The following is a 57,671-nucleotide window of genomic DNA, read 5'->3' as shown; positions in this document are numbered from 1 at the left end:
GTAAATATGATCAGGCAAAGTATGTTTTGGAAAAAATTGGCTGGAAAGGAACATTAGGAAAAGCTAAAACAGATGACTTTAATCTTCCTGCAAAACGACCAGCTTATTCAAAATTGAATTCTAGCAAGGTAGAAAATTTGCTGGGAGAAAAGATTCCTGCATGGCAATCTGGAGTTGATAGATTTCTTGAGGAAATGAAGAAAAATGGCGAGTTGTAAAAAATAAGGAATATCCTTTGTAATTAAGAGGATACTCCTTTTTATTTTTTTATAGTAAAACTTGTTCAAAATCGGACTAAAACCTTAAGTTTATATAATTTTAATAGTCTAATTTTAAACGTGTTTGAATATATTTTATAAAACTTTAAATTCTAACGAAGAAAATTTTATTTCATCACTATCACCTTTAGCGATTAGAGAAATTTTGCCTCTTCTGTCTACACGCAAAAATTTGTATTCTTTTCCAGAAAATTTCCCATTTTGCTGAATTATTATCTTTTTATCTTTTAAATAACTATTCTCATTTATAATTTGTAATATATCTTCCCATTCTCGGTTTAAGCTATAGAGTTCATTTTGAAAAGTTTCTACAATTTCTTCTATTATATTTTGTACTGAATGATTTTTTCCTGTGATTTCCACAAGTGCAATAGCTTTTTCACGGAATATTCCGAAATCGGTGTTATTTATATTTATTCCAATTCCGATTATTATATAATCTCTTACTTTTTCACAAAGTATTCCACATATTTTCTTATTTTCATAATAAATGTCATTTGGCCATTTGAAAGTTAGTTTGTCTTTATTTTCTATATAATTTTTTAATACTTTATAAACAATATATCCTGTGAAAATTGTAATTTTTTCATCTAGTTCATAACGGTCTTCGATAGCAAAGGAAAAGAGAGCGGCGCCTTCGCTTGAAATCCATGTACTATCTCTTTTTCCTTTTCCATCTGTCTGATTTTTGGCTACGATTACTTCAAACTCTTCGATTCTTAATTGTCGTCGTAAATATGTATTTGTTGAATTTATTTCATCAAAAAATTTAAATTTCAAAGCTGTACCTCTTTCTGATTATTATGTTTAAAATTTAATTTTATACATTAATTAACTTAATCTTGGGAATATAAATACTCCATAAACTGGACCTGCGTGAGCTCCTATTACCGCTCCAATTTCTCTATTCAATATCAATGGGTTAATCTTTGGATTATTTTCCACTTCAGAATAAATTCTTACAACATTTTCAAGTTCAGTTGGAGTTCCCCCCCATCCGCTCATAAGTACAATACTTTGTTTTTTGCTTTCACGTTCAATATATTTTTCGATATATTTTTGTGCATTGCGTTCACCAAGAACTTTTTTCTCAACTGTAACTTCCCCTTGATTTACAGTTAAAATAGGTTTCATATTTAATGCTCCAGCTATTGTCGAACTTGCCTTTCCGATTCTTCCACCTTTTTCAAGGTATTTCAAGTCTGGAATAATCATAAGAAGTTTACCTTTAGTTCTAAAGTTATTTATCCAGTTAATAATTTCTGTAAAACTTTCACCTCTTACTGATTTTCCTGCTGCTCCCAGCACAAGGAATCCTTGCAGTAATGAAGCGCCTAAACTGTCGATTAATTCTATGTCATTTTCTCTATTTGCAAGACTTCTTCCAACTTTTGCCGCTTGTATTGTTCCGCTTAATTTTGATGATGGATGGATTGAGATAATTTTTTTGTATCCTTTTTCAAATAACTTATTATAGGCGTTTAAAAAGTCTTGCGGTGATGGCTGAGATGTCTTGATTTTTGCATCGTTATTTAACATTTTATGCCAAAATTCTGATTTTGAAATTTCCACTCCATCCTTGTAAAGCTCTCCGTTTATATCAATTTTTAAAGGCACAACTTTTATTGGAAGCCCTTCAATGTCTTCATTTGTCAAATCTGATACAGAATCTGTCAAAATAGCAATTTCAGGCATATTTGGATCTTTATTTTCAATATATAAATAATAATAGTAATTTTCCTGATTTCCATTAATAATTGTAGTTTTTAATGCTGCTAACTTGTCTTCAATGCTTTTTTGTGAAGTTTCATCTTTTTCATTTCCGCTTACAATAACTGCAGTTATTGTGTTTTTAGTTATTAGGTCATCTAATATTGCATCTGCTGTTTCTTTTAATGATTTTTTTGCGTATTTTATTTTTCCATTTACAAGCCCAATAAAGTCATCTTTTTCGATTGATAAATCTTCAACTTTTGTATCTCTTACAGCTTTTGTAATTTCCACAGAATAATTTCTAGAAGCCGCCTCTTTAACTTCATCAATATCAGTATCTTTATTTTTTAGAAAATAATATCCGTCAAGCATTGTTTTTGTACTTAAAACTACTACTGTTTTTTTAGATTTTTCAGCTGCCATTTTTGCCGTTGTAATTACATTTTTATTATTTGGAAGAATGTAAACATTTTCCTTTTCAGTCTTTTCAATAGCATTCAAGATTTCCTGAACGCTTGGATTTTTACTTTGTCCTCCTAAAATTACGACATCTGCACCAAGTTTTAAAAATTCATCCTTTAAGTTCTCAGAATCTGCCAAAATTATAAATGCCGATTTTGTCTTATCAATTTTTTTATTTGCAAAAATTTTTGCTTCATCCTTTTCGCTGAAAATTTGTAAATTATCATGCTGCAGTTTCATATTTTCCACTTTCATTTTTTCCAGCGGCCCATATTCCAACGCAATCTCCATTGCTTTTCCAGGGTGATTTGTATGGATGTGGGTCTTAAATTTTTTAGAAGTTTGTGCAAACACTGCAGAATCTCCTAATTCTAATACACGTTTTTTATATTCATTTGTATCAAAGTTACCATTTAGAATGATAAATTCTGTACAATATTGGAAATGTATGCTTTCAGGATCGTGATCAATATTTGCAATTGTTTTATCAAATTCGTTTTCTTTAACTTGAGCCTTTTGTAATTCAGCTAGCAGGTTCAATTCAGTTGTAACCTTATAAAACCCTTCAAAAAAGAAAAATAAACCTTTTCCACCAGCATCAACCACTCCAGCTTCTTTCAATTTTGGAAGCATTTCAGGTGTTTCGTCCACAGCTGTTTTCCCAGCCTCTACGATTTCCTTTAAAAATGCTACTAAATCTTCAAATTTTTCAGCACATTCCGTAGCCTTTTCAGAAATTTTTCTAATAACTGTCAACATTGTTCCTTCAATAGGTTCACTTACAGCATTATATGCAGTTTCCTTTGCACTTACAAGAGCCTCAGCTACATCTTTTGGTAATAGCTTAACTTTTTCACCAATCCCTCTTAAAAACCCTGTAATTACTTGTGACAAAATTGTCCCAGAATTTCCACGAGCTCCCATTAATACAGCCTCTTCAACTACATCTATAAGTTGAGGCATTTTTATTTTTTCATCTGTCTTTTCTTCCAGATCATTTATCATCGAATTTAATGTCATTGACATATTGCTTCCAGTATCTCCATCAGGAACTGGATATACATTCAGTTCATTTAAAAGCTCCTCATGTTTTGTAACCCATTTTCCACCGCCAATAAACACTAATTTTAGCCTTTTGGCATCTAAATATTTTATTGCCATTATTTCCTCCTAAAAATAATTTTTAATATTTTCTAATTATTTTTTATTTATTAATAAATCCATTTTAAGCTTATTTCCTAAAGTATTCATCTTAAAGAATTTTATTTAAAATTAACAAAAGTTATTTTTATTGATATTATTTTTCTTTTTTTTAATATTTTTCTTTTTTCTAAACGTAAAGGGGATCAGTCGCCATCCCCTTTACAATCCCCGCTTGTCTAAGAATTTTTTTGAAATGGAATTGAAACTCGCTTTTTAATAAAAGTTCTTATAAACTTTTTAAACTAATTACAATTTAAAAAGTTTGAAAAAACTCAAGCAGTCAATTTTATTCCAAAAAAATCACGACATTCTAATTCAATTACAACAGATTATTTAATTAAAACAAATATCAGGCAAAATTTCTTTATTGAGAAAGTTTTGCGTAAGCTGGGTTATAAGGGCGTGGCATTTGACGCCCTTACGTTAAAAAAATTAATTAAGAAAAAATAATTACTCATAAAAATAATCTATAAATATAAATTATAAAAAAATCTCAAATATGAATATTTAAGGTTTTATTTAATAAAAAAATGTAATCTATTTTATGATTGTTAAAAATTTTTGAAATAAATTTTCTTTTTTTAAGATAGCTTCTATAAATTCACGTACTGCTCCTTCGCCACCATTTTTTATAGAGATAAAATCAGCGATTGATTTTATTTCATTTGCTCCATCTAGCGGAGTTCCAGAAAATCCAACTCTCTTTATAATTGCCATGTCATTTAAATCATCGCCCATATAGGCTATTTCGTTTTCTTTTAGTCCTGTCTGATTTATAATCTCATCAAGCATTAGAGTTTTTTCAGAGATTCCTTGAAAAAGGTATTTTATTTTTAGTTTTTCAGCACGTCTTTTTAGCAATTCTGATTTCCCGCCTGTAATAATTCCAAATTCAATACCTAATTTTTGCGCATTTACGATGGCATAGCCATCTTTTACATTAAATTTTTTTAATTCTTCACCACTATTTCCGAGATAAATTCCACCATCGGTAAGTGTCCCATCTACATCCAGCAAAATTAATTTTATCATTTTCTCTCCATTTATGTTTATAGCTTGCTAGTATTATACCACAATATATGGTTGTTATTCAAATTTATTTTATAAAAAATCAGGACAAAAACATTTATGAAGAATTATTTAGCGAAGTTTCTGATAATTCTCGAATAGATTGATGTTTGAAGAACTGTAGGTATTTTTAATTCACATTACAGTATATCTTTATAAAAAATTTAATTTTTCATAGAGTATTCTTTTAATTAGAATTTTAAAAAAAATATTGACTTTTAGAAAAAATGTGGGATAATATTAATGTAGGGAAAAGATAATGTTGAATATGATTTTAAGCAATTATATAGTGTAAAATAATATGGAATTATGTATTGGAAGTTACCATAATTAGGTTTCTAAAGTACATTTTAAAAAAATTATTGACTATAAAATTGTAATTTTTTCGTATATATTTGCATAAAATGTAAACTGTTTTTAGAATTCAATATATAAAGGTTTTATTTATTTTTGATAAAAATATTATTATAAATTTAACATAACTCAAACAAATCCAAAATCTGAGATATTTAAAAATTATTTTTTAAAATTAAAAATTTTTTGCGTTTCCCTACATAAAAAGTAGGGAATTTTTTGTTTTACTGATTTAAATTTCTAAATTTTATGATAGATGATTGTAAAAGTAATGGATGGAAAATTTAAGGAATATTGGTACTTTTTAAAATAAAAAGTATTGATTTGTTGAGTATATTTATTTTTACAAATGATTATGAATTTTGTAAATACGGAGGGAGTATTATGAAAAAAGTGACAAAAGATTTGGAAAAATTAGGAATAGTAAATGTAGCTCAAATTTATAGAAATTTGACACCTGCGGAACTTGTTGAACATGCGTTAAAAAGAGGGGAAGGAACATTGTCAAGCAGTGGAGCTTTAGTTGTGACGACAGGAAAATATACAGGACGTTCGCCTAAGGATAAGTATATTGTTGATACCGCAGGAATTCATGAAAAAATTGCTTGGGGAAATGTAAATAAGCCTATTGAAAAGGAAAAATTTGATTCTATTTATAATAAATTAATTGCATATTTGCAAAATCGGGAAATATACATATTTGATGGAATGGCGGGAGCAGATCCAGCTTGCCGAAAAAAATTTAGAATAATAAATGAACGTGCCAGTCAAAATTTGTTTATTCATCAGCTTTTAATCCGTCCAACAGAGGAAGAATTAAAGGATTATGGACATGCTGACTTTACAATAATTGCAGCTCCAGGATTTAAATGCAATGCAAAAATTGATGGAATAAATTCGTCAGCTGCGATAATTATTAATTATGAAGCAAAAGTTGGAATTATTTGCGGAACAGAATATTCGGGAGAAATAAAGAAAAGCGTATTTTCGATAATGAACTTTGTAATGCCTGAAATGGATGTATTACCTATGCACTGTTCTGCCAATATGGATCCAAATACTGGACAAACTGCTATATTTTTTGGGCTTTCAGGAACTGGAAAAACTACACTTTCGACAGATCCTAACCGTAAATTGATTGGAGATGATGAACACGGATGGTCTGATCACAGTATTTTCAACTTTGAAGGAGGATGTTATGCAAAATGTATAAATCTTGATCCAGAACATGAGCCTGATATTTATAATGCGATAAAATTTGGAAGTCTTGTGGAAAATGTTGTAATGAATCCGAGTACACGTGAATTTGACTTTTATGACAAGAGCTTGACTGAAAATACAAGAGTCGGGTATCCAATTAGTCATATAAAAAATGCACAAATTCCCGGAATTGGAGGAATCCCAAATGTTGTAATATTTTTGACTGCAGATGCATTTGGTGTTTTGCCGCCTGTTTCAAGACTTTCGAGAGATGCAGCAATTTATCATTTTGTAACAGGATTTACTTCTAAGCTGGCTGGAACTGAACGTGGAATAACTGAGCCACAGCCTACATTCTCAACTTGCTTTGGAGAACCGTTTATGCCGCTTGATCCGTCAGTTTATGCAGAAATGCTAGGTAAAAAGATAGATCTTCACAGAACAAAAGTATTTTTAATAAATACAGGATGGTCTGGCGGACCTTACGGTGTTGGAAATCGTATGAACTTAATATATACAAGGGCGATGGTAACGGCAGCGTTAAATGGTGATTTGGATGAAGTGGAATACAGACACGATGATATTTTCAACTTGGAAATTCCGCAATATTGTCCAAATGTTCCAAGTGAATTGTTAAATCCAATAGACACGTGGGCAAATAAGGAAGCCTATGAAGCAGCGGCTAAAAAACTTGCCAAAATGTTTAGAAAAAATTTTTCTGAAAAATATCCAAATATGCCGGAACATATTGTAAATGCTGGACCATCTTATTTTGAATAGATTAACTTTTTATTTTATGATAACTTTAAAATAGGGAGGTTTTTTATGGGAAAGGTAAAAATAACAGAAACATCGCTAAGAGATGGACATCAGTCACTTATGGCAACAAGAATGACAACTGCTGAAATGCTTCCAATAATAGAAACTATGGATAAAGTCGGATATTATGCAATGGAAGTCTGGGGCGGTGCAACTTATGATGCGGAAATTAGATTTTTACATGAAGATCCGTGGGAAAGACTGCGGGAAATTAGGAAAAGGGTTAAAAATACTAAGCTGCAAATGCTTTTAAGAGGGCAAAATTTGCTTGGTTATCGGCATTATGCAGATGATATTGTGGATAAATTTGTTGAGCTTTCAATAAAAAATGGAATTGACATTATTAGGACATTTGATGCTTTGAATGATACGAGAAATATAAGACAGGCATCTGAAAGTACTAAAAAATATGGGGGACATAGTCAGCTTGCTATTTGCTATACAATTAGCCCAGTCCATACGATTGAATATTATAAAAAACTAGCTTTGGAAATGGAAAGTATGGGGGCAGATTCCATTGCTATAAAGGATATGTCTGGAATTTTGCTACCAGGTGTGGCTTATGAGCTTGTGGGCGAGCTGAAAAGTATTTTGAAAGTTCCGCTTGAACTGCATACCCATGCAACGGCGGGACTTGCTGGAATGAGTGTATTAAAGGCAATCGAGGCTGGAGTAGATATTGTAGATACGGCAATTTCTCCTTTTGGAGGTGGAACTTCACAACCGCCTACAGAATCACTTGTTAGAGCTTTGCAAAATTCAAAATACGATACAGAGCTGAATTTGGAACTCCTAAAGAAAATTGCAGAATATTTTAAGCCGATAAGAAAAAAATATATTGATAATGGAACATTAAATCCAAAGGCTCTCATGATAGAACCGAGTATTGTGGAATATCAGCTGCCAGGAGGAATGCTTTCAAATCTTCTGTCACAATTAAAGGCACAGGGAGCGGAAGATAAATATGAGGATGTGCTTCGTGAAATTCCAAAAGTGAGAAAAGATTTGGGTTATCCGCCACTAGTAACTCCAATGAGCCAAATGGTCGGGACACAGTCGGTATTTAATGTTTTGACAGAGCAAAGATACAAGATGATTCCAAAGGAAATTAAAGATTATGTAAAGGGAATGTATGGAAAATCACCTGTAAAAATTTCTAATGAAATCAAGTCGATTATAATTGGAAATGATGAAGTATTTACTGGAAGACCAGCTGATTTGCTGCAAAATGAATATGATACGATAAAAAATGAAATTGGAAATTTAGCAAAGTCTGATGAAGATGTGCTAACTTATGCATGTTTTCCACAAATTTCCAAAAATTATTTGAAGGAAAAGTATGAAATGAAAGATTTGAAGAAAACAGAGAAACAAAAAAAATCAAAAGATGAAATAAGTATTCAAAATATTGAAGTGATTTTTTAAAAAATTAGGATGTGGTAAATTGATGATTTTTTTAGCTGTGGTGTAAAACTTCTTTAAAATCGGGATTTAAAATTAGGCTTTTAGTAAGACGGGTTTTATTATCTTGATTCTAAAGTAGATTTAGCAACTTAAGGAGAGGTGTAAAATGAATTTAGATATAGATTATTTCAAAAAAAAATTAAAGGAAATAACAGAATGGTATGAAAATACTGCTTGGAATAAAAAAACATTGCTTAAAAAAATATCAGAACTTGATACAGAAATAAACAAGACTCGTGATGAGGAAAACCTTATAGATTGGGATAAATTAACTCATGTAGAAGAAAAAATTGTAAGTGATATGGTTCATCTTAGAAATAAAATGAAACTTTCACATAGAGAAAAATTTGACAGTTACTATAAAATAAAATAATAAAAAATATACCTGAGCCTATTAAAATCGAACTTGTGAAAATTAAGCAAACTAACTTTTGAATAAAATAGTTGTAATTTTCAGTTCGGTTTTATACAATTTTACTATAAATAATTTTGAATAAATGTTTGAATTTAGTAATTGAAATTATTTTTGTGTGATTGTTTATAAAAAATGAAAGGAATAATTAAAATATGAAAAGCATTTTATTTGGAAATTCAGCTGTAACATTTGCAGATGCAATTTATATTTCAGTTGTAAGTATGTTAATCGTTTTTTTTATATTATTTTTAATTTCATTTATGTTATCATTTTTTAAATATTTTTCAAACTTTGAAGGGGAAAATGAAGATAATAAAAAAACAAATGATAACAAAATTTTGGAGAAGTCAGAAAAATTAAGTAGTGAAAAGGAATTAGATAAAAGAGAAAAATTTAGTATGGAAAAAATAAAAGATGAGACTATGATGGCAGCAATGATGGCGGCTCTGATTGAAGCGGCTGGGGATAATAAAAATAGCCGTATAAAAATAAGGAGTATTAGGGAAATAGAATAAAATCTAAAAATATAAAGGGGCATGACAAATATGATTAAACTGTATAAAATCAGAATTGGAGAAAAAGTTTATGAAGTGGAAGTGGAAGAAATTACAGAAAAAAATGGGGCAATTGAAACTTCAGCTGATTCAAACAATAAACAAAAAATAGATAAAAATGAAAATCGTTCTTTACAAGGGGGAACTGGAAGAAGTCAAGTAGTAAAAGCTCCTATGCAAGGACTTGTTGTGGATATTAAAGTAAAAATTGGAGAAAAAGTAAAAGCTGGAGATGAAATCGTTATTTTAGAAGCAATGAAAATGGAAAATCCAATTGTAGCACCTTGCGATGGAGTTATAGATGTGATTAAAGTGACAAAAGGGGATAAAGTAAATACCGATGATATTTTAGCTGTATTATCCTAAATTGCTTTAAATCCAAATATTACTAAAAACCTAAGGAAAGGAATGGTTTTCAAATGGAACTACTAAAGATTCTTTACGGGACAACAGGAATATCTATGATAACTGGAAGGCAGTTAATCATGATAATAATTTCCCTAATTTTACTATACTTAGCAATAAAAAAACAATATGAACCTTATTTGCTGCTCCCAATTTCCTTTGGAATGTTACTTGCAAACTTACCTGCTGTGGCAAATGAAGGACTTATGGAAAAAGGCGGACTTCTTTACTATTTGTATCAAGGAGTAAAATTGGGAATTTATCCGCCATTAATATTCTTGGCGATAGGGGCAAGTACTGATTTTGGACCGCTTATTGCAAATCCGAAAAGCCTTTTACTGGGAGCGGCTGCACAGCTTGGAATTTTTGTGGCATTTCTTGGAGCGATTTCACTGGGATTGACAGGAAAAGAAGCGGCTTCAATTGGAATTATTGGAGGAGCTGACGGACCAACTGCTATTTACTTGACGACAAAGCTGGCACCACATTTACTGGGCTCAATTGCCATTGCAGCTTATTCCTATATGGCTCTTGTACCTGTAATTCAGCCGCCAATTATAAAATTATTAACAACTAAAAAGGAAAGAATGGTTGAAATGAAGCAGCTTAGATATGTAAGCCAGAGGGAAAAAATAATTTTTCCAATTGCAGTAACAATCGTAGTTATTCTTCTAGTTCCATCATCAGCTCCGTTAATTGGAATGTTAATGCTTGGAAATCTTATAAAGGAAGTTGGCATAGTTTCAAATTTAGTTGAACATGTAAGAGGGGCTATGTTATACTGTATTACAATTGTGCTTGGAATGACAGTTGGAGCGACTGCTGATGGAGAACGTTTTTTAAGTCTTGTAACAATAAAAATTATTATTCTTGGATTAATTGCATTTTCTTTTGGAACAGTGGGAGGAGTACTGTTTGGAAAAATAATGTATAAATTTACAAAAGGAAAAGTAAATCCAATGATTGGAGCAGCGGGAGTTTCTGCAGTGCCGATGGCGGCAAGAGTTGTTCAAAAAATAGGACAATCTGAAAATCCCAAAAACTTTTTGCTAATGCATGCAATGGGACCAAATATAGCTGGTGTAATTGGATCGGCTGTAGCAGCGGGAACTCTTTTAATAATATTTAGATAAATTACGGCTCTCATTAATTTTGAAGTATTGCATTTAATGGGAGTGTTTTTTTAATTCATAATATAGGCAATTGTAGAAGTAATAAATATTGAATAACAGCAGTATCTATAACTACAAAGAGCTAAGATTCCTTGTCAGGAGTTGAGAAATAGGGGAAATAAAATTACATAAATGCTATATTTATTTTGATTTTTAGATTTTTAAAAATAACTAAATTCATAATAAAGGAGAAAAAATGAAAAAAAATATAAATCTATATAAATTTAATGAATTGGATTCAACAAATGATTATTTGGAAAGAAATCATAAAAATTATGAGGAATTTGATGTTATTTGTGCTAAAAATCAGACTCATGGGAGGGCACGTAGGCGGAATGACTGGATTTCTATGGAAGGAATGGCTATTTTTAGCTTTTTTTTGAAGGAAAGGGAAAACTGGAAAATTGAGGATTATTTGAAATTGCCTTTAATTGCTGGACTTGCGACAATAAGGGGATTAAAGGGAATTGAAAATTTAGAATATAAATTTAAGTGGACAAATGATATTTATTTGGAAAATAAGAAATTGTGCGGGATTTTGATGGAAAAAATAGATGATGTCTATATTGTTGGAATTGGGATAAATGTCAACAATATATTGCCTGGAACTTTAAAAAATAAAGCTATTTCATTGACACAAGCAACAAATAAAAAATATGAAATTGATGAAATTGTAAAAAATATTGTTTTTGAATTTCAAATATTGTGTGAAAATTTGGAAAATGGATTGTGGGAAGATATTTTAACTGAAATAAATGAAATAAATTATTTGAAAAATAAGGAAATAGAATTAAAATTTGGAAATGAAGCTGTTTCAGGAGTTGTACGAGATATCAATGAAAATGGAGAAATTGAAGTATTAGTAAAACAAGATGAAAATGGGAAAATTGTGATTAGAAGTTTTTCGATTGGAGAGGTTTTTGAAAAAATTATTTTTTAAATTTTTATACGATTTTTCATTTAAACAGAGGACTGGTTATAAAATTATTTGCAAGGGGGTCAAGGCTCCATATTAGCAAATAATATAAAATACAACTTCTATTTTTAAACGAAGTTTAGTATTATATATTTGGTAAATTGTTTTTTTATTTTAAAAATTTTTAGAATTGACTATGAAAATAACAAATGTTATAATATAAAAAATTTTAGATTATTTTATGATGGAGGTATTATGAAAAAAAATATTTTGAGAAGTTTGTTACTGGTAATAGTTTTTTTATTTGCAATTAGTTGCGGGAAAAAGAATGATACAATTAAAATTGTGTTTTTGCCAAATGAAACTAATGATTCGTTGAAGAAATCAAGGGAAGAATTTGCACGGATTGTGCAGGAAGCGACTGGTAAAAAGGTTGAGATTGTTACGACAACTGATTATAATATTACGGTGGAAAATATTGTTTCTGGGCAATCACAAATTGCATATATTGGAGCAGAAGCATATTTGAATGCTAGAAAGCGTACAAAGGATATTGAAGCTGTGCTGACAAATTCAGGAGAAAGTGGAACGTTAAAAGATGCCCTTTATTACAGCTTTATCGCAGTAAGAGGAGAAGATGCCGATAAATACCGTTCTGGAGATGGGTTTGACCTGAAAAAGATTAAAGGCAAATCAATAGGATTTGTTACAAATAGTTCTACATCTGGATTTAAAGTGCCTGGAGAGGTAATTGTAAAGGAATTTGGACTAAAAAATACAGACGAATTATTGGGAAATAAGGTGTTTTCAAAAGTTATGTTTGGAAATTCACATCCTGGAACTCAAGTTATGTTATTTAAAGGGGATGTTGATGTTGCGACATTTGCTATTCCAAAATCATTTACAATATATGAATTAGTTGCTGGAAAAGACTTTAATTCAGGGGCTACATATAAAGTTAAAAAAGGAGCAGTTGCACCATTTGGAGAATTTGCAGGGAAAAGTTTTACAGTTATAAAATCAATTCCTGTTTATAATGGACCAATTGTATTTAATACAAGAACTTTATCAAAGGAAGATCAAGAAAAGATAAAAAAGGCTCTAATGGCTAAGTCAACAACTGATAATCCACATATTTTCAGTAATAAAAAGAGTAAAGTAAGAGGATTGTTCCTAAAGGAAAATGACAATGTTGGATTTGTAGAAACAAATACAGCATGGTATGAAGGGATGAAAAATATAAAATAATGGAAATTTAGGAGTAAAATAAAAAATGCGTTTAGATAAATTTTTAAAGGTAACAAGAATTATAAAAAGAAGAACTGTAGCAAAGGAGCTTGCAGATAATGGAAATATCGTTATAAACGGAGATCCTAAAAAATCTTCTTATGATGTGAAAAAAGGCGATATTTTTGAAATAAAGTATTTTAATAAAAATATAAAGGTAAAAGTGCTAGATTTACCGCCTGAAAGTTTAAAAAAAGAATTTATTGATGAATATATAGAAATAATTGGATAATTTGTTTTTAAAGTTATCTTAAATAAATTGAGTAAATGTGATATCTTTATCATTTTTTCTCTTGTTTTTTACAATAAATAAGGTATAATTGTAATGAAAAATAAAACTATAAAACAAGGAGAAGATTTATGAAAGTAACTGATATTCGTATTAGAATTGGAAAACAGACAGAAAATATCGAGAGATTGAAGGCTTATGCTGATATCACATTTGATGAGAGTTTTGTCATTCACGGATTAAAAATAATTGAAGGGCAAAATGGACTTTTTGTGGCAATGCCATCGAGAAGAATGCCAAATGGAGAATTCAAAGATATAGTTCATCCAATAAAGCCTGAACTTCGTTCTGAAATAACAAAAGTTGTTTTAGAAAAATTTGAACAGGAAAAGGCAGCTCATACTGAAGCTGAATAATATTTTTACTAAAAAAGTACACCTAATTACTAAAATCATATATACAGAATAATACTAATATCAGTGGTGTACTTTTTCTTTCTTCTTAATTTTTTCACTTCTTAATTTTTTTATTACTTTCTTTCATAATTGGAAGATACAGTAAAAATTGTAAAAAAATCATTGTCAATATTAAAACAATATCATATATCCAAATTGGTTTTATAAAACTTACTTGTGAAATGATATGACTTTTTAAAAACATTGCATTTATTCCTTTGAAAATATGATTGTAGATAAATGCATATAAAAATATGGCAAGTAATGTAATTACTGACTGAATAAGTCCTTTTTTTGAAGGTTTTTCATGCAAATAAGTATATCCAAAAAAAGCTGTAAATACTATAAGTGCGTGCATTATCATAAAAATATATACGTAATAATTGTCATGATAATAGATTATTCCAGGTAAAATTAATGCTAAAACTGGGCCGAAAGTTAAATAATAGACTACATTATATAAAAATTTTGTTCTGAAAATCAAATATAATCCTGCAAAAATTGCTGCAAAGTTGCAAAGATGTATTGGCGTAACGTTGGTTATAGGCTCATTTTGATACATTAACCTGTAAATTGAGTCGATTATTTTAAATATTAGTAAAAAATAACCTAAAAATGTTGAATATTTTTTTATATCTATATTTTTAAAAATTTTTGGAATGTAAAATAAAAATATACAAATTAAAGTTGATACTACAAAAGTTTCTATGTGAATAGGACTAAAATAACTAAAAGTCAAAATTTCTCCTTTCTTGTTTCTTTTTTATTTTTTTTCTTTTCTTATTATTTTTACTTAAAATTTCTTAGTGCTTTTCATTGTTTTGCTTGTAAAAACATCCAATCTTTTATTCCAGGTATGTTATAGGCTACTTTCCAAGTTCCAGAGTGTTCTGAACCTGGATTGGCATCTTTTGGCAAATATGGATTTGTGCCTTTTTCAAGTGTTGTGTATTTTATATTTGACTTTTGGGCAATAACCTTTCGTGCACCTTCTAGAAATTGTGCATCTGTATAATCAGCTCTCCAAGTGTCTTTGGCTACTGCTGCCCCTCTTTTTATAAGTTCACTTGTAATTGCATTCATTCCTGGATAGGCTTTTACATCGCCAGTTGAAACTGTTATCCATAAATTGTTTTTCGCCATAGTAGATACTTCTTTTGGATCCCATTGGCAAGCTACTAAATATGAAGCGGCAAATAATTCTGGATATTTATAGTTCATGACAATAGCCATCATTCCCCCCATTGATTGCCCTGTTGCATATAATTTTTTTTCATCAATGCTGTATTTTAAAAGTAAGTAATCTCTTATCAAATTTACAGTTGCATCCAAATCACTTGTAATATCTCCATTGTCGTCTACTACTTGTCTTGAATATTGAGGAGCTAGTACAAATGCCTCGTGTCTTGCTTGTTCTTCAGGAGTTGCAAATGAAATTGCACCATTTCCCTGAAGTAAAGTAGTTTTTGTGTCTTCACTTAAAACTCCCATATCGTGCATAAACAGCACAAGCGGATATTTTTTATTTTTGTCATAATTTTTTGGAATATAAAGATTATACTTCACACTTGTTCCAGTTTTTGGATCCTTGTATACAAATTGCTTAAAGTTTTCCACAATTAGATTTCTGATTTTATTATTTTCAAGTATTGCAATACTTTTTTCTAATTTTTTACCATTTGTAAACAAAATATCTTCCTTTTGAGTTATTTTGGAAGTTGCCTTTTTCATTTGAAATCCTACTTCATCATTTCCTTCTAGGCGAAGAGAAGCTCCATTATCTTTTGGATTTAATTCGATAATGACATATCTTCCATCTTTTACAATGTCAGTCCTTTCTGGTCGATCATTTGAATAAATTTTTTCAACAGTTCTATCCGATACTGTAAAAGTATTTTTGGTTAATTGCGAATTTACTACCTTTTCATTAAATTCTAAAATAATATGTGTAATTTGTTGTCCTGTTCCAAAAACTTCTGTTACTGATGTTACATTTCTTATTCCTCTAGGATACTTTATTTTTTCAGTTTTTAATGTGATAGTTGATTCTGCTGAAATAATACCAGTTGATAATAACATACTGAAAATTGTTAAAAATAATAATATTTTTTTCATAAATAATTCCTCCTTTGCTATTTTTTATTAGATGTACTTAATGACCTCTTTTATTGCATTATTTTAAAGAAAAGCCTTTGATAAATTTTACCATAATTTTTCTATATTTCAAAATTTTTTGCCTTTAATGATAAAGTAAAAATTTTAGGGACATAATTTTTATTCATATAGATTTTTAAATAAAGTATTTACTGTCAGAGTATTTTTATATTGAGCATAAGGAATTTTTTGACAGTATACTCGAATCTATTCAAAATTAAGCTATTAAAAATCATATAAATTTAGAGTTTTAGTAAGATAGTCATGGCTTTTGCGTTTTTAAATCAGTTTTATTATACACAAAAATTTTATAGACTAGAGATTCCCTGTTAAAAAAATATTATTTTAGTAATATGAGAAACTCATATTTTCTCATTAAACAATAGAGTTGTTATAAATTTCTTTTAGTAAGAGATCAAACGATAAATAAAATATAATTTTTAATTTGCTCCTAAATAATTTACTCCGTCATACATCCAATTTAGTTTGTCATTTTTTTAGTTTTATGGTAAACTATTTGAGTAAAAGCAAGATGTTTTAAAAAACTTGGCTTGTATTATTGATATTTTCTGGGGGGAAAATGAAGAGGGATAATAGAGATAAAAATAATGAAAAAACAGATTTTGAACAAATGCTAGATGAAGAAAAAGAAAAAGGACATCGAGAAAAACTAAGGCAGCGTTTTTTGTCAACAGGGGCAAAAGGTTTCACAGATTGCGAAATTTTGGAACTGTTGCTTACTTATACGGTTACTAGGAAAAATTGCAGAGGAATTGCAAAGGAACTTTTGGAGAAATATCGGGATTTGTATACGATTTTAAAGCAGTCGGAAGAAGAACTGAAAAAAAATAAATACATAACTGAAAGGGCAGTTGTATTTTTTAAACTTTTATTTGAAATAATAGAAGGTGAATTGTATAAAAAAGTATGTAATGAGCGAATTGTACTTTCAAGTAATCTTAAACTGCTGAATTATCTTGAATTTTCTCTTTTAAATAGGGATATTGAAGTATTCAAAGTATTGTTTTTAAATACGCAAAATGAATTGTTGCGAGAAGAGGAACTTTTTTTTGGAACAATTGATAGAAGTACGGTTTATATTAGGGAATTGGTAAAAAAAATTTTAGAGTATAATGCAAAAGGAGTAATTTTAGTGCATAATCATCCATCAGGTTCATTAAAACCGTCAGAATCTGATATTTTACTGACAAGAAAGGTAAAGGAAGTTTTTGAGAATATAGAAATACGGTTACTGGATCATTTGATAATAAGTGAAAAGGGGTATTTCAGTTTTTTAGAAGGTGGGATTTTATGAAGATAATAAATATAAAGTTTAGGAAAACAAAAAAAGTTTATCCGTTTATAATAAGCGATTCAGAAGATTATAAAAAGGGAGATTATGTTCTTGTAGATACAATTCGTGGAGAACAAATAGGCATAGTTCTCGGAATCGCATTAAATAGAGGAAATAATGATCAAGATGATTTAAAAATTAGGGAAGTAAAACGAAAATTGTCAGAAGGAGAAATAGAAAAATTAGCAGTTTTAGATAAAAAAGCAGATGAAGCATATTTTAAATGTAAAAAAATTGTAAAAAGACTGCTTCCTGAAATGAATCTTGTTATTGGAGAATATACATTTGATGAAGGTAAGTTAATATTTTATTTTACAGCTAATAGCAGGCTTGATTTTAGGGAATTGGTAAAGGAAGTAAATAAGACATTTAAAAAAAGAGTAGAATTTTATCAAATTAAGACAAATGATGAAGGAAGAATTTTATCGGCTTTTGGGAAGTATGGACGGGAAATTTACTGGTAAAATTAGTATTTAAACTTAAATATGAAAAAGACTAAAAGTGTTTATCTAAAATAAATTATTAAAAATTAAGTAATAACTAATGTTTATAGCAGCAAGGGGGTCAAGACCCCTTGTCAAAAAGTAATGCAAAAATATAAGAAATTAAAATCAATAAATATTCTAAGGAAATTGGCAGTATTAATATTTAAGATCTGCCATTTAGAAAGAAATCCAGTAGAAGGATAAAAGATATGTCATATTGTTAGATGCAAGGAAATATTGAGATATAGGGTTTTATTAAAAAAATAGAGAAGTATAGGGAAATAGTTTAAAATACTGATGTGTTTGCCGTGCATTATAAAAATATTTAGTTGCTTATTGTAAAAAAATAAGGTATAATATGATTATCAATAATATTATATTTTTTTAATATTTATGAAATAATAACTTTAGGAGGTAAGAATATGGGATTAATAAATTACTTTGAAGAAAAACGTCTTGAAAGAGAAAGAGCAATTAGGAATGAGCAAGTAATTGATTCATTGAAATTTCTTGCTAGTATAGGTGCTGGATTTACATTAGGTGTGCTATTTGCTAAAAAATCAGGAAAAGAAACTAGAAAAGATATTTCAAATGCAACTAAGGAAGGGCTTAATTATGTAGGTAAAAATCTTAATAATGCAAAAAATTATATTAAAGATAAAACTTCTGATATGAAAGAAGCTATTGCTGAGAAATATGATGAAATCAAAACTAAAACTATTCCAGAAAAAATTGATGATTTTGAAGATAAAGTAGAAGATGTGAAAGAAGAAATAAAAAAATAGTAAGAAACTAGGAGGAAATATGGTAACAATAAATTTATATTTAATTTTCAAAATTCTTCTAAATGTTTCACTTGCAATACTTTTTATATTATTTTTTATAACATTAATAAAACTTATTTCTGTTATCTCAAAAATAAATTCTTTACTACAAAAAAATAAGGAACAATTAGAAACAAGTATTGCTCAGATTCCTAGTTTAGTAAAAAATAGTGAAAAAATATTAGAAAATACAAATAATAATTTAAAAAAAATAAATGTATTAGTGGAAAATGTTAATGATATATTAAAAGCTTCTAAAAAAGATATTGTTAATACTTCTGGTAATGTATCTTTAACTTTAGAAAACATTAAAAATGTTTCTTCTAGCGTTGCAGAATCAAGTAAATCTATTGCTAGCAACTTTATTGATAAAAGTGCTGGCATTAAAAAAAATGTTAATGGTTTTATAAGTATAGTAAATATTGCCTTAAGTTATTGGGATATATTAAAAAAAATCTTTAAAAAGAAAAAAAATAGGAGGAAATTATGGGAATAATAGCTTGGTTAATACTTGGTGGTCTTTCTGGCTGGATAGCTAGCATGATAATGAATAAAAATGCTTCAATGGGAATAATGGCTAATATAGTGACAGGAATCATTGGTGCCTTTATTGGTGGAGTAGTCTTTAATTTTTTTGGGCATCAAAAAGTAACAGGATTCAATTTTCATAGTGTTTTAGTATCTGTAGTAGGAGCATGCATTTTACTTTGGATAATTGGAGCAATTAATAAAAAATAAAATTTTTTAAAGGGAAATGTTAAAATGGAAAGATTTTATTAATATTAATTGATATTTTTCAATAAGAATATTTGATATTTTATATATAATTATTAATTAAAATCTAATAATAAATCCTTATTAATAAATTAAGGATTTGAGCAATTTTAGAAATTCTGTAATTTTCTTTTAGCAGAACTTCTAGTTTATTTCTTACATTTATGGTAAAATACTCATAACTCATGATATATTTCCTTTCATTAATGTTTTTGTGATTAATAACATTTTAATATGAAACTATCATGAGTTTTTATATTTTTTGAAATATATTATGCAGTCTATGATATTTTAATACTATTCCCGCTTGAAACAATAGTTTTGTATAACTTTTGCAACACAAGGGATTTTGACCCCTTGTTAGAAAATAAGTAAAAAATAATCTCTATTTTTTAAATGAGGTTTAGTATAAAGTTGCAAAAAGAATGATTTTTTAAGGATTTAATGGTCTGAATTTAAAAAAAGTAGAATAATAATAAAAATTTTAAAAAAAGAGTTGAAATATTTGTAAATATATGTTATACTTATTAAGTAATAAAATTAATGTGGTCGCATAGCTCAGTTGGGAGAGCACCTGCCTTACAAGCAGGGGGTCATTGGTTCGAGCCCAATTGTGACCACCATTTTTATGGAGGTGTAGCTCAGTTGGTTAGAGTGCTTGCCTGTCACGCAAGATGTCGCGAGTTCGAGTCTCGTCACTTCCGCCATTTATGCCCAGATAGCTCAGTCGGTAGAGCAAGGGACTGAAAATCCCTGTGTCCGTGGTTCGATTCCGCGTCTGGGCACCATCATAACAACTAAAATTAGGATATATAGTGCAAATCAGTAATTATACTGTTTTGCATTTTTTTTGTATTATTTTTTTAATAGTAAATTTTTTATTAAAGAATTAGGATTTCATGCAGTTAGATGACTAATGTCAGATTTTATTTAAAAAATAGAAAACATATTTTATTTGTTTCTAACAAGAGTGAAAGAATCCTTTTTAAACAGAATTTATAAATGAATCCATTAATTTAATGGAAGATGGTATAATATTTGAACAGATTTTAGAATTTCTTTAAAAAATTAACATAGCTGTTTTACCTAATAAAAAGGCATTTTACAAAGAGAAAGATTTATCATGTCAAGATTATAAAGTTATTGGAAAAATGATTGACAAATTAGAAAAAAAATTATATTATAATACAATGACTTGTAAGTCAATTTTTATTGTTAGGTAGGAAGATGTCTGGGAAAGAAAAAAATATAAAAAAACAGAAAAAAAGAAAAATATTGGAAAAAGCCTTTGAATTATTTAGAAAAAATGGGTATACGGATACAAAAGTTGAGGATATAACAAGAAAGCTGGGAATTTCAAAAGGGAGTTTTTATACGTATTTCAAAACGAAAGAGGAACTTTTGTGTGAAGTATTAGAAAGTGTAAAAAAATCTGAAATGAAAAAATATTCAAAAGTAGAAATTGATGAAAATCCGAGAAAAACTTTGGAAAATTTTATTAAAGAGAGATTTAAAAGTTTTCTAGAACTTTTGAATAATGTGGATATTGGAATAGTAAGGTCTTTTGCTCAAAATACAATTGCAGGGAAGTTTCATGAAGAGATGACAAAATTTTTTAAGAGTTTTATTAAAGAAAATATACTTTTAAGATATGAAAGTAACAGGGAATACGATATGGAAATTATTTCAGATTTTATAATTCTGGCAATTAATAATTATTTGATTGAAAAAATTGTATGTAAAAAAGAGTATACTTTTTCTTCAAAAGAAGAATTTGACGGGATAGTAGAGGATAATCAGAAATTGATTAATGAAATTGTAAAATTCATCGATAATGCACTGAAACAGATTAAATAGGAGGACAAAATGAAAAAAAATAAATTGCGAATGATAGTGATGTCATTATTATTGATAATTGCAATCCCAAGTCTTGCGGAAAAAATAACAATACAAGAAGCGGCAGAAATGGCAATTAAAAATAATAAAGATATTAAGATTGAGATGTTAAAAACAGAACAAGAGAAAATAGATGTGGATAGAGCCTGGGCAAATAAATTTTTTACAGTAGGCTATTCGGGAAGTGCTCAAGGGCATTTAGATAAAAAATTTAATAGAACTGGAGAGGCTTATCAACATTATTTAACATTATCACAGCCTATTTATACAGGTGGAAAATTGAAGTTGAATCATGAAATTAGTAAAGAAAAATTGACGTTGGCGCAGCTTAGTCTGGATAAAGTGAAAAAAGATACAGTTTTAAGTACAGTTCAGGCATATATTGATGTTTATAATGCAATGAGCACGTTGGGAGTATTGCAGAAATCAAAGGAAACGTTAGATGAGAATTTAAAAACACAAAAAGAATTGTATGATTTGAGGATGACTACTCAGCCAGAGCTTACTGAAGCAGAAAGAAGCGTGGCGTCCATTGAAGCGCAAATTGTGGAACAGGAAGGAAATATTGAAGTTTCAAAAGAAGCATTGGGAATTTTAATTGGAGTGAAAAATAGTTCGCAAATCGAGATAGTTCCATTTGGAGTAGAGGATAACTTTACAAAAACAGTTAAATTGGATGAAGATTTAGCAAAATTGCCGATAGAAAATACAGAATACAAAATGGCTGTGAAACAAAATGATCTAAGCAAAAAAAATATAAAGATACAAGAAGCTGACTTTAAACCGACAATTAGTGGAATGGTAAATTATGGTGTATTACAAAGTCAAGATAAATTTGGAAATATTTTTAAGACAAGGAATTTTACGACTTCAGCTGGAGTAAAGTGGAGCTGGGACATATTTGACTGGGGGACAAGAAAAAATAATGTGAATTATGCGAAAAAGACTCAGGAAATATCAGCAGTTCAAGTAGACCAAACTTTGGAAGCTGTTCAAGCTAATATGAAAAAAACTTATTATCAATTGAGATCTCTTGAAAAAAGTATAGCGGCATTACAGCTGGCGGTCCAAAAAGCAGAAGAATCTTATAATTTAGAAAGAGAAAGATATTCATATAGATTAATTACAATGGAAAATTTATTGCAATCAGAAACAAATTTAAGACAGGCTAGAGTAAATTATGCACAGGCTAAATTGAATTATTACTTTTTAGTTTCTAAATATGGAGCATTTTTAGATTAGGAATATTGAAAAAATGAGATAATTAAAATTTTTAAATTTTTATAAATGATTATTGAAAAATAAAAATAGAAAATTGGGAGGCAAAATGAAGATAAATAAAAAAGCAATTATAGTGATGATAATATTAGCATTGCTGACTGTTTCTTGTGGAAAGAAAAAACCAAGAGGAAATTCATCTACAGCGAGACCAGTAAAAGTACAAGTAATTGGTCAAAATCAAATGTCGTTAGGATATACGGCGAGCGGTTCGATAAAAGGGATTGAAGAAATACCTTATACAGCGACTTCGAGCGGGGAAGTTGTAGTAGTAAATGGGAAAAATGGTGATTATGTAAATGCTGGGCAAGTTATTGTAGCGATTGATAATCAGGCAGCAAGATCAGGTGTCAGATCGGCAGTTTCAAATGTGAGAACGGCAGAATCTAATATCAGTTCGGCACATGGAGATGTAAGTGCAGCTAGAAGTAATATAGCATCAGCAGAAGCGGCAGTTGAAGAAGCTAGAATTAATTATCAAAAATATAAAATGCTATATGATAAGAGATTAATAACAGAAACAGATTTCTTGACAGCACAAACAAAATTGAGTTCAGCACAAGCTAATTTAAATTCAGCTAGAAGCAACTATAATACAGCAGTAAATGCATTGTCTTCCAGAAAAAACAGTTTGAGTTCAGCACAAGCTGATTTGGCTACAGCAAATGACAATAATAGTAAAACAGTTATTAAGACTAAAGTTAGCGGATATATTGCAAATATGAATTTGGAAAGACATCAGCAAGTATCGGCAGGAGCACAGCTATTTACATTAGTTAATGAAAGTGAAATGAAATTGGAAATTGGAGTTCCAGCGGAAATTGTTAAAAAAATTCAAATGGGAGCACAGGCAACTGTAAAAGTTGATGAACTGAATGGTAAAGAAATTATTGGAACAGTTTATGAAATAGCTGCTTCAGCTGATTCAGCCAGCAGACAATTCATTGTAAAAGTTAAATTCCCAAATCCTGATAGAGAATTAAAAAGTGGAATGTACGGAAAAGCAAATATTGCAACAGGAGCTGAAGACGGGTTAATAATTCCTAAAAAATCAATTGTAGTAAGAGGAGTTCAGCAAGTTGTCTATGTTATTAGAGATGGAAAAGCAGTTATGATACCGATAAATATTTCTAATCAAAATGAAGAATATGCGGCGGTAACTGGAGATGGGTTGACATCAGGAGACCAGCTAGTTGTTGATGGGCAAAATGTTGTACAGGCGAATGAAAAAGTTAATATTGTGCAATAAAAATAATAGATATTGAGAATATTTACTATAAAAATTTTTGGAAAAGAGTATAAATAGAGAACTAAAATTATGTTTTTACAAAAAATATTAGGCGAATGAAAAAGTCAATAAATTAAAAGGTTATAACCATAATGGGTCAAGAACCCTTGTAAAAGAGTGGAGAAAAACAGGAAAGTCAAGTATAGAAAAATATTGTGGTTATTGGAATTTTTATACTTTTATAAATGGATGACAAAAAATATGGAAAGGAGAGTACGGTTATTGCAATCGTATGAGATAAAATGACAGTAGCAGAATTTGCAACGAAGAAAGTAGTGTCGACAACGATGATACTTATATTTATGATTTTTGCTGGTTGGGTAGCGATGACGGGTATGAAACAGGAGAGAATACCAGATTTCGATATACCGATAGTTGTTATTAATGCCACTTGGACGGGAGCAACAGCGGAAGATGTAAAAACGCAAGTATCAAAAAAACTGGAAGATGCGGCATTAAATGTAGATGGAATTAAAAATATAACAACTTCATCTTCTTATGGTTCATCAGTAGTTATGATAGAGTTTAACTATGGTGTAGATACAGATATTAAACAAGTACAAGTTCAAACACAAATAGATAAAATAAAAGGACAATTGCCAGATGATGATAACTTTAAAGATCCTACAGTATCAAAAATGGATGCGACAGGTAGCTCCAATATGGCACTGATGATTGGGATTACTGGGGAAAATAAACAGTTAATAACATCGTTTGCTGAAGAAACATTACAGCCTAGATTGAAAAGAAATAGAGGTATTGGTAATATTTCTATAATGGGTAATGCGACAAGACAAATTAAAGTTTGGTTGGATCCAGCTAGATTGAAGGAATATAATTTGTCAGCGGCAGAAATTTATAGTAAAATAAAAGCAGCTAATACAGTAACACCAGCAGGTACGATAACTGATGGGACGAAAGAATTTATCTTAAAAGTTGATGGGGAGTTAAAAGAGCTTGATCAAATTCAAGATATAATTATTTCAAATCAAAATAATCAAACGGTTAGATTGGCTGATGTGGCAAAAGTTGAGTATGGAACAGAGGATCCAACATCGTATGTAACATATAATGGAAAAGAAATGGTTGCTGTTATGATTCAAAAGAGTAAAGATGGTAACTTGGTAGAGGTTGCGAAAAAGGCTAAGGAAACTTTGAAAGAAGCAAAACCATTATTTCCAGAAGGTTCTAATTATAATATAATAGTTGATAACAGTGAGAAAGTTAGTGAATCAATAAAAAATGTTGCAAGTTCTGGGATACAAGCGGTTATCATTACAATTATAGTGCTTTTTGTATTCTTGAAAAACTTGAGAGCATCATTAGTCGTGGGAACATTGATTCCGATTTCAGCAATGTTTACGTTCTTCTTACTTACAACACAAGGAATAACATTGAATATGATTTCGTTAATGGGATTGTCACTTGCGGTCGGATCACTGGTAGATAACGGGGTTGTTACACTGGATAATATTTTTGATCACATTCAGATTAATAAGGAACCAGCAGATGTAGCAGCGGTACGGGGTACAAATGAAGTAATTCTTCCGATGATGGCGTCAACGGCGACTTCAGTTTGTGTATTTCTACCTATTATATTGTTTGAAGGAATTACTAAAGAAGTATTTAAAAGTATTGCATTTTCAATGATGTTTGCGTTATCAGCTTCGATTATTGTTGCGATGTTATGGGTTCCGATGGCTTCAAGTTTATTTTTAGATGTTAAAAAAATCTCAGATAATGCTGAAAAAGCCGATAGATTTAATGCATTTAGGGATAAATATAAAGAATTAGTGGCAAAAGTATTGGGAAATAGTTGGAAAATGGTAATTGGAATTGTAATAGCATTTGTAGTAGTTGTATTTGGAATAGGAAAAACAGTAAAAACTACATTCTTCCCAACAATTGATGATAATCAATATTCGGTAGTTGCGACACTTGCGACTGGGCTAGATTTAGATGTATCAAAAGATATTGCGAATAAAATGGAGGCAGTTGTAAAAGCGGATCCAGCGACTAAAGATATAAATGTACTTGCTTCAAAAGATGCAGCGGTAATAAATGTCGACGTAAAAAAAGACACAATGAAAGCAATGAATCGTGTTAGGGAAAAATTAAAGGATTTACCAAATGTAACACTTGCAGTTTCACCGCAAAAAGCAGGAGGTCGTTCATCGCAGAAAGATTATTCGTTTCAAATAGAAGGTGATGACCCACAAGAATTGAATAGAATAGCAAATGCAATAATGGCTGACATGAAAAGCCAGTCATGGTTTAAAGATGTTAAGTCATCAACAGAAGGGGGATATCCACAGGCTAAGCTGGAAGTAGACAGAGTAAAAGCTGAAAGTTATGGAATAACTGTAACAGATATTACTCAAATGTTGTTTATGACAGCTTCTGGATCTGCAAATCCGATTGATGTAACTCAAAGTACAGAAACATTGGATGTAGTACTGGAATTAGAAAAAAATCAAAAAAATTCATTGAATAAAATTATGGATTTAGAGATAAAAACTAATAAAGGAACTTATGTTAGATTAGGGGATATTGCTACAATGCAGTATGAAGAAAGTGCTTCAACTATTTCAACAGAAAATGGAACAAGAATTGTAACAATTGGTGCAAACTTGGATAGTTCGAAAGGGTTTAACGATGCAGCAGCATTTATTCAACAGTCATTCAAGAAAACAAATCCAGCTGAAGGATATAAAATTGGAGTAGCAGGACAAGCTAAAAACCAATCTGAAATGGGTGGACAAATTATGAAAGACTTGCTACTTGCGATTGTGTTGATTTATACAGTACTTGCAGTTCAGCTAGAATCATTTATCTTGCCGCTTATGATTATGACAACATTGCCACTTTCTATGATTGGAGTAATTTTAGGATTAGCGATAACTAGAGTACAACTTAGTATGTTCGTTATGATCGGTATCTTGATGTTATTTGGTATGGCGGTTAATAATGCGATTGTAATGCTTGATTTCGTTGCAGGACTGCGGAAAAAAGGCTGGACGATACACGATGCCTTAGTAGAAGCCTGTGGTTCAAGACTCCGACCAATTTTAATGACAACACTTACAACTGTATTGGGATGGCTTCCAATGGTATTCTCAAGTAAAGGAAGCTCGGGATATTATCAAGGAATGGCTATTGCGGTAATGTTTGGACTTTCATTCTGTACGGTATTGACATTGTTCTTTACGCCAGTGTTGTATTCGTTGGTTGAAGAAAGAAAAGAAAGAAAACAAAAAGAAAAGGAAGAAAAAAGAAGACAAGGAAAAGAAGAAGAACGAAAAGGATATACTAAATAATTCGATTCTTTGATTTATTGGAATGTTCGATAATTTGTAAAATATAATTTTTGTGAGTTATCGAATAAAGTTAAATTTATAAAGAGTAGAGAGGAGAATTTTGTGAAAAGATTAGAGATATATTTTGATTCGTTTTATACTGAAAAAATGAAAGAGGAATTGAGAGAATATGGAATAGATCAATATTTTATAGTTCCAACTGTTCATAGCTCCTGGAGTAAAACTTTTAAGCATTTTAATACACATGTTTGGCCAGGAACAGATAGTATTCTAATTACTTATCTAGAAGATGAGCATGCAGAAGAAATTTTGCGGATTATAAAAATTATGAAAATAGACTTAGGCAGAGGGATTTCTATGGGAGCAGTTATTATGCCAGTTGAAGATATTATTTTGTAAAAAATATAATTTTATACTATCTTCCAATTAAATAGTAAATTAATTATAATTTTCTCGTAAGAGGTCAAGCTTCCTTGTCAGTAAACAGTATAAGATATAATTTCTGTTTTTTAAATGGAATTTGGGTATTAAATGAAAAAGTAGTTTGAATATAAAAAAGAACGGAGTGATTATTAATGGCAGTTTTTGAATTGAAACATCCACTAATTGAACATAAACTTTCAAATTTGAGAAATAAACATACAGATACTAAACTTTTTAGGGAAAGCCTAAACGAAATAGCAGGACTTATGGTTTATGAAGCAACAAAACATTTGCCGCTCAAGGAGATTGAAACAGAAACTCCTATTCAGAAAACTACTACAAAAGTTCTAGATAAGCCAATAACATTAGTTCCCATCCTAAGAGCAGGACTTGGAATGATAGATGGAATACTGCAGCTTCTTCCAAATGCAAAAGTAGGGCATCTGGGAGTTTACAGAAACGAAGAAACCTTAGAGCCAGTCTACTATTACGCAAAAATGCCAACAAATGTTGTTGAAAGTCAAGTTTTCGTAGTAGATCCAATGCTTGCAACAGGAGGTTCAATGATTTACACACTTGACTATTTGAAAGAAAAAGGCGTAAAAAACATAACGGTGCTTTGTATCATTGGTGCTCCTGAAGGAATAAAGAAATTTACTGAAAAACATCCCGATGTTGACTTATACATTGCGGCAATTGATGATGGACTTAATGAACATGCGTATATCTATCCAGGATTGGGAGATGCAGGAGATAGAATATTTGGAACAAAATAGTAAAATGGATTTTTTAGGAAGATACTCTAATTAAAACAATTAGGGTATTTTTTGTATATTTTAATTAATAAATATTTTTCCATATTACTATGTTTTTTCTTTTTTATTTCTGTAGGATTGCTCATTGCCGCAAATCCTACGACCTATGGCTAGTCTATGACATTTTTCTGCACTGCCAAAAAACTCGCTGTGCTCAAACAGTTTTGTCAGCACAGAAAAATGCTCCGACGGATTTTAAAGAGTAAAAATTATATTTTAATTATTTAAAAATATTGAGTTGTTATTCTTTATTAGAAAAATTTATAATAAATTTCTTATTTAACCGAGATTTAGTATAATAATAATTTTTTCTTCTTCAAAAGCAAAAAAGAAGCAGAATCTCAAAAATTCCACTTCTTCACATAATGATTTATTAATAACTATTTCCGTCTTTATCTTCACAATAAACATTTCCATATTGCTTATAACAATGGTATCCTCTTTCAGCTCTATCCCTTTTCATTTCCTGATATGCTTCATTATCAAGTAGACTGCAACTAACCACAGCCATTCCCAAAACAGTAATCAAAATCAATTTTTTCAAATCCATCAACTCCAATCAAAAATAATTTATTAATAAAGCCTATTACCATCTCTATCTACACAATAAGCATTTCCATTTTTTATATAACATCTTTCTCCATTTTCTCTTCTGCTTTCAGTTACTCTGTTCCAATAACTTGGACTAAAAAGTTCACAACTTACTGTAGTCAGAGCAAGAATTACAATCAAAAATAACTTTTTCATATTATCATCTCCACTATATTTTTTTGGATTATAACACATTTTTATGATAATTGTCTTTTTTTTTTTTTTTTTTTTTTTAGAATAACATTATAAAAAACTATTTTTAAACAAGAGTTCAATTTTTTGATTTTAAAAGGGATTGAGAATACATTACAAACTTGATTTAAAAGGAATTTTTATAACTACTTCCGCTCCTTTGGTTTTGCTGTCTTTATTTATAAATACTCCGTAATTTTTGCCGTAATAGAATTTTATTCTTTTATCGACATTTTGAATTCCTACACCGCCAGTTTTGCTCTTTTTGAACTGTTTAGCTTTTTCAAAGCCTATTCCGTTGTCTTTGACTGAGATATTGATAGTGCTGTTTTGTCTGTAAACGTCTATTGTGATAATTCCGTTTCCAGAAAGGTTTTTTATTCCGTGATAGATGGAGTTTTCTACAATTGGCTGGATTATGATTTTTGGAACTTCGATGGAAAGAAGGCTTTCGTCTTCTATGTTGAAAAAATAGGAAAGTTTATCTTCATATCTTTGCTTTTGTATGAATAAATATTCTTTAGTGTGCATAATTTCATCTTTTAACGGTATTTTTTCGTGTCCGTTGCTAAGGGAAAGCCTAAAATAGTTTGCAAGTGATTTTGTAATGCTGATTACTTTTTCATTGTCTTCAAATTCTGCCATCCAAATGATTGTATCTAGCGTGTTATACAGAAAATGTGGATTAATCTGGCTGTGAAGAGCCTTTATTTCATATTCCCGCAAATATTTTATCTTTTCAACCATTACATTAAAATGTTCCACAAGGTTCTGAATTTCATAGCCTGTTTTTTCACTTAAATGAAATTCCCGTAGATTATTTTCAAAGTTTTGCATATGATTTTCCAGTTTTATTAAAGGCTTTAGAATCTTTGTTATTACGATAAATGTAATAATAGAGGAAAAAGCTAGTGAAAATAGGAAAATAATGATAACTATGTGAGAAAAATTTTTCTTCAACGTAACTAGGTCATTTGTGTTTGCAAGGCTTCTTAAATTCCAGTTTGTATTTTCAATCTGTGTTTCGTATAAATATGTATCTTTATTTTTATTCTTTTCTGAAAATTTTTCAAGACATTTTTTATCAGCAAAACATTTTACATCTCTGTAATAAATCACATTGCCATGATTATCTATAATAATGCTGTCACTTTGTCTTCCAAAAGCATTAGAACGTAAATACCTTTCAAACATTTCATATTTTATATCAAATACAATAACTCCCAGATTCTCTCCTTTTGAATTTTTTATATCCCGACTAATTGACAAAAACCACGAATTAGAGTTCATGGAAGAATCTTCATCTTTTCTGACTGGATTGAAAACAGGCATATCTGAATTATTTATTGCGTCAACATACCATTTTTCCTTCATCATATTTGCTGATATTTTCATATCGTTATTTTTATCACTGGAAATAATACTACCATTTTTTCCAATCACAGTAATATTTTTTATCCCTTTATTATTATCGAGAATTGAATAAACCATTTTTTCAATACTTTTTTTTGAATTATTATTTCCCAATGTTAAAAAATTTCTAACATCCGCATTAACGGACAAAAGATTAATTATATTTTGTAATTTCTCAACATAAAGTGTGATATAACGTGATGTACTCATTACATTTTCGTTAGTATACTCAATTTCCTTGTTCATTATGATGTATTTTGAAGTATAGTAAAAAATACTGCTTAAAAAAAGTACAAACAGAAGATTTCCAATAATATAATAAAAAAACAGCTGAAGCAGCATCGAGTTTTTCAGAGTTCTTTTTAGTTTCATAGTTTTTCCAGCACACTTTTCTTAAATTCTTTCGGTGTCATTCCAAAAGTTTTTTTAAATTTTGAATTGAAATAATTAAAGTTTTCCATTCCTACAAGTTCTCCAATTTGATAATTTTTCAGATCTGTTGTCAAAAGCAGCAGCTTTGCCTTTTCCATCCGCATATTATTCAAATAGTCCTGAAAAGGAATACCAAACAAATTTTTAAAAAGTGAACTCAAATATCCAGAAGATAAATTCATTTCGTCCGCTAGAGAATTTAAGTTAAAGGAAATATCGCTGTATTTTTCTTCAATTTTTTTTGTTAAAATATCTTTATACTTGCTATGAGAAATATTTTTATCAGATTTCTCAATTTGACTAATTTTATTAATAATTTTTCTTGCTTCGTTATATTTTTTATCTTCTTCCAGCTTATATATAAGTTTTGAAATTATTTCATTTATATCCGTTTTTGAAACAGGTTTTAAAATATAGTCTTCAACTCCGATTTTTAAAGCCTTTTGAGCATATTCAAAATAGTCATATCCAGAAATAATGGCTATCTTAACATCACTTTTCAGATATTTCATTTCCTCCGCAAGAGTCAGCCCATTTTTAAAGGGAATATTTATATCCAGCAAGACAAGGTCAGGCAAGACTTCTGAAAAAGTCTTAAAGGCAGAATTACCGTCTTCTGCCTCATAAACATCACTTATCTTATATTTTTCAAAATCAATAAAGGTTTTAATACCTCTTCTTATAATCGGTTCATCATCAATTATTAAAATACTATACACTTATTTAACAGCTCCTTTGATTTGTGCAGTAGTCAGATGTCCCGGCAAAGTTTTAACAATATTCAAGTTCCCATCCAATATAATGTTTGAAGGATATCCCAAAACTTTTGCCCTTTTTAGCACTTCTCCCTTTTCGTCCAGCAAAACAGTAGTATTTTTGTAATTAAGCCCTTTATACCACTGAATAAATTTAGCTGTAGGTTTTTCTCCTTTTTGTCCCGGAGAAGCAATTGTTATAACTGTAAAATTCTTACTTTTATCTGCACTTAAAGAATTAATTTCGCTTAATCCCGAAAGACAGATAGGACACCATGAAGCCCACATTTTAATATATATTTTCTTACCTTTGTACTTGTTAAGGGAAACAGGTTTATTATTAATGTCCTTTAACTGAACTCCTTGCAATGTATTTCCAAATGAAATCGATCCAAAACTCAACAAAGTTACAATTGTTACAATTAATTTTTTCATAAAAATTACTTCCTTTCTGTATTATAGCAAATTTAAAATATTTTTTGTAATTATTTTTTAAGTTATTTTGATTACTAATTGTTTTATAAAATTTAAAAAATAAAATTATTAAAACTTATTCATTATTAGCAAAATTCCCATAAATATAATTAGAAATCCTCCAAAGATTTTAAAATAGTTTGTGTATTGATTTAAAGCTCGTACTTTTTTTAGCAATTCCTGAGAGAAAAAGGAAAATAGAACAAATGGAGTGGCAAGTCCTAAGACGTATATAAACATCATTAGCCCTCCATAGACTGCAGATCCTTTTTCGCCTGCAAGAGTAAGCACCGAGGCAAGAATAGGGCCTACACACGGAGTCCACCCTAGACTAAATGTCAATCCTAGCAAAAAAGCCTGTAATGAAGAATTTTTCTCAATTAAATCCAAATTTACAGATTTATTTTTTTCTAAAAAGTTAAATTTTAAGATGCCTGTCTGATGTAATCCCAGTATTATTACAAGTATTCCTGCCAAAACTTTTATAGTGTCATTAAAGAAAATTCCCGTAAGAAAACTAAAACTAAAGCCAATGCTTACAAAAGTAAGTGAAAGACCTAAAATAAATAGAAAGGTATTAAGCACAGTTTTTTTTCCTTTGCTTAAAATTCCCAAATATACAGGAACAATGGGAAGAATACATGGAGATAGAAAACTTGCTACCCCTCCTAAAAATACGCTTCCTACCAGTAATGGCTGATTAAACATAAATTATCTCCTATCCTGTTCATTTTACTGAACTAATTTTATTAAATATCCATAATGCTCTTTTTCCATATCTTTTAATGGGATAAATTTAATTGAAGCACTGTTTATGCAATAACGAAGCCCGCCTTTGTCTTTAGGCCCATCATCAAAAACATGTCCCAAGTGGGCTTTTCCGCTTCGACTAAGCACTTCTGTCCTTACCATATTAAAACTTGTATCATTTGCATAAGTTACAACATCTTTTGAAATAGGTTTTGTAAAACTTGGCCAGCCACAGCCAGAATCATATTTATCTTTTGAGGAAAATAATGGCTCTCCTGTTGTTATGTCCACATAAATTCCAGCTTCATGATTGTCCCAGTACTCGTTTGAAAAAGAATGTTCAGTATTTTTTTTCTGTGTAACGCTGTACTGCAGTGGAGTAAGCCGTTTTTTTAATTCTTCGTCACTTGGTTTTGGATAATCTTTTGGATCAATAATAACTTCATCTGCCTTACTGACATCAATGTGACAATATCCGTTAGGATTTTTTTTCAAATAGTCCTGATGGTATTCTTCTGCGAGTATATAATTTTTCAAAGGCTGAACTTCAACTTGAATTTTATCTGTATATTTTTTCTGCTCTTCTTCAATTTCCTGTAAAATAATTTCTTTATCTTTGGGATTAGTATAATAAATCCCTGTTCTGTATTGTCTGCCTCTATCATTTCCCTGCTGATTAATGCTAGTAGGATCTACAACTTGAAAATAATATTTAAGAAGCTTGCTCAAAGAAATTTTGTTCGCGTCATATTTTACGTGAACTGTTTCTGCGTGATCCGTTGATGCGACAATATTATAACTCGTTTTTTCAGTTTTACCATTCGCATAGCCAACCGTAGCATCCTTTACCCCGTCGATTCTTTCCATATATGCCTCAAGACCCCAGAAACAGCCACCAGCAAGATAGATTTCCCTGATGTTTTCGTTCCCTGTCTGAATCATATTTTCTTTTTTCGGTTTATTTTCATTTCTGTTTTTACGATTTTTATTTGATAATACTACTGAAAATAAAGCTAAAGATAGTATTAAAAATAATAGTAGACTTCTAGATTTCATAAAACCGCCTCCCGATTTATATTTAAATATTTTTTGTATCTACAAGAATAGTATAGTCCAAAAATTGATAAAAAAAAATGAAATATAGTAATATTTTTCTATAATTTTATAATATTTGTTTATTTATTTACTAATCAAATTTGATATAATTTTAAAAAAGAGTTAAGTTAAAATATAAAATCAATATTTTTAAAATAAAAAATAAAGGGTCTTGTGATATATTAAAGAACTGTGATTAAAAAATAGATTAAAGAAAAATATTAATAAATAGTGTCTTGAAATATAGATTATCTAGGAGGAAAAATAGTGGGTAACATCGCTTGTAGGAACGCAGAGGTCGGGGGACTGATATGAAAAACACGTTAAATGGTGTAAAAATAAAAATAGTGGCTTTGGGAAAAACAGGAAGTAATGTAATAAATAAAATGATATTAAATAACATTGTAAAGGCTGATTTTATAACGATAGATACGGAAAAGCTGAATTTAGACAGTTCAAAAGCTCCCAAAAAAATATTTGTGTCGTCAATAACTTCATTTGAAGCGATGGAGGATTTAAGAAAACAAACAGAAAAAGAATTTCAAAATGCAGATATGGTGTTTATAATAGCTGAAATGGGAGAAAAAACAGGAACGCTACTTTCATCAGCTGTGGCAGAAATTGCGAAATCTATGAATATACTAACGGTTGCAATAGTATCAAAGCCTTTTGATTTTGAAGACCTGAATAAAATAAAACTTGCTAAAAAGGGGAAGGAAAGATTAAAACATTTCGCTGATACAATAATAGTTATTCCATATCAAAGATTGAATGATTTATACATAAATCTTCCAATGGCAAATATCTATGAAAAAGGAGAAAAAGCCTTTGTAACAATTGTAAAGGGAATACTGGACTTAATAAAAAAACAGGGAATTGTAAATTTGGACTTTGCAGACATTAAGTCTATATTGCAAAATTCAGGCAAAACAGTATTGGGCTTTGGAAAAGCAGACGGAGAGGACAGAGTAAAAAAAGCAGTAGAACAGGCACTAAATACCCCACTTCTAGATCGTTCAATAAAAGGAGCAGGAAAAATACTAATGAATATAACCTCAGGAAATGACATACGCCTAGAAGAAATCAGCCAAATCGTCACAGCAGTAGCCAAAAGTTCCGAAAATCCAGCCTTATTTCTCGCATGGGGAACAGTCTTTGAAGAAACTAAATTTGAAAATCCTGAAGATTTTGAACAAAAAGGGAGCTATGTAAAAGTATATTTGATTGCAACAGATTTTTGCGATTAATAAAAATAATTTAAAAATTTATAAATAAAAAAAGAAAAACTATTAACTAATCAATTAGATATGATATAATTACATTGAAAGAAAAAGTTTAAAAACAGGTGTTCCGCTACCTTAAAATGAAGGACAGATAAAAACAGGTGTTGCACTGCCTTAAAATGAAGCAACTTTAAATGCAACTGTAAAAAATTTAGAGAGCTTTTAATTTGAACAAAAAAATAGAAGCTGAACTCAAAATTTTAACCATTTTGAGACAGCCCCTTTAAATAAAGAACAATTTTCTAACCTTGTTCAATATAGGAAAAACTATGAAAATTATTATGGAAAAGAAGTGGAGAGATAAAAAGCTATAAGCGTTGCTTACATTTATTAAAAAGACTTGACACAATTCGTTTACAATGGTATACTTATTTTGAGCATGTTCGTTTACATCTGTAGACAACTAGGAGAAAGGAGAATGAGCACAATAGAATTTAATACTCATATTACAGATGCAGAATGGGAAGTCATGCGTGTAGTTTGGGCAAATGATCGAGTAACTAGTAAAAAAATCATTTCCGTATTGAAAGAAAAAATGGATTGGACACAATCCACTATCAAAACGATCTTAGGTCGATTAGTTGAAAAAGGCGTACTAAATACAGAGCAAGAAGGTAGAAAGTTTATTTACACTGCCAATATTGAAGAGAAAGAAGCTGTAAGGGATTATGTAGAAGATATTTTTAACCGTATTTGCAATAAGAAAGTCGGAAATGTAATAGGAAGCATCATTGAAGATCATGTTTTAAGCTTCGATGATATAGATCGACTAGAAAAAATATTAGAGATGAAAAAATCTTTCGCATTAGAAGAAGTGGATTGCAATTGTCCAGAAGGACAATGTGAATGTCATTTACATCATCATTAAGTATAAGGAGGAATTTAAAATGAATAATGACAACAGATATTCGTCTCATAATCACCATGATTATGACGACATGGATAAGTTAAAACACGAGCATGGAATCACAGATGAACATGGAGACCATAAGGATAAAAATCAAGAACATCATGCTGGGCATGATCACAGCGGGCACAGTGGGCATGCCCACCATCATCACGGAAGCTTTAAGGAACTTTTCTTAAAGTCATTGCCACTAGGAATCATTATTATGCTCTTAGTCCCTTTGCATGGATTTGAACTACCATTCCAGTTTACTTTTCCATATTCTGATATTGTAGTAGCTATTTTATCTACTATATTAATTATTTATGGTGGACGTCCATTCTATCAAGGTGCAGTTGACGAATTTAAACAAAAAAAACCTGGAATGATGGCACTCGTTTCTTTAGGTTTAAGTGTTTCATATTTATACAGTATTTATGCTGTGATCATTACCTACGTAACGGGTGAACACGTGATGGACTTTTTCTTTGAATTTGCTTCATTACTATTAATCATGCTATTAGGTCACTGGATTGAGATGAAAGCTATTGGAGAAGCAGGAGACGCACAAGCAGAATTGGCTAAGTTAGTGCCGAAAGATGCTCACGTTGTATTAGAAGACGATTCAATTGAAACACGACCAGTTGCTGACTTAAAGGTAGGTGATTTAATTCGTGTTCAAGCCGGAGAAAATGTGCCAGCAGACGGGATTATCGAGCGTGGCGAATCACGTTTAAATGAAGCTCTTTTGACTGGAGAATCAAAAGCAGTTAAAAAAGGCCCTGGCGATGAAGTAATCGGGGGCTCAACAAATGGAGAAGGGGTACTTTATATTAAAGTGCTTGAGACAGGTGATCAATCCTTTATCTCTCAAGTACAGACTTTAATTAGCCAAGCTCAAAGTCAGCCTTCCAGGGCAGAAAGTATTGCGCAAAAGGTTGCAGGGTGGCTCTTCTATATTGCTGTTATTGTCGCGCTAATTGCTTTTGTAGTGTGGATGATTATTGGAGATATCCCAACGGCAGTTATATTTACTATTACTACATTAGTTATTGCTTGTCCGCACGCATTGGGTCTGGCTATTCCATTGGTAACCGCCCGTAGCACAAGCTTAGGAGCTAGCCGTGGCTTACTAGTAAAAGACCGCCAAGCCTTAGAAATAGCTCAAGATGCAGATGTGATGATTTTAGATAAAACGGGTACTTTAACAACTGGTGAATTTAAAGTATTAGATGTAAAACTTCTTAATGACAAATATACAAAAGAGGAAATCATTGCCTTATTGGCAGGTATTGAAGGAGGATCTAGCCACCCAATTGCTCAATCAATTATAAGTTTCGCCGAGCAGCAAAATATACGTCCAGCATCTTTTGATTCGATTGATGTGATTTCCGGTTCTGGAGTAGAGGGTAAAGCAGGTGGGCACCGTTACCAATTAATCAGTCAAAAAGCCTATGGACGTAATCTTGATATGGATACTCCAAAAGGAGCAACTCTTAGTGTCTTAGTAGAAAACGATGATGCCATTGGTGCTGTAGCTTTAGGGGACGAATTAAAACCAACGAGTAAAGAGTTAATTAAAGCTCTTAAAAAGAACAATATTCGACCAATTATGGCAACAGGTGATAATGAAAAAGCGGCTCAAGGCGCGGCAGTAGATTTAGGGATTGAATATAGATCAAATCAATCTCCACAAGACAAATATGAGTTAGTTAAAACACTTAAAGATGAAGGAAAGAAAGTTATCATGGTAGGTGATGGTGTAAATGATGCTCCTTCTCTTGCCTTAGCAGATGTTGGTATAGCTATAGGTGCTGGAACTCAAGTTGCGTTGGATTCAGCTGATGTCATATTGACTCAATCCGATCCAGGAGATATTGAATCATTCATTGAATTAGCACACAAAACAACTCGTAAAATGAAACAAAACCTATTTTGGGGAGCTGGTTATAACTTTATAGCTATCCCTCTAGCTGCAGGAATTTTGGCTCCTATTGGTATCACATTAAGCCCTGCATTAGGAGCAATCCTAATGTCTGTGTCAACAGTCATCGTCGCCATTAATGCTATGTTATTAAGTTTAGATCCAAAAAATAACGGTTAACAGATCGAATGATTGAAACTCCTTAAAGTATCAAGATACAATAGTTTTACAGGAGAAAAAGAGATGTAAGTACTGGCTCTTTGTAAAATCGTGTTGGTAGAAGTAGACGATTTTTCTACCAACACGATTTTTAATTTATTATAGAACTGATTTCTTTTAAAATCCTAAAAGCCACCTATTTCGACAGTTTTATAGCTTGTTATTCTATTTTCTTGACAATAATACTACCGTCTCCACATGGCTTGAGTGGTCAGTATGGATAAAATTTAATATTTTAAGGAAGCCTCGTATTTGGGAATATGTCCATTCATTACTTTATTATAAACCACTCTAAATATCTTTTGTCGTTCCCCATCTTGCTGATCCATACTCTTTACCTTGCCTAAACTTTTTTGCATTTTTACCTTTGGTATAGACAACAAACTTAATTAAAGCAGCTACTCCCACGCCCATTAAAATATCAGTTGGATGAATACTCGGAATAAAGCTCATGGTGTTAAGCTCTAATATTCCCTGAAAGATTTTGTCTATCACATCGCCACCAGTATATGCTCTTACACGGTGAGAAAAAATATTACCAACATAGAAAAATGCAAGATAGGGAATGTTCTGCTTGAAAAACTTTGCCTTATCTTGCACCTTAAATAAGCCTTTGATGTCCTTTAGTATCTTATCTATCATAGGCCCTGCTCCTTTTGTTTATTCTTGACTTTATCTCTAGAAATAGTATTCTTAGCCATCTCTTTAAATTTCTCTATGTTTTTATGAATTGACTCCTTATTTTTCTCTTTCTTTTCAATATTTGAAAGCACATTTTGAAAAGCTTTATTCATAACTTTTGTATCTTTTGCTTGGAAGAATACAGCATGTGTACCTGTTTCCTTATCTTGCATCACTGAGAATTTAACACCATGTTTATTCAATTCTTTTTTTAGTTCTTTTAATTCACCATCTTTAACATTGATTTCTTCAAGCTGACCTTTCTTAACCATATCTTTGAGTTTTACTTCATTTCCCTCCGCCTTGATAAGTTTATCTAAGCCACCATGTTGTTTTGATCTCTGTTGTAACTTCTTTACTTGGCTTAAGATTTCTTGATAAGTTGCCTTTAATACATTAACTTCAATGTTAACTACTCTATTAGAAATTTCTTCATTTATCATCAGTAACCTCCTACCCTCATATCATAACTAACAAGTGCTGTATAATAGGCATCCATATTGCTTGGCGCATTATATGCTGCCGTTAAAATAAAAGCTCTTACATTTCTTATTTTCGATTCGTTCTCTGATAAAGCATTTACAAGATACTCCATATGCAAAGAATCTAATTCTCTAAATCTCTCTTGAACAACATATGCTGGTAATTTTGTTTGATTTATTGTGACTGTATCTTCTGCATTCAATACCATAACATCAGCTAAAACTTTTATTATTTCATCAAAGGTTTTAGCAACAATCTTATTACCTAGCTTCATGTGTTCGTTATATCCTGTACTTTCTCTTAATTCTTCTAAACAAGATTTATATGATTTTATTTTTTTACGTCCATCCTCCATTCCATCCCTTAAATAAAATATATCTTTTTCATAGATGGGTAGGTGGGAGGAATTCTCTGTAGAAATATATATAGAATATATTTGGTAAAAATATGTTAAAATCTGGAAAAAGAAAACTTTATATATAAAGGAGAAAAATATGGACGGTGTTGGAATAAAAGTTGTCGGAATCGGTACAGTGGGAAATGATATCTTGAATAAGATGATGAAAAAAGAGATTGCGGAAGTTGAATTTGTGGGAATTGATGCAAATCAAGGGAATTTGGATAAACTGAATGTAGGATCAAAAATATTGGTTTCTGAAGATTTAAGTGAAAAAGTGAAGAGTGCATTCAAAAATACTAATTTAGTATTTATTTTGACAGAAATGTCTGAAAAGAAGAATAACGAGATAGCTTGCATTGTTTCAGAAGTTGCAAAAACAATGGGAATATTGACAGTGGTTGTAGTTGCTACATCAATTAATTCAAATGGAGTAACTGAAGAAATCAAGAAATTAGAAGAAGTTTCTGATACTGCTATAGTTTTGCCTCTTAAAAAATTAGTGGAAGCAGATTCTAGTGCAACTTTTGATAAATTATTTGAAAAAAGAGATGAAATTTTTATAAAAAATATAGAATTTATAACAAATCTAATAAAAAAACAAGGGATAGTGAATCTTGATTTTGATGATGTAAAAATAATGCTAGGAAATTCAGGGGAAGGTGTAATGGTATTTGGTAAAGGTGAAGGGCAGGATAAGGTAAAACTTGCTACAGAACAAATAATAAACAGCCCTTTTATAAAAAATCTTCCAAAAGCGAGAAAGATACTGTTAAGCATTACAGCAGGAGCAGATATTGGATTAACAGATTTACAGGAAGTAACTATGATTATAAATGAAAAATTTGGAGCAGATCAAATAAATATACTATGGGGATACATTATGGATGTTGAGCTTGAAGATAAAATTGAAGTGGAAATGCTGATAACAGATTTAAAGGAATTACTTTAACATACGATGTAAAAAATAAAGATGATGTAGATAAAATTGTTGAATTTGTAAAAAAAGCAGGAGTGACGATTGCAAAAGAACCTCAAGATGTATTTTGGGGTGGATATCATGCGTATTTTTGTAATTTAGACGGGATATTATTGGGAAGTGGCTTTGGAACCAGATTTTAAATTTGATGAAAATGGATTATTACAATTTTAGTAAATATATTCTAATTTGTAAAATAGATAAAAATTTTATAAATGTTAGAAGAAGTAAAAGCAGTAAGCTTATGCTTCTTTTTCTTTTTTGATAAAAAAATTGTGAGAATATGCTTAAAACTTCTTAAAATACAATTGTTGAAATTAGAAAAAATAAAAGTTGAAAAAAAATAGAAAAATTTTCTTTTTTTGAAAAAAATGTGGTATAATTTGATGTATGCTCAAACTTTTTTAAAATTAAATAAACTTAGGGATTGAGTAAATTATGAATTAAATACGTTATAATTATAAATAGATAAATATATTGGAGAGAAAATTGGAAAAAAGTTTTAAGGATAATTTGCTGACTGCTGATAAAATGAGAAATGAAATAGTGAGATTGCAGAAGGCTGGGAAAAAGGTAGTTTTTACTAACGGAGTTTTTGATATCCTGCATATTGGGCATTTGACTTATCTAGAGGAAGCCAGAAATTTAGGGGATGTTTTGGTTGTCGGTGTAAATAGCGATGCTTCGGTTAAAGTGAACAAAGGAGATAAAAGACCGATAAATAGTGAAACAAATAGAGCTTTTGTGCTTTTGGGTACGAAATTTGTGGATTATACGGTGATTTTTGATGAAAAGACACCAGAAAAACTGCTAGATATTTTAAAGCCAGATATTCACGTAAAAGGTGGAGATTACAAAAAAGAAGACTTGCCAGAAACAAAAATTGTTGAAAAAAATGGCGGAGAAGTAAAGATTTTATCCTTTGTGGATAATATTTCCACAACTGAAATTATTAATAAAATTATTGAAGTGTATAAATAAAGGATATTTTTATTTTTAAGTTTTTCTTTTTTATGTAAAAGGAAACATTTACTATTAACTTTAAAATCATAACATTTTTTTAATAAAAATAATAAGCAAAATTTCGTTAAAGAAAAAATAACTGTTTGAGATTTTGGAATAAATTTTAGATTGTATCTTGTTATTCGCGTTAAAATAAACTTAATTCAAAATCGAGTTTTATTTTTTCTTTATAAGAAAGTTTTGCGTAAAGCGGGGTAGTTCGTAGAACGTTTCGCCATTATCTCTAAATAGTAACCAGTTATACATGTTAAAATAACTGCTATTGCGAAAAAGGGCATGGCGTTTGATGCCCTTACGTTAAAAAGACAAATAAAAATTATAAAAAAATAATTTATAATATAAAAATCAAAAAATTTTAGTTAAACATAAAATAAAATTTAGAAATAGGAAAAATTATGAAAAGTGAAGTATTAACATTCGATAAGATAGATAAATTAGCAAAAAATTTAGCAGAAAAATTAAAAAATGGAGGCTGTCTGGGGCTTATTGGAGATTTGGGAGCTGGGAAGACTACGTTTACTAAAAAAATTTGTGAATGTTATAATATTACAGAAAATGTGAAAAGTCCGACATTTACTTATGTTATTGAGTATACTTCTGGAGATTTGCCTGTATACCATTTTGATGTTTACAGAATTAATGATTCTGAAGAGATTTATGAGATTGGATTTGAGGATTATATTGGGGAAGATGGAAGTGTTGTGATTATTGAGTGGGCGGATAAAATTTTGGATGAGATGCCTGAAGATGCTGTGTTTGTTGAGATAAATCATTATTCGGATGAAGCTCGAGAAGTCGCAGTTTATACGCTTTTGGATGGAGAAAAAGTAGATTTTGAAATTGAATAATTCTTATAATAAAATTGTTTATATTAAAGAAAAGTTTGAATTTTAAAAATAAAAAAATATGTAACAAGGGATCAAGACCTCTTGTCAGAAATTAAAAAAATAAAAAATGGAGAAAAGATATGTTGACATTTGCGATGACGACTACGACTAAGCTGGCTGGATTATCGCTTTATAAAAAGGATAAACTTTTAGGGGAAATTCATGTGGAAATGGCAAAGACCCATTCTACCACGATTTTAGAGCAAATTGACAGTCTTCTGAAATGGACTGGGAAAAAGCTGGATGAAATTGAAAATGTGATTGTTTCGATTGGACCAGGTTCGTTTACTGGTGTTCGGATAGCAATTTCAGTTGTTAAGGGGCTTTTTTTTGGAAAAAATGTGAATTTTTATGAAGTGAATGAATTGGATGCGCTTGGATATCAAGGATACTATAATTTGAAGATAAATTTGGAAAATGATGAGAATGTGAAAATATATTCGCTGATTGATTCTCGGAAGGAAAAAATTTATTCCTCAGCTTATGAAATTTTTTGTGAGAAAGCTGCAAACAAGCTGGAATTAGTGAAAAATTATGAAGTTACAAAACTGGATAATGTAATTGAGGAAATAATTGAAAATAAACAAAATGGAGAAAATAATAAAAAAATTTATTTGATTGGAGATGCGGTTTTTAATTATAAGGTTAAAATATTGGATAAATTGGGAAATTTTGTAAAAATATTTGAGGATAAGAATTTGGCAATTAATACGATGACTTATGTGCAAATGTTTTTGGATAAAAATTTGCGAAACGATGATGTTTTAGGAAAAAATATTGTGAAAAAAACTGATATCTTTAATTTAAAGCCAGATTATCTGGAAAAATCACAGGCGGAAAGGGATAAAAAATAATGCTGAAAAATTTTTTTAAATTTGGAAAAAAGAAAAAAGGTAAGGAAGAGCAAAAAAGCGAGCTTGAAAATCAACTGGATAAAGAAATTCAGGAAAGCGAAGATGAAATACAAAAAATAAAAAAAGAAACAGAAAAAGAAATAAAAAAAGCAGCTGATGAAATTTTAAAAAAAGATAATAAAATTAGCGAGAATTCTAAAGTTGAAAATGGAAATGTTGAAAGTAAATTAGATGAGAGTAACTTTGAAAAAAGAGAAAAAACTAAGAAAAAGCCTAAATTAAAGCCATTAAAAGATAGGCTGGCAACACCTAAAAAGGGATTTTTTGGAAAACTAAAAGAAGCGCTTTTGGGAAAAACAATAGATGATGATTTGTATGAAGAATTGGAAGAATTGCTGATTCAATCGGATATTGGGATGAATATGACAATGCAGCTTGTGGAAGAGCTGGAAAAATCGGTTTCACGAAAAAAATTGAAAACATCTGAGCAAATTTATGATGAATTAAAGGAATTACTGAAGGCTAAACTTGTTTATAGCGATGAAAGTAACACAAAATTGAAATTGCAGGATGGAAAGCTGAACATTCTTTTAATTGTTGGTGTAAATGGAGTCGGAAAGACTACGTCCATTGGTAAAATTGCAAAAAAATTGAAGGATAGTGGAAAAAAGGTTATCATTGGGGCTGGAGATACGTTTAGAGCAGCTGCGATTGAGCAAGTTGAGGAGTGGGGGAAACGGACTGGCGTGGAAGTTATAAAACAGGCTCATGGAAGCGATCCTGCCGCTGTAATTTTTGATACTGTGAAAACTGCAAAAAATCGTGGATTTGATGTGGCGATACTGGATACGGCTGGAAGACTTCACAATAAACGTGATTTGATGAAAGAGCTTGAAAAAATAAATAAAATCATACGTGAGCAGTCTGGAGAAACGGACTTTGAAACTTTACTTGTAATTGACAGCACAACTGGGCAGAATGGTTTGGAGCAGGCTAGAATATTCAATGAAATTGTAGATTTGACAGGAATTATTTTAACTAAATTTGATGGAACGGCAAAAGGTGGAATTATTTTTCCAATTACAGAAGAGCTGAAAAAGCCAATCAAATTTATAGGTGTCGGGGAAGGAATTGAGGATTTGCGGGAATTTGATACAAAGGAATTTGTTGAAGCTATGTTTGATTAATAAAAAAATTGAGAAAGGAAAATGAATTTATGAATACATTGACAAATGAATTAAAGGAAAGAGCTAAAAAGCTGAACAAAACTATTATTTTACCTGAAACAGAAGATGAAAGAGTCTTACGGGCAACTGAAAAAATCATTAATGAAGGAATTGCAAAAATTGCTTTAGTTGGAAATGAAAAGGAAATAAAAGAAAGAGCGGCTAAAATTGGTGTTTCATTGGAGGGTGCGATATTTTATAATCCTGATTCTTGTGCAACAATTGATGCTATGTCAGAACTTTTGAAAAAAAGAAGAGAAAAAAAAGGAATGACATTTGAAACTGCAAAAGCGATACTTATGTCAGATCCAAGATATTTTGCAGCAATGCTTGTGCATCAAGGCAGAGTTGATGGAATGGTGGCAGGTTCATCTTCACCAACAGCACACGTTTTAAGAGCGGCAATTCACATAATTGGACCAAGAGAAGGATTAAAAACAGTATCAAGTTCTTTTGTTATGATAACAAATACGCCTGAATTTGGAGATAACGGAACATTTGTATATTCAGATGGTGGAGTAATCCCTGATCCTACAGCAATGCAGCTAGCTGATATTGCAATTTCTGCAGCTGAAAAAGCTAGATTTACAGCTGGAATAAAAGAACCTAAAGTGGCATTCTTATCATTTTCCACAAAGGGAAGTGCAGATGGAGTGTCTGTAAGTAAAGTTAGGGAAGCAATTGAAATCTTGAAAGTTAGAAACGTTGATTTTGACTTTGATGGGGAATTACAGCTGGATGCGGCAATTGTGCCAGAAGTGGCTGCTGCAAAAGCTCCCAACTCAAAAGTAGCAGGACAGGCGAATGTATTAATTTTCCCTGATTTGGATTCAGGGAATATTGGTTATAAATTAACGCAAAGATTAGCAAAGGCAAAGGCATTGGGACCATTAATCCAAGGATTGGCAAAACCAGTTCACGATTTGTCAAGAGGATGCAGCGTGGAAGATATTGTGGAAGTTGTGGCGATTACAGCTGTGGAATCTGAAATGTAAAAAATCAATAAAAATTAAATTTATACTATTGTAATTAAAAGATTTACACTCAATTGTAAAAGCAAAATCATTAAAAGTTAAGCAGTAACATACTTAATATTAACAAAGGGTCAAGACCCCTTATCAAAAAAATAAAAAGTAAAAACATAAATTTGGAGGAGAAAATGAAAGTTTTAGTAATAAATTGTGGAAGTTCATCTGCGAAATTTGAACTTATTGATATGACTAATGAACAGTCGCTAGCTAAGGGGAATTGTGAGAGGATAGGAATTACAAATCCAATTTTTAGTTATAAGAATTTAATAACAGGAGAAAAAATTAGTGAATTGGAAACTCCTATGGAAAATCATACGGTTGCAGTGGAATTGATATTAAAGACACTTCAAGATGAAAAAATTGGAGTAATATCTAGCACAGATGAAATTGACTCGATAGGGCATAGAATTGTCCATGGTGGAGAATATTATGAAAAATCTGTACTTGTCGATGATGAAGTTATAAAAAATCTTGAAGAAATCGCTCCACTTGCACCTTTACACAACCCAGCTCATATAATGGGAATAAAAGTTATCCAAAAATTGCTTCCTGGAAAGAAAAATGTGGTGGTATTTGATACTGCATTTCATCAAACAATGCCAGCAAAAGCATACATGTATCCTTATCCCTATGAAGACTACACAGAATTAAAAGTGAGAAAGTATGGTTTTCATGGGACTTCTCACAGATATGTAAGTGAAGTGGCACAAGAAATGTTAGGTAAAAAAGATTCAAAAATTATAGTTTGTCATCTTGGAAATGGTGCGAGCATTTCAGCGGTTCAAAATGGTAAAGTTGTAGATACATCAATGGGAATGACACCACTTGCAGGAGTTATGATGGGAACTAGAACTGGAGATGTAGATCCTGCTTCTGTTATTTATATTATGAGAAAAAGAGGATTATCCCTAGATGAAATGAATAATAGAATGAATAAGAAATCTGGAATTTTAGGAATGATTGGAACTAGTTCGGATTTCCGTGATTTAGATGCGGCTAAAAAGGCTGGAGATGAAAAGGCTATTTTAGCTTATGACATGTTCTGCTACAGAATACAGCTTTATATCGGAGCTTATGTTGCGGCAATGAACGGTGTTGATGCTATTGCCTTTACTGGTGGAATTGGAGAAAATTCTATTGGAGCTAAAAAACAAATTTGTGAAGGGCTTTCATTTTTTGGAATTGAGCTGGATGAAGAAAAAAATTCAAAAAGATTGCCAGGAAATGTAGAGTTATCTACAGAAAATTCAAAAGTTAAAGTTTATAAGATTGAAACAGCTGAAGAACTTGTAATTGCAAGAGATACTTATAAATTGACAAAATAAAAAAAATATTATCAGAATTTTATAGATTTTTAAGAATGATTAAAGAAAGGGGAAAAATATGGCAACATTAAACATAGTTTATTATACAGGTACTGGGAATACTGAAGAAATAGCAAAATATATTGGTGAAGGTGCAGAAAAAGCTGGGGCTACTGTAAAGCTTATAAATGTGGAAGAAGCTAATGAGAGTACAGTAGATGCTGATTTTATTGCATTTGGATCACCTGCAGTTGGAGCAGAGGAAATTGCGCCAGAAATGGTGGAATTTTTTGAAGGAATAAAGGATAAAATTGTTGGTAAAACAGTTGGGCTGTTTGGTTCTTATGACTGGGGACAAGGTGGATGGATGGACACTTGGCATGAAGAGATCATAAATGAAGGACTTTCGGTTGTGAATGACGGGCTTATTATTCATTTGGCCGTTGATGATGATGAAAAAATTGAAAAATGTAAGGAATATGGAAGAGCAATAGTTGGTTAAGTAAATTGGAGGGAAAATTGGAAAATTTGTTAATCCAGCTTGCCATAATGGTTTTTGTTGGAATACTCATAGGATGGTTTACAAATTATTTGGCTATAAAATTGTTATTTAGGCCCTATAAGGAAGTAAACTTCCTATTTTTCAAAATACAGGGATTAATTCCCAAAAATAGAGATAAAATTTCAGAAAATATAGCAGAAACGATAGAAAAGGAGCTTATTTCTGTTAAATATATTACTGAAAAGCTAAAAGACAACGATGTTATAAATGATGAAGTTTTAGATAAATTGTTGGATAAAATTATAGGAGAAAAACTGAAAAAAAGCATATTCGAAAAAAATCCACTATTAAAAATGTTTTTAAACGATTCAGTAATTGAAAAAATAAAAGCGTATTTTAAAAAGGCAATTTTAGAAAATAAAGAGGAAATAGTGGAGGAGATCGTAAAAATTGCGGAAGACAAAATTGACTTTAAGGAAATTATGCTTGAAAAAATGAAAAATTTCTCATTAGAAGAAATGGAAAGAATAATTTTGTCTGTATCTAAAAATGAATTAAAGCATATTGAAATTATTGGTGGAGTATTGGGAGGGATAATCGCATTATTTCAGTTTTTTATAATGTTATTATTAAAACAGATATAAAATTTTTAACGTAAGGGCATCAATCGCCATGCCCTTACAACCCGGCTTATGCAAAACTTTCTTATAAAAGAAAAATAGAACTCGCTTTTGAATAAAGATAATTTCTAATATGAATAATTTTATTTAATTTAAAATTTATTCCAAAAGCTCAAACAGCTATTTTTCTTCTAACGAAATTTTGCTTGATAATTTTTTTAATAAAATAACTATTATAATTAAACTAAAATTGTTGTGATTTCTTTGGAATGAAAGATATGAAATATATTTATATGTTTCTTTCGTCAGAATATTTATAATGAATATACTTTAGAGAGTTTCGTTTTCGTAGTAATTCAGATTTATCTGAATAATAAATGTTTAGACTGCTTTCCTAAATAAAATTTGGGAATATTAAAAAAATGCTTAGAGAAGTTGGGATTAATGTGTAATATTTTCACTAAAATTTTTAGATATTATAATTTGAATAGAAAAAACTAAACTAGAATATTTAAAGAATTAATTTATAAATAAAAAAATTTAAATAAAGAAATAAAGAAGAAATATTGAGGAGAAGGAATGAATGAAGAAAGAATATTGGAACCTAAGGAATTAGGGGAGGACAATATTCAAAGAAGTTTAAGGCCAAAAACTTTTAAGGAATATATTGGTCAGCAGGATTTGAAAGAAAAGATGAATATATTTATAAAGGCTGCTAAAATGAGAAATGAGTCGCTTGATCATATTTTGCTGTATGGGCCTCCGGGACTGGGAAAAACTACACTTGCAGGAGTTATTGCCACAGAAATGGGAGTGAATTTGAAAGTAACGACTGGGCCTGTGTTGGAAAAAGCAGGGGATTTAGCGGCTATTTTGACGTCTTTGGAAGAAAATGATATTTTATTTATTGATGAAATTCATAGATTGAATACATCGGTAGAGGAAATTTTGTATCCTGCAATGGAAGATGGAGAGCTGGATATTCTTATTGGGAAAGGGCCGTCTGCTAGAAGTATACGTGTGGAATTGCCGCAATTTACGTTGATTGGGGCGACTACGAGGGCAGGGCAGTTAAGTACACCGCTTCGGGATAGATTTGGAGTTACTCATAGGATGGAATATTATAAGCTGGAAGAATTGAAGGAAATTATACGAAGAGGTGCAAATATTCTTGATATTTCTTATGATGAGGAAGGGATTACGGAAATTGCTAAAAGAAGTCGAGGGACGCCTAGAATTGCGAACAGGCTATTGAAAAGGGCGAGAGATTTTGCACTTGTGGAAGGTTCGGGAGTTTTGGAAAAGGAAAGTGTGGATGGAATTTTGAGATTGCTAGGAGTGGATGACAATGGCCTGGATGAGCTTGATAGGAATATTTTGCTGTCGATTATAAATGTTTATAATGGTGGTCCTGTTGGAATTGAAACTTTGTCGCTTTTACTAGGGGAAGATAAACGGACAATCGAGGAGGTTTATGAGCCGTATCTTGTAAAAATTGGGTTTATAAAAAGAACTCCACGTGGAAGAGTTGTGACAGAATTAGGATATAACCATTTAGGAATTGAAAAAATATTTAGTGAAAAAAAATAGAAATTTAAAGATAATAATTGATATTAAACTCTAATTAAAAAGCTAAAATTATACCAGACCTGTTCGATAACAAAAAAACTTAGGTTATTGATATATATTGGATTTTGAACTTTTTCAAAAAATTTATAGTAAATTTGCTATTTAAGTGGAAAATGATATTAAGTAAAAAATGAGGTGAAAAGCTGTTGTTGACAGTAATAGCGGAAAAAGAAAATATTGATGAAAATAATGGAAAAATTTTGATAAAAGACAGATCAGACTGTAATCACGTTCAAAATGTGTATCGTTTAAATATAGGTGATGAATTGCGGGTAATTGACGGAGAATACGAATATTTTACAAAAATTATTGAAATTTCAAAAAAGGAAATAGCTGTAAAAATATTGGAAAAAAAAGAAGATAGTTATTCTTTAAGTGTAAATATTGATGTTGCAGTAGGAATCTTGAAAAATGATAAAATGAATTTGGCAATACAAAAACTGACAGAAATTGGTGTAAATCGCATAATTCCTTTAAAAACTGAACGAGTTGTTGTAAGAATTAATGAAAAAAAGGAAAAATGGGATGTAGTTGTAAGAGAAACATTGAAACAATGCAGAGGAATAAAATTTACTGAAATTACACCTGTAAAAAAACTTTCAGAAATTGATTATCAAAAATATGATAAAATAATTTTTGCTTATGAAAATAGTGATGAATCAAAATCTCTATCAGAAATAATAAAAAAAGAAGATAAAAATATTTTATATATAATTGGACCTGAAGGTGGAATTACAAAGAGTGAAGTTGATTTTTTAAAAAATAATGAGGCAATAGAAATTAGTTTGGGAAAACGGATTTTAAGAGCGGAAACTGCGGCAATTGTTGGTTGTGGCATTATTGCTAATTTTTATATATGATTTTTTATTTTACTAAAATTAAGAAATAAATTGAAAATTAGTTGAATATATAATATAATATACGGTAGTAGCGGTGCTGTAATAATTTTTTTATATTCAGACAAAATTTACAATATAAAATTTTTTTGATAAATAATATTAAAAAAGAAAGGAAGTTTAGGGAATGAGTGAAGTGAGTCATAATTATGAAAAGGAAGTTCAGGAAATAATTGATATTATGGAGGATAAAAAGGCGCAGGATATAAAGGTATATGATATGAGGGGAAAATCACCTTTTTTTGACTACTCGATATTGTGTACTGGGAGTTCTTCTAGAAATATTGAAGCGATAGCGACTGATATAAAGAAAAGTCTTGAAAATGTGAAAAATGTGGAAGGGCTAGAGGAAGCAAACTGGGTTCTTATTGATGCTGGGGACTTGGTTATAAGTGTATTTAGTAAAGACGCTAGAGATTACTATAGGCTGGATGATTTTTATAATGGTGTAAATGAAGAAAATGAGGAAACAGAATAGATAACAATTATAAAGAGGAAAATTATGAGAGAATTAGATAAAGAAGAGAAAAATGTACGGATAATTGCCTTTTTTGTTCTTGTTGGAGCAGTTTTTTTTATATTAATCGCACGTTTATTTACATTACAAATACTTGAGGCTTCACAGTATGCAGAACAGGCATTGCAAAATAGAATTAGAACAAATATAATAAAGGCTACACGTGGAGAAATTTACGATAGGGAAGGAAAATTGCTGGCAAAAAATACGACAGGGTATCAGCTGATACATTTACATACGTATACATTAGATCCGAATGACTTGAAACTTTTAAAGGAAGTTAAAGGAATGACATCAGAACAGATGAATGCAAGACTTGCTAATGAACGTAAAGCTGTTGCTAAACGTATTCAGGAAACAATGGGAGATATAAATAATATAAGTCAAATTACAGGTTATCAAGTGGATTATCTTATAGACAGATTTTATAAGCAGCAAAGAATAGGAACCGATAAAAAAATACTTGTTATTGAAGATTTAGATAAGCAGGTGGCATTAAGGGCGATTGAAAAAATTAATAATGATAGAATTGATATTGTGGAATATAATAAACGGTATTATCCTGAAGATGCACTCGCTTCTCATGTTATCGGGTATGTAAAACCTATTAGTGAAAAGGAATTTAAAGAACGTGAAAAGGATGGATACAGAAATAGTGACTTAATTGGTAAAAAAGGTGTCGAACGTTCTTATGACAAGGAAATGAAGGGGCAAGATGGCAGAGAAAATGTCGAAGTTGATGCTAAAGGAAATGTTATAAGGCAAGTGGAGGCAACAGAAAGTGTTGCAGGAAAAAATGTCTACTTGTCAATTGACATGGAATTGCAAAAATATATGACAGATGCATTTTCAGGTAAAAGCGGGGCTTTTATTGCAATGGAAGCTAAAACTGGAAAAATAATTACATTTGTAAGTAATCCTGAAATCAGCTTGAATTTATTAAGTTCGAGAATATCCGATAATCAATGGACTGAACTGGTAAATTCAAAGGCAAAGCCGCTTGTTAATAAGGGAATTGCTGGACTTTATCCACCAGGATCGACTTTTAAAGCGGTAACGGGAATGGGAATACTGGAATCTGGAATTTCTCCTTATGCTACTGTAAATTCAACTGGACAGTACAGATACGGGAAGTTAATATTTAGGGATTCGCATAAATCTGGACACGGAATTACCAATTTTGCAAAATCCATAGAGCAATCAGTAAATACATATTATTATGTATTTTCACAAAAAGCTGGAATTAACAATATTGTAAAATATGCAAAGGAATTTGGAATTGGATCTAAGACGGGAATTGACATTCCTGGAGAATTGACAGGAACATTGCCTAGTCCTGAATGGAAGAAGAAAAGATTTAAGAAGAAACAGGATCAGAGATGGCTGCCTGGAGATTTGATAAATATGTCAATTGGACAAGGATATGTTTTGGCAACTCCAATTCAAATTGCCTCAGTTTATCAAACTATAGCTAATAATGGTGTAAAATTAAGACCTACGGTTGTTGACAGATTTGTGACATATTCAGGAAAAGTTGAAAATAATAAGCCTGTAGTAATAAAAAAATTGAAGGTAAGTCCAAAGAATTTGAAACTATTACAAAATGCCTTGAGATTGCCGGTAAGTGGTCCAGGTGGAACAGCTAAAGTTTTATATATACCAAATTATCCAGTTTCAGTAAAAACAGGGACTGCACAAAATTCAGGATTTGTAGATAACCACTCTTGGATTGCGGGATATTTTCCATCTGATAATCCTCAGATTGTTTTTGTGTCAGTTGTAGAAGGTGGAGGATATGGAGGAGTAGCTTCAGGATCTATGGCACAGAAATTTATATACAAATATAGAGATAAATACGTCTTGAAAAAGCAGGATGCTGAGAAGAAGAAACAGGAAGAAGAAAAGAAAAAGCAAGATGAAAAAAATAAGAATTTAAAAAATAATAGCAATGTAAAAAATTAAAATGAAGGAGGTGTTTGCTAAATGTCAGAAAAGGAAAAAGGCGAGTTCGGTAATCAAATCTTAAAAAGAAATTTTTCCAAGAAGGAAGATATTAATAAAATAAAATCTGGAATGAAAAGATTTAGAAGGAAAAGTACGAATCGAAGACATTTAGATGAAAAAAATGAAATACGTTATATTCCAAGAGTAAATGACAGGAATAGACATATAGACAGAAAAGTGGATGGAAAAGAAGAAAAAATGTATGTAATCCCACTTGGAGGTCTTGAAGAAGTTGGAAAAAATATGACAGCTTTTCAATACAAGGATGAAATTATTGTGGTGGATGCTGGTCTTACATTTCCAGAAGATGAGCATTTGGGAATAGATGTTATAATTCCTGATTTTTCATATCTGGAATCAAACCGTCATAAAATAAAGGGACTTTTATTGACGCACGGACATGAAGATCATATAGGGGCAATCCCTTATTTTTACCAAAAGTTAGGGACAGAAAATATACCAATGTACGGTGGAAGATTAACACTTGCACTTGCAAGGGCAAAATTTGAAAAAAAGGATGCAAAATTACCAAAAGAGAAGGTTATTAGCGGAAGAACTATTTTAAAGGTGTCAAAATATTTTACCGTTGAGTTTGTAAGTGTAACACACAGTATAGCAGACTGCTATGCAATTTGCATTAAGACTCCTGCAGCAACTATTTTACATTCTGGGGATTTTAAGGTTGATTTGACACCTGTTGATGGGGAAGGATTTGACTTTGGAAGATTGGCTCAGCTGGGAGAAGAAGGAGTGGATCTTTTGCTTTCAGATAGTACAAATGCACAAATACCAGGATTTACGCCATCTGAAAGAACAGTTGGAGAAAGTTTGAAGGATGAATTTGCAAAAGCTAAAGGAAGAATAATTTTGGCAGCTTTTGCTTCACATGTTCATAGATTGCAGCAAATTGTAAATATTGCAGCAAAACATGGAAGAAAAATTGCAATTGACGGAAGAAGCATGGTTAAAATTTTTGAAATATGTTCAAATCTTGGATATTTAAAAATACCGAGAGATATAATGATTGATATTGACAAGGTTGAAACTTATCCAGCAAATAAAGTGCTTATATTGTGTACTGGAACGCAGGGAGAACCGCTTGCGGCACTTTCCAGAATTGCAAATGGAACACATAAGCATATTTCATTAAGGGAAGGGGATACAGTTGTGATTTCAGCGACACCTATTCCTGGAAATGAAAAAGCTGCTACGAAAAATATAAATCAGCTTATGAAACGGGATGCGAACGTTGTTTTTGAAAAGGGAATCGGAATACATGTATCAGGACATGGATGTCAGGAAGAACAAAAATTGATGATAAATCTTGTGAAACCTAAATATTTTCTGCCTGTACATGGAGAATATGCGATGATTAAAAAACATAAGGAATTGGCAATGGCAGTTGGAATACCTGAAAAAAATGTTGTTTTGGCAGAAAATGGAGCAAAATTGGAATTGTCTAAAAATAGTTTTAAATCTGTTGGAAGAGTTCCGAGCGGAGCTACATTTATTGATGGATTTGGAATTGGTGACGTCGGAAATGCTGTGTTGAAGGATAGACAAAATCTGGCAGATGATGGAATTGTAATTATTACAATTTCTCAGTATAGAAATGGAAAATTTAACAGGCAAGTAGAACTTGTAACACGTGGATTCGTGTATAATAAGGATGCAGAAAGTTTACTTTCTGAAACAAAGAAACTTGTTAGAACAGAACTTGCTAATATGGAAAATGAAGGAATAAAGGAAATTGGGAAAATTAAACAAAAAATAAGGGCAAAAGTTGGAGAATTTCTTAATAAGGAAACAGATAGAGAGCCTATAATTTTACCAATTATAATGGAGGTTTAGAATGATACAGCTTTCAAGTAAGGAGAGAGCTTTTTTAAGAAAATTGGCACACAATCTAGATCCAATCGTTAGAATTGGGAAGGATGGAATTGATGAGAATGTAATAAATTCCATTGCAGAAGTTGTGAAAAAAAGAGAATTGATAAAAGTAAAAATATTGCAAAATTCATCAGTTAAATTTGACAGGGAAATGGGAGATGAAATCGCTAGAGGTACAAAATCAATATTTGTTGATAAAATAGGAAATATATTGATTTTTTTCAAGCCTAAACATAAAAAGGATGCAAAGATTACTCCTGAATTTGACAAGTTTAGAAAAAGTAAATCTAAAAAATAGAGAGGAAAAATAAATGAGTGGAGGAATACTGTTTGGAAATAGATTACTTGATGTTGCGGTAGTTTCATGTTTTTCGGCACAGTTTTACAAAGTTTTTTTCCCTTTATTCAAGGGTCAAAGGCCTCAATGGGCAAGGCTTATCCAAACTGGCGGAATGCCAAGTTCCCATGCTTCGACAGTAGTTTCCCTTGTAACAGGCGTATCTTTACTAAAGGGATTCAGGTCAGTTGAATTTGCGATTGCGATGGTTTTTGCTGGAATTGTGCTGTATGATGCGACAGGAGTAAGACAGCAGGCAGGAAAGCATGCAAAAGCCTTAAATAGACTGATAGATGCTATTGAGCATAATGACGGGATAGAAATTATTAACGAAAAATTCAAAGAACTTTTAGGACATACTCCAATAGAAGTATTTTGGGGAAGTATTTTAGGAATTGCTGTTGGACTTTTATTTAAAGGATATATATTGGGATAAAATAAAATATTTTTAATTAGGAAATCACAGTTATTAATTTAGCTGTGATTTTTTTATTATTGACTGAAATAGGAAGGAGTGAAAATATTTTATATGTATATACAAAAATAATTCTTTACAAATAAATTTTTTTATAGTATAATGTTTCCACATACAAATATAAAAGTAAAAAAAGTAAAATATACAATAAAATTTTTAGAAAGGAAAAACAAAAATGGACTTTAATTTTATAATAGAAAATATTCCTAAATATTTAGAAGCAATGAAATTGACTGTGATTATAGGAATTTTTGGAATTGTGTTTTCAATATTGATTGGAATAGTTTGTGCATTGGTGCTTTATTATAGAGTTCCAGCTGCTAGGCAGATTGTGGGAATTTATATTGAGCTTTCGAGAAATACGCCACTTGTAATACAGTTATTCTTTCTGTATTTTGGGCTTCCAAAAATTGGAATTACGTTTAATTCGCATATTTGTGCTGTGATTGGATTATCTTTCCTAGGCGGAAGTTACATGTGTGAGGCATTTCGGAGCGGATTGGAGTCGGTTACGAAAGGGCAACGGGAATCTGGGTTAAGCATTGGGCTTACAGAATCACAGCTTATAACTAATGTGATATTGCCACAGGCATTTACGGTTTCGTTTCCAGCGATAGCGGCAAATATAATATTTCTTTTGAAAGAAACTTCAGTAATAGGGATTTTGGCTTTAATGGAACTGATGTACTTGACACGGGATTTGATAGGGCTTTATTATAAAACGAATGAAAGTCTGTTTATGCTTGTTGCAGCATATTTGATTATTATTTTACCAGTTTCGTTTGTTTTAACAGTAATTGAAAGGAGAATAAGATATGCAACTGTCGGGAATTGATGTTATTTTTAAAGGAGTCAATTTGCAAAGGCTTATGGGTGGGCTTATTGTAACAGGACAAATTGCTCTTGTTTCCATAGTATTTTCAATATTGCTTGGATTAATTCTAGGAATAGTTATGACTTCAAAAAATAAGATTATTTATGGAATATTGAAGTTTTATCTGGAAAGTATGAGAATCATTCCCTTGCTTGTGTGGCTATTCATAATTTATTTTGGAATTGCGAAAGGCTTTGATTTGCATATTGATTCAGAAACTACGACAATAATAGTGTTTGTGATATGGGGAACGGCTGAAATGATGGATATTGTGAGGGGAGCTATTATTTCTCTTCCAAAAATTCAAGGAGAAAGTGCAAAGGCTTTGGGGCTTGATACAAGTCAGGTTTATAGATATGTGCTGCTTCCACAGGCTGTAAGAAGAATTGCACCTGCAGCGGTAAACCTTATAACAAGAATGATTAAGACAACTTCACTTGCGATTT

Annotated in this window: 59 protein-coding genes, 3 tRNA genes and 1 pseudogene (2 of these 63 only partly in view); 47 read left to right on the top strand and 16 right to left on the bottom strand. The window is 30.7% G+C overall.

What is annotated here, in order from left to right:
- Positions 1-218 carry the 3' portion of a dTDP-4-dehydrorhamnose reductase gene (gene rfbD, locus F1564_RS09395; RefSeq protein WP_018451063.1) on the top strand. The gene continues 640 nt to the left of window position 1, outside the view, so only the last 218 of its 858 coding nucleotides appear in the window; its start codon lies off the left edge, out of view; the stop codon is at positions 216-218.
- A gap of 135 nt (positions 219-353) precedes the next feature.
- Here rfbD and F1564_RS09390 read toward each other — a convergent pair whose 3' ends face one another.
- From F1564_RS09390 to F1564_RS09380, 3 genes are all read right to left on the bottom strand, one after another.
- Positions 354-1,058 carry a biotin--[acetyl-CoA-carboxylase] ligase gene (locus F1564_RS09390; protein ID WP_018451062.1) on the bottom strand — a complete coding sequence of 235 codons (705 nt, stop codon included), beginning with the start codon at positions 1,056-1,058 and terminating at the stop codon, positions 354-356.
- A 51-nt stretch (positions 1,059-1,109) separates the two neighbouring features.
- Positions 1,110-3,614 carry a DegV family protein gene (locus F1564_RS09385; protein WP_018451061.1) on the bottom strand — a complete coding sequence of 835 codons (2,505 nt, stop codon included), beginning with the start codon at positions 3,612-3,614 and terminating at the stop codon, positions 1,110-1,112.
- 579 nt (positions 3,615-4,193) lie between these two features.
- Complete coding sequence (locus tag F1564_RS09380; RefSeq protein ID WP_018451060.1) at positions 4,194-4,688, bottom strand: KdsC family phosphatase; 495 nt, start codon at positions 4,686-4,688, stop codon at positions 4,194-4,196.
- Between the two features lie 774 nt (positions 4,689-5,462).
- On the opposite strand from F1564_RS09380, the gene pckA reads away from it, so the two are divergent.
- From pckA to spoVG, 10 genes are all read left to right on the top strand, one after another.
- Positions 5,463-7,058: a phosphoenolpyruvate carboxykinase (ATP) gene (pckA, locus tag F1564_RS09375; RefSeq protein ID WP_018451059.1), complete on the top strand. Its 1,596-nt coding sequence runs from the start codon at positions 5,463-5,465 to the stop codon at positions 7,056-7,058.
- Between the two features lie 45 nt (positions 7,059-7,103).
- Positions 7,104-8,522 carry an oxaloacetate decarboxylase subunit alpha gene (locus tag F1564_RS09370; protein ID WP_018451058.1) on the top strand — a complete coding sequence of 473 codons (1,419 nt, stop codon included), beginning with the start codon at positions 7,104-7,106 and terminating at the stop codon, positions 8,520-8,522.
- A 145-nt stretch (positions 8,523-8,667) separates the two neighbouring features.
- Positions 8,668-8,934 carry a hypothetical protein gene (locus tag F1564_RS09365; protein WP_018451057.1) on the top strand — a complete coding sequence of 89 codons (267 nt, stop codon included), beginning with the start codon at positions 8,668-8,670 and terminating at the stop codon, positions 8,932-8,934.
- 194 nt (positions 8,935-9,128) lie between these two features.
- Positions 9,129-9,491, top strand: coding sequence for an OadG family protein (locus F1564_RS09360; RefSeq protein WP_018451056.1), 363 nt, complete (start codon positions 9,129-9,131; stop codon positions 9,489-9,491).
- 30 nt (positions 9,492-9,521) lie between these two features.
- Positions 9,522-9,896, top strand: a complete 375-nt coding sequence (locus F1564_RS09355; RefSeq protein ID WP_018451055.1) for an acetyl-CoA carboxylase biotin carboxyl carrier protein subunit — start codon at positions 9,522-9,524, stop codon at positions 9,894-9,896.
- Between the two features lie 53 nt (positions 9,897-9,949).
- Positions 9,950-11,068, top strand: a complete 1,119-nt coding sequence (locus F1564_RS09350) for a sodium ion-translocating decarboxylase subunit beta (protein ID WP_018451054.1) — start codon at positions 9,950-9,952, stop codon at positions 11,066-11,068.
- 235 nt (positions 11,069-11,303) lie between these two features.
- A complete protein-coding gene (locus tag F1564_RS09345) occupies positions 11,304-12,047 on the top strand; it encodes a biotin--[acetyl-CoA-carboxylase] ligase (RefSeq protein WP_018451053.1) in 744 nt (247 codons plus the stop codon).
- Between the two features lie 231 nt (positions 12,048-12,278).
- Positions 12,279-13,271: a phosphate/phosphite/phosphonate ABC transporter substrate-binding protein gene (locus F1564_RS09340; protein WP_018451051.1), complete on the top strand. Its 993-nt coding sequence runs from the start codon at positions 12,279-12,281 to the stop codon at positions 13,269-13,271.
- A gap of 25 nt (positions 13,272-13,296) precedes the next feature.
- Positions 13,297-13,542, top strand: coding sequence for an RNA-binding S4 domain-containing protein (locus F1564_RS09335; RefSeq protein WP_018451050.1), 246 nt, complete (start codon positions 13,297-13,299; stop codon positions 13,540-13,542).
- 128 nt (positions 13,543-13,670) lie between these two features.
- Complete coding sequence (gene spoVG / locus F1564_RS09330) at positions 13,671-13,955, top strand: septation regulator SpoVG (RefSeq protein ID WP_018451049.1); 285 nt, start codon at positions 13,671-13,673, stop codon at positions 13,953-13,955.
- Between the two features lie 94 nt (positions 13,956-14,049).
- Here spoVG and F1564_RS09325 read toward each other — a convergent pair whose 3' ends face one another.
- Positions 14,050-14,733 carry a YwaF family protein gene (locus tag F1564_RS09325; RefSeq protein WP_018451048.1) on the bottom strand — a complete coding sequence of 228 codons (684 nt, stop codon included), beginning with the start codon at positions 14,731-14,733 and terminating at the stop codon, positions 14,050-14,052.
- 74 nt (positions 14,734-14,807) lie between these two features.
- Positions 14,808-16,109 carry an alpha/beta hydrolase-fold protein gene (locus tag F1564_RS09320; RefSeq protein ID WP_018451047.1) on the bottom strand — a complete coding sequence of 434 codons (1,302 nt, stop codon included), beginning with the start codon at positions 16,107-16,109 and terminating at the stop codon, positions 14,808-14,810.
- Between the two features lie 619 nt (positions 16,110-16,728).
- Here F1564_RS09320 and radC point away from each other — a divergent pair.
- The 5 genes from radC to F1564_RS09295 all read left to right on the top strand — a co-directional run bounded on the left by radC (position 16,729) and on the right by F1564_RS09295 (position 19,549).
- Entirely contained in the window at positions 16,729-17,463 is a 735-nt protein-coding gene (radC, locus tag F1564_RS09315) for a RadC family protein (protein ID WP_018451046.1), read from the top strand.
- On the top strand, positions 17,460-17,966 hold the full coding sequence (ricT, locus tag F1564_RS09310) for a PSP1 family protein (protein ID WP_018451045.1): 507 nt from the start codon (positions 17,460-17,462) through the stop codon (positions 17,964-17,966). Before radC ends, ricT begins: the two co-directional genes overlap by 4 nt.
- 443 nt (positions 17,967-18,409) lie before the next feature.
- Positions 18,410-18,772, top strand: coding sequence for a YtxH domain-containing protein (locus F1564_RS09305; RefSeq protein WP_018451044.1), 363 nt, complete (start codon positions 18,410-18,412; stop codon positions 18,770-18,772).
- Between the two features lie 19 nt (positions 18,773-18,791).
- Positions 18,792-19,307, top strand: a complete 516-nt coding sequence (locus F1564_RS09300; protein WP_018451043.1) for a DUF948 domain-containing protein — start codon at positions 18,792-18,794, stop codon at positions 19,305-19,307.
- Positions 19,298-19,549 (top strand): GlsB/YeaQ/YmgE family stress response membrane protein, encoded by a 252-nt coding sequence (locus tag F1564_RS09295; protein ID WP_018451042.1) that lies wholly within the window; start codon positions 19,298-19,300, stop codon positions 19,547-19,549. Before F1564_RS09300 ends, F1564_RS09295 begins: the two co-directional genes overlap by 10 nt.
- A 127-nt stretch (positions 19,550-19,676) precedes the next feature.
- On the opposite strand, the pseudogene F1564_RS10595 reads toward F1564_RS09295, so the two are convergent.
- Positions 19,677-19,772: pseudogene (locus F1564_RS10595) on the bottom strand (IS30 family transposase); the annotation flags it as partial.
- Between the two features lie 360 nt (positions 19,773-20,132).
- On the opposite strand from F1564_RS10595, the gene F1564_RS09290 reads away from it, so the two are divergent.
- The 9 genes from F1564_RS09290 (at position 20,133) to upp (ending at position 28,563) form a co-directional block, all read left to right on the top strand.
- Positions 20,133-20,208 (top strand) — tRNA-Val (locus tag F1564_RS09290).
- 7 nt (positions 20,209-20,215) lie between these two features.
- Positions 20,216-20,292: transfer RNA gene (locus tag F1564_RS09285), tRNA-Asp, on the top strand.
- A gap of 5 nt (positions 20,293-20,297) precedes the next feature.
- Positions 20,298-20,373: transfer RNA gene (locus tag F1564_RS09280), tRNA-Phe, on the top strand.
- Between the two features lie 439 nt (positions 20,374-20,812).
- Positions 20,813-21,442, top strand: a complete 630-nt coding sequence (locus F1564_RS09275) for a TetR/AcrR family transcriptional regulator (RefSeq protein WP_018451041.1) — start codon at positions 20,813-20,815, stop codon at positions 21,440-21,442.
- A 9-nt stretch (positions 21,443-21,451) separates the two neighbouring features.
- A complete protein-coding gene (locus F1564_RS09270) occupies positions 21,452-22,723 on the top strand; it encodes a TolC family protein (protein ID WP_018451040.1) in 1,272 nt (423 codons plus the stop codon).
- An 85-nt stretch (positions 22,724-22,808) separates the two neighbouring features.
- Complete coding sequence (locus F1564_RS09265) at positions 22,809-24,008, top strand: efflux RND transporter periplasmic adaptor subunit (RefSeq protein WP_018451039.1); 1,200 nt, start codon at positions 22,809-22,811, stop codon at positions 24,006-24,008.
- Positions 24,009-24,289: 281 nt separating this feature from the next.
- Positions 24,290-27,364 carry an efflux RND transporter permease subunit gene (locus tag F1564_RS09260; protein ID WP_018451038.1) on the top strand — a complete coding sequence of 1,025 codons (3,075 nt, stop codon included), beginning with the start codon at positions 24,290-24,292 and terminating at the stop codon, positions 27,362-27,364.
- A 102-nt stretch (positions 27,365-27,466) separates the two neighbouring features.
- Positions 27,467-27,763, top strand: a complete 297-nt coding sequence (locus tag F1564_RS09255; protein WP_018451037.1) for a PG0541 family transporter-associated protein — start codon at positions 27,467-27,469, stop codon at positions 27,761-27,763.
- Positions 27,764-27,939: 176 nt separating this feature from the next.
- A complete protein-coding gene (upp, locus tag F1564_RS09250) occupies positions 27,940-28,563 on the top strand; it encodes a uracil phosphoribosyltransferase (RefSeq protein WP_018451036.1) in 624 nt (207 codons plus the stop codon).
- A 412-nt stretch (positions 28,564-28,975) separates the two neighbouring features.
- On the opposite strand, the gene F1564_RS10135 is transcribed toward upp, so the two are convergent.
- The 7 genes from F1564_RS10135 to msrB form a co-directional block, all read right to left on the bottom strand.
- Positions 28,976-29,146: a hypothetical protein gene (locus F1564_RS10135; RefSeq protein WP_154669380.1), complete on the bottom strand. Its 171-nt coding sequence runs from the start codon at positions 29,144-29,146 to the stop codon at positions 28,976-28,978.
- A gap of 29 nt (positions 29,147-29,175) precedes the next feature.
- On the bottom strand, positions 29,176-29,349 hold the full coding sequence (locus F1564_RS10195) for a hypothetical protein (protein ID WP_018451034.1): 174 nt from the start codon (positions 29,347-29,349) through the stop codon (positions 29,176-29,178).
- A 150-nt stretch (positions 29,350-29,499) separates the two neighbouring features.
- Entirely contained in the window at positions 29,500-31,170 is a 1,671-nt protein-coding gene (locus F1564_RS09245; RefSeq protein ID WP_018451033.1) for a sensor histidine kinase, read from the bottom strand.
- Positions 31,167-31,949: a response regulator transcription factor gene (locus F1564_RS09240; RefSeq protein WP_018451032.1), complete on the bottom strand. Its 783-nt coding sequence runs from the start codon at positions 31,947-31,949 to the stop codon at positions 31,167-31,169. The genes F1564_RS09245 and F1564_RS09240 overlap by 4 nt, the downstream gene beginning before the upstream one ends.
- The gene (locus F1564_RS09235; protein WP_018451031.1) at positions 31,950-32,420 is read right to left on the bottom strand and encodes a redoxin family protein; all 471 of its coding nucleotides are present in this window, start codon (positions 32,418-32,420) and stop codon (positions 31,950-31,952) included.
- Positions 32,421-32,528: 108 nt separating this feature from the next.
- Positions 32,529-33,167 (bottom strand): cytochrome c biogenesis protein CcdA, encoded by a 639-nt coding sequence (locus tag F1564_RS09230; RefSeq protein WP_018451030.1) that lies wholly within the window; start codon positions 33,165-33,167, stop codon positions 32,529-32,531.
- A 24-nt stretch (positions 33,168-33,191) separates the two neighbouring features.
- On the bottom strand, positions 33,192-34,265 hold the full coding sequence (gene msrB, locus F1564_RS09225) for a peptide-methionine (R)-S-oxide reductase MsrB (RefSeq protein WP_018451029.1): 1,074 nt from the start codon (positions 34,263-34,265) through the stop codon (positions 33,192-33,194).
- 350 nt (positions 34,266-34,615) lie between these two features.
- Here msrB and F1564_RS09220 point away from each other — a divergent pair, with 350 nt between their 5' ends.
- From F1564_RS09220 to F1564_RS09210, 3 genes are all read left to right on the top strand, one after another.
- Entirely contained in the window at positions 34,616-35,551 is a 936-nt protein-coding gene (locus tag F1564_RS09220; protein WP_018451028.1) for a cell division protein FtsZ, read from the top strand.
- A 454-nt stretch (positions 35,552-36,005) separates the two neighbouring features.
- Positions 36,006-36,455, top strand: coding sequence for a CopY/TcrY family copper transport repressor (locus F1564_RS09215; protein WP_018451027.1), 450 nt, complete (start codon positions 36,006-36,008; stop codon positions 36,453-36,455).
- 19 nt (positions 36,456-36,474) lie between these two features.
- The gene (locus tag F1564_RS09210; protein WP_018451026.1) at positions 36,475-38,577 is read left to right on the top strand and encodes a heavy metal translocating P-type ATPase; all 2,103 of its coding nucleotides are present in this window, start codon (positions 36,475-36,477) and stop codon (positions 38,575-38,577) included.
- Between the two features lie 330 nt (positions 38,578-38,907).
- Here F1564_RS09210 and F1564_RS09205 read toward each other — a convergent pair whose 3' ends face one another.
- From F1564_RS09205 to F1564_RS09195, 3 genes are read right to left on the bottom strand one after another with little or no spacing between them, the layout of a single operon-like run.
- Positions 38,908-39,258 carry a hypothetical protein gene (locus F1564_RS09205; RefSeq protein WP_018451025.1) on the bottom strand — a complete coding sequence of 117 codons (351 nt, stop codon included), beginning with the start codon at positions 39,256-39,258 and terminating at the stop codon, positions 38,908-38,910.
- Positions 39,255-39,740 (bottom strand): PcfB family protein, encoded by a 486-nt coding sequence (locus F1564_RS09200; RefSeq protein WP_018451024.1) that lies wholly within the window; start codon positions 39,738-39,740, stop codon positions 39,255-39,257. The genes F1564_RS09205 and F1564_RS09200 overlap by 4 nt, the downstream gene beginning before the upstream one ends.
- Positions 39,740-40,135 (bottom strand): DUF6017 domain-containing protein, encoded by a 396-nt coding sequence (locus tag F1564_RS09195; RefSeq protein ID WP_018451023.1) that lies wholly within the window; start codon positions 40,133-40,135, stop codon positions 39,740-39,742. The genes F1564_RS09200 and F1564_RS09195 overlap by 1 nt, the downstream gene beginning before the upstream one ends.
- A gap of 139 nt (positions 40,136-40,274) precedes the next feature.
- Here F1564_RS09195 and F1564_RS09190 point away from each other — a divergent pair, with 139 nt between their 5' ends.
- From F1564_RS09190 to F1564_RS09100, 19 genes are all read left to right on the top strand, one after another.
- Positions 40,275-41,129 carry an FtsZ/tubulin family protein gene (locus F1564_RS09190; protein ID WP_018451022.1) on the top strand — a complete coding sequence of 285 codons (855 nt, stop codon included), beginning with the start codon at positions 40,275-40,277 and terminating at the stop codon, positions 41,127-41,129.
- Between the two features lie 62 nt (positions 41,130-41,191).
- Positions 41,192-41,299, top strand: a complete 108-nt coding sequence (locus F1564_RS10590; protein WP_332102998.1) for a hypothetical protein — start codon at positions 41,192-41,194, stop codon at positions 41,297-41,299.
- Between the two features lie 388 nt (positions 41,300-41,687).
- Positions 41,688-42,137: a D-glycero-beta-D-manno-heptose 1-phosphate adenylyltransferase gene (rfaE2, locus tag F1564_RS09180; protein WP_040505665.1), complete on the top strand. Its 450-nt coding sequence runs from the start codon at positions 41,688-41,690 to the stop codon at positions 42,135-42,137.
- A 437-nt stretch (positions 42,138-42,574) separates the two neighbouring features.
- A complete protein-coding gene (gene tsaE, locus F1564_RS09175; RefSeq protein ID WP_018451019.1) occupies positions 42,575-43,027 on the top strand; it encodes a tRNA (adenosine(37)-N6)-threonylcarbamoyltransferase complex ATPase subunit type 1 TsaE in 453 nt (150 codons plus the stop codon).
- 119 nt (positions 43,028-43,146) lie between these two features.
- Positions 43,147-43,920, top strand: a complete 774-nt coding sequence (gene tsaB / locus F1564_RS09170) for a tRNA (adenosine(37)-N6)-threonylcarbamoyltransferase complex dimerization subunit type 1 TsaB (RefSeq protein WP_018451018.1) — start codon at positions 43,147-43,149, stop codon at positions 43,918-43,920.
- Positions 43,920-45,107: a signal recognition particle-docking protein FtsY gene (gene ftsY, locus F1564_RS09165; protein WP_018451017.1), complete on the top strand. Its 1,188-nt coding sequence runs from the start codon at positions 43,920-43,922 to the stop codon at positions 45,105-45,107. Before tsaB ends, ftsY begins: the two co-directional genes overlap by 1 nt.
- Before the next feature lie 29 nt (positions 45,108-45,136).
- Entirely contained in the window at positions 45,137-46,141 is a 1,005-nt protein-coding gene (pta, locus tag F1564_RS09160; RefSeq protein ID WP_018451016.1) for a phosphate acetyltransferase, read from the top strand.
- A gap of 164 nt (positions 46,142-46,305) precedes the next feature.
- Positions 46,306-47,502 (top strand): acetate/propionate family kinase, encoded by a 1,197-nt coding sequence (locus F1564_RS09155; RefSeq protein WP_018451015.1) that lies wholly within the window; start codon positions 46,306-46,308, stop codon positions 47,500-47,502.
- 58 nt (positions 47,503-47,560) lie between these two features.
- Positions 47,561-47,983 (top strand): flavodoxin, encoded by a 423-nt coding sequence (locus F1564_RS09150; protein ID WP_018451014.1) that lies wholly within the window; start codon positions 47,561-47,563, stop codon positions 47,981-47,983.
- Between the two features lie 17 nt (positions 47,984-48,000).
- Positions 48,001-48,627: a DUF445 domain-containing protein gene (locus tag F1564_RS09145; protein ID WP_018451013.1), complete on the top strand. Its 627-nt coding sequence runs from the start codon at positions 48,001-48,003 to the stop codon at positions 48,625-48,627.
- 555 nt (positions 48,628-49,182) lie between these two features.
- Positions 49,183-50,193 carry a Holliday junction branch migration DNA helicase RuvB gene (gene ruvB / locus F1564_RS09140; RefSeq protein ID WP_018451012.1) on the top strand — a complete coding sequence of 337 codons (1,011 nt, stop codon included), beginning with the start codon at positions 49,183-49,185 and terminating at the stop codon, positions 50,191-50,193.
- A gap of 185 nt (positions 50,194-50,378) precedes the next feature.
- On the top strand, positions 50,379-51,092 hold the full coding sequence (locus F1564_RS09135; RefSeq protein WP_018451011.1) for an RsmE family RNA methyltransferase: 714 nt from the start codon (positions 50,379-50,381) through the stop codon (positions 51,090-51,092).
- A 163-nt stretch (positions 51,093-51,255) separates the two neighbouring features.
- Positions 51,256-51,606: a ribosome silencing factor gene (gene rsfS, locus F1564_RS09130; protein ID WP_018451010.1), complete on the top strand. Its 351-nt coding sequence runs from the start codon at positions 51,256-51,258 to the stop codon at positions 51,604-51,606.
- A 24-nt stretch (positions 51,607-51,630) separates the two neighbouring features.
- A complete protein-coding gene (gene mrdA, locus F1564_RS09125; protein WP_018451009.1) occupies positions 51,631-53,607 on the top strand; it encodes a penicillin-binding protein 2 in 1,977 nt (658 codons plus the stop codon).
- Positions 53,608-53,628: 21 nt separating this feature from the next.
- Positions 53,629-55,500 (top strand): ribonuclease J, encoded by a 1,872-nt coding sequence (locus tag F1564_RS09120; protein ID WP_018451008.1) that lies wholly within the window; start codon positions 53,629-53,631, stop codon positions 55,498-55,500.
- 1 nt (position 55,501) lies between these two features.
- Entirely contained in the window at positions 55,502-55,837 is a 336-nt protein-coding gene (gene yhbY / locus F1564_RS09115) for a ribosome assembly RNA-binding protein YhbY (protein WP_018451007.1), read from the top strand.
- A gap of 13 nt (positions 55,838-55,850) precedes the next feature.
- The gene (locus tag F1564_RS09110) at positions 55,851-56,312 is read left to right on the top strand and encodes a divergent PAP2 family protein (RefSeq protein WP_018451006.1); all 462 of its coding nucleotides are present in this window, start codon (positions 55,851-55,853) and stop codon (positions 56,310-56,312) included.
- Between the two features lie 214 nt (positions 56,313-56,526).
- Positions 56,527-57,186: an amino acid ABC transporter permease gene (locus F1564_RS09105; RefSeq protein ID WP_018451005.1), complete on the top strand. Its 660-nt coding sequence runs from the start codon at positions 56,527-56,529 to the stop codon at positions 57,184-57,186.
- On the top strand, positions 57,167-57,671 hold the 5' portion of the coding sequence (locus F1564_RS09100; RefSeq protein ID WP_018451004.1) for an amino acid ABC transporter permease. Its footprint extends 173 nt past the window's final position; 505 of the gene's 678 nt are visible here — the first part of the coding sequence; it begins with the start codon at positions 57,167-57,169; the stop codon falls past the right edge of the window. The genes F1564_RS09105 and F1564_RS09100 overlap by 20 nt, the downstream gene beginning before the upstream one ends.

Source organism: Leptotrichia shahii, assembly GCF_008327825.1.
GTDB lineage: Bacteria > Fusobacteriota > Fusobacteriia > Fusobacteriales > Leptotrichiaceae > Leptotrichia > Leptotrichia shahii.
This window is presented reverse-complemented; position numbering and strand designations above follow the sequence as displayed.

What these genes read in the sequence shown, in the direction of transcription:
- F1564_RS09110 (WP_018451006.1), top strand. Translation starts at nt 55,851, where the DNA reads ATGAGTGGAGGAATACTGTTTGGAAATAGATTACTTGATGTTGCGGTA.
- F1564_RS09105 (WP_018451005.1), top strand. Translation starts at nt 56,527, where the DNA reads ATGGACTTTAATTTTATAATAGAAAATATTCCTAAATATTTAGAAGCA.
- spoVG (WP_018451049.1), top strand. Translation starts at nt 13,671, where the DNA reads ATGAAAGTAACTGATATTCGTATTAGAATTGGAAAACAGACAGAAAAT.
- F1564_RS09120 (WP_018451008.1), top strand. Translation starts at nt 53,629, where the DNA reads ATGTCAGAAAAGGAAAAAGGCGAGTTCGGTAATCAAATCTTAAAAAGA.
- F1564_RS09210 (WP_018451026.1), top strand. Translation starts at nt 36,475, where the DNA reads ATGAATAATGACAACAGATATTCGTCTCATAATCACCATGATTATGAC.
- ricT (WP_018451045.1), top strand. Translation starts at nt 17,460, where the DNA reads ATGAAGATAATAAATATAAAGTTTAGGAAAACAAAAAAAGTTTATCCG.
- F1564_RS09220 (WP_018451028.1), top strand. Translation starts at nt 34,616, where the DNA reads ATGAAAAACACGTTAAATGGTGTAAAAATAAAAATAGTGGCTTTGGGA.
- F1564_RS09300 (WP_018451043.1), top strand. Translation starts at nt 18,792, where the DNA reads ATGGTAACAATAAATTTATATTTAATTTTCAAAATTCTTCTAAATGTT.
- F1564_RS09215 (WP_018451027.1), top strand. Translation starts at nt 36,006, where the DNA reads ATGAGCACAATAGAATTTAATACTCATATTACAGATGCAGAATGGGAA.
- F1564_RS09245 (WP_018451033.1), bottom strand. Translation starts at nt 31,170, where the DNA reads ATGAAACTAAAAAGAACTCTGAAAAACTCGATGCTGCTTCAGCTGTTT.
- msrB (WP_018451029.1), bottom strand. Translation starts at nt 34,265, where the DNA reads ATGAAATCTAGAAGTCTACTATTATTTTTAATACTATCTTTAGCTTTA.
- rfaE2 (WP_040505665.1), top strand. Translation starts at nt 41,688, where the DNA reads ATGAGAAATGAAATAGTGAGATTGCAGAAGGCTGGGAAAAAGGTAGTT.
- mrdA (WP_018451009.1), top strand. Translation starts at nt 51,631, where the DNA reads ATGAGAGAATTAGATAAAGAAGAGAAAAATGTACGGATAATTGCCTTT.
- rsfS (WP_018451010.1), top strand. Translation starts at nt 51,256, where the DNA reads ATGAGTGAAGTGAGTCATAATTATGAAAAGGAAGTTCAGGAAATAATT.
- F1564_RS09380 (WP_018451060.1), bottom strand. Translation starts at nt 4,688, where the DNA reads ATGATAAAATTAATTTTGCTGGATGTAGATGGGACACTTACCGATGGT.
- F1564_RS09150 (WP_018451014.1), top strand. Translation starts at nt 47,561, where the DNA reads ATGGCAACATTAAACATAGTTTATTATACAGGTACTGGGAATACTGAA.
- tsaE (WP_018451019.1), top strand. Translation starts at nt 42,575, where the DNA reads ATGAAAAGTGAAGTATTAACATTCGATAAGATAGATAAATTAGCAAAA.
- F1564_RS09350 (WP_018451054.1), top strand. Translation starts at nt 9,950, where the DNA reads ATGGAACTACTAAAGATTCTTTACGGGACAACAGGAATATCTATGATA.
- F1564_RS09260 (WP_018451038.1), top strand. Translation starts at nt 24,290, where the DNA reads ATGACAGTAGCAGAATTTGCAACGAAGAAAGTAGTGTCGACAACGATG.
- F1564_RS09205 (WP_018451025.1), bottom strand. Translation starts at nt 39,258, where the DNA reads ATGATAGATAAGATACTAAAGGACATCAAAGGCTTATTTAAGGTGCAA.
- F1564_RS09385 (WP_018451061.1), bottom strand. Translation starts at nt 3,614, where the DNA reads ATGGCAATAAAATATTTAGATGCCAAAAGGCTAAAATTAGTGTTTATT.
- F1564_RS09190 (WP_018451022.1), top strand. Translation starts at nt 40,275, where the DNA reads ATGGACGGTGTTGGAATAAAAGTTGTCGGAATCGGTACAGTGGGAAAT.
- yhbY (WP_018451007.1), top strand. Translation starts at nt 55,502, where the DNA reads ATGATACAGCTTTCAAGTAAGGAGAGAGCTTTTTTAAGAAAATTGGCA.
- tsaB (WP_018451018.1), top strand. Translation starts at nt 43,147, where the DNA reads ATGTTGACATTTGCGATGACGACTACGACTAAGCTGGCTGGATTATCG.
- F1564_RS09345 (WP_018451053.1), top strand. Translation starts at nt 11,304, where the DNA reads ATGAAAAAAAATATAAATCTATATAAATTTAATGAATTGGATTCAACA.
- F1564_RS09360 (WP_018451056.1), top strand. Translation starts at nt 9,129, where the DNA reads ATGAAAAGCATTTTATTTGGAAATTCAGCTGTAACATTTGCAGATGCA.
- F1564_RS09270 (WP_018451040.1), top strand. Translation starts at nt 21,452, where the DNA reads ATGAAAAAAAATAAATTGCGAATGATAGTGATGTCATTATTATTGATA.
- F1564_RS09155 (WP_018451015.1), top strand. Translation starts at nt 46,306, where the DNA reads ATGAAAGTTTTAGTAATAAATTGTGGAAGTTCATCTGCGAAATTTGAA.
- F1564_RS09370 (WP_018451058.1), top strand. Translation starts at nt 7,104, where the DNA reads ATGGGAAAGGTAAAAATAACAGAAACATCGCTAAGAGATGGACATCAG.
- pckA (WP_018451059.1), top strand. Translation starts at nt 5,463, where the DNA reads ATGAAAAAAGTGACAAAAGATTTGGAAAAATTAGGAATAGTAAATGTA.
- radC (WP_018451046.1), top strand. Translation starts at nt 16,729, where the DNA reads ATGAAGAGGGATAATAGAGATAAAAATAATGAAAAAACAGATTTTGAA.
- pta (WP_018451016.1), top strand. Translation starts at nt 45,137, where the DNA reads ATGAATACATTGACAAATGAATTAAAGGAAAGAGCTAAAAAGCTGAAC.
- F1564_RS09265 (WP_018451039.1), top strand. Translation starts at nt 22,809, where the DNA reads ATGAAGATAAATAAAAAAGCAATTATAGTGATGATAATATTAGCATTG.
- F1564_RS09295 (WP_018451042.1), top strand. Translation starts at nt 19,298, where the DNA reads ATGGGAATAATAGCTTGGTTAATACTTGGTGGTCTTTCTGGCTGGATA.
- F1564_RS09335 (WP_018451050.1), top strand. Translation starts at nt 13,297, where the DNA reads ATGCGTTTAGATAAATTTTTAAAGGTAACAAGAATTATAAAAAGAAGA.
- F1564_RS09320 (WP_018451047.1), bottom strand. Translation starts at nt 16,109, where the DNA reads ATGAAAAAAATATTATTATTTTTAACAATTTTCAGTATGTTATTATCA.
- ftsY (WP_018451017.1), top strand. Translation starts at nt 43,920, where the DNA reads ATGCTGAAAAATTTTTTTAAATTTGGAAAAAAGAAAAAAGGTAAGGAA.
- F1564_RS09195 (WP_018451023.1), bottom strand. Translation starts at nt 40,135, where the DNA reads ATGGAGGATGGACGTAAAAAAATAAAATCATATAAATCTTGTTTAGAA.
- F1564_RS09340 (WP_018451051.1), top strand. Translation starts at nt 12,279, where the DNA reads ATGAAAAAAAATATTTTGAGAAGTTTGTTACTGGTAATAGTTTTTTTA.
- F1564_RS09365 (WP_018451057.1), top strand. Translation starts at nt 8,668, where the DNA reads ATGAATTTAGATATAGATTATTTCAAAAAAAAATTAAAGGAAATAACA.
- ruvB (WP_018451012.1), top strand. Translation starts at nt 49,183, where the DNA reads ATGAATGAAGAAAGAATATTGGAACCTAAGGAATTAGGGGAGGACAAT.
- upp (WP_018451036.1), top strand. Translation starts at nt 27,940, where the DNA reads ATGGCAGTTTTTGAATTGAAACATCCACTAATTGAACATAAACTTTCA.
- F1564_RS10195 (WP_018451034.1), bottom strand. Translation starts at nt 29,349, where the DNA reads ATGAAAAAGTTATTTTTGATTGTAATTCTTGCTCTGACTACAGTAAGT.
- F1564_RS09200 (WP_018451024.1), bottom strand. Translation starts at nt 39,740, where the DNA reads ATGATAAATGAAGAAATTTCTAATAGAGTAGTTAACATTGAAGTTAAT.
- F1564_RS09355 (WP_018451055.1), top strand. Translation starts at nt 9,522, where the DNA reads ATGATTAAACTGTATAAAATCAGAATTGGAGAAAAAGTTTATGAAGTG.
- F1564_RS09235 (WP_018451031.1), bottom strand. Translation starts at nt 32,420, where the DNA reads ATGAAAAAATTAATTGTAACAATTGTAACTTTGTTGAGTTTTGGATCG.
- F1564_RS09275 (WP_018451041.1), top strand. Translation starts at nt 20,813, where the DNA reads ATGTCTGGGAAAGAAAAAAATATAAAAAAACAGAAAAAAAGAAAAATA.
- F1564_RS09305 (WP_018451044.1), top strand. Translation starts at nt 18,410, where the DNA reads ATGGGATTAATAAATTACTTTGAAGAAAAACGTCTTGAAAGAGAAAGA.
- F1564_RS09230 (WP_018451030.1), bottom strand. Translation starts at nt 33,167, where the DNA reads ATGTTTAATCAGCCATTACTGGTAGGAAGCGTATTTTTAGGAGGGGTA.